Origin of the sequence: Streptomyces sp. NPDC007983 (assembly GCF_042958345.1) — a bacterium.
In the GTDB taxonomy this organism is placed as follows: Bacteria; Actinomycetota; Actinomycetes; order Streptomycetales; family Streptomycetaceae; genus Streptomyces.
Genome location: NZ_JBIBJI010000011.1, coordinates 1 through 57,671, shown reverse-complemented (window position 1 = coordinate 57,671; position 57,671 = coordinate 1). Strand labels below are relative to the sequence as shown.

Annotated in this window: 26 protein-coding genes (1 of these 26 running past the window's edge); 9 read left to right on the top strand and 17 right to left on the bottom strand. The window is 71.4% G+C overall.

All coding sequences use genetic code 11. From position 1 onward, the window contains the following. Positions 1-1,945: the 3' end of a type I polyketide synthase gene (locus tag ACFZCY_RS29565; RefSeq protein ID WP_391179834.1), read on the top strand. It extends 3,035 nt beyond the left edge of the window; the window shows 1,945 of its 4,980 coding nt (coding positions 3,036-4,980); the start codon falls outside the window, past its left edge; it ends in the stop codon at positions 1,943-1,945. 85 nt (positions 1,946-2,030) lie between these two features. Here the strand turns inward: ACFZCY_RS29565 and ACFZCY_RS29560 are convergent, their stop codons facing one another. The 10 genes from ACFZCY_RS29560 to ACFZCY_RS29515 form a co-directional block, all read right to left on the bottom strand. Then, positions 2,031-2,888, bottom strand: coding sequence for an alpha/beta fold hydrolase (locus tag ACFZCY_RS29560; protein WP_391179832.1), 858 nt, complete (start codon positions 2,886-2,888; stop codon positions 2,031-2,033). A 154-nt stretch (positions 2,889-3,042) separates the two neighbouring features. Beyond that, positions 3,043-3,381, bottom strand: coding sequence for a phosphopantetheine-binding protein (locus tag ACFZCY_RS29555; protein WP_391179829.1), 339 nt, complete (start codon positions 3,379-3,381; stop codon positions 3,043-3,045). Positions 3,382-3,449: 68 nt separating this feature from the next. Further along, on the bottom strand, positions 3,450-7,373 hold the full coding sequence (locus ACFZCY_RS29550) for a beta-ketoacyl synthase N-terminal-like domain-containing protein (protein ID WP_391179827.1): 3,924 nt from the start codon (positions 7,371-7,373) through the stop codon (positions 3,450-3,452). Continuing rightward, positions 7,370-8,800 (bottom strand): FAD-dependent monooxygenase, encoded by a 1,431-nt coding sequence (locus ACFZCY_RS29545; protein WP_391179824.1) that lies wholly within the window; start codon positions 8,798-8,800, stop codon positions 7,370-7,372. The genes ACFZCY_RS29550 and ACFZCY_RS29545 overlap by 4 nt, the downstream gene beginning before the upstream one ends. Before the next feature lie 25 nt (positions 8,801-8,825). Further along, entirely contained in the window at positions 8,826-9,293 is a 468-nt protein-coding gene (locus ACFZCY_RS29540; protein WP_391179821.1) for a nuclear transport factor 2 family protein, read from the bottom strand. Further along, positions 9,283-9,822 (bottom strand): nuclear transport factor 2 family protein, encoded by a 540-nt coding sequence (locus tag ACFZCY_RS29535; protein ID WP_391179818.1) that lies wholly within the window; start codon positions 9,820-9,822, stop codon positions 9,283-9,285. The genes ACFZCY_RS29540 and ACFZCY_RS29535 overlap by 11 nt, the downstream gene beginning before the upstream one ends. Next, positions 9,815-15,565, bottom strand: coding sequence for an SDR family NAD(P)-dependent oxidoreductase (locus ACFZCY_RS29530; RefSeq protein WP_391179815.1), 5,751 nt, complete (start codon positions 15,563-15,565; stop codon positions 9,815-9,817). The genes ACFZCY_RS29535 and ACFZCY_RS29530 overlap by 8 nt, the downstream gene beginning before the upstream one ends. Positions 15,566-15,619: 54 nt before the next feature. Then, positions 15,620-22,219, bottom strand: a complete 6,600-nt coding sequence (locus ACFZCY_RS29525; protein ID WP_391179813.1) for an SDR family NAD(P)-dependent oxidoreductase — start codon at positions 22,217-22,219, stop codon at positions 15,620-15,622. 47 nt (positions 22,220-22,266) lie between these two features. Beyond that, complete coding sequence (locus ACFZCY_RS29520) at positions 22,267-36,471, bottom strand: type I polyketide synthase (RefSeq protein WP_391179810.1); 14,205 nt, start codon at positions 36,469-36,471, stop codon at positions 22,267-22,269. A gap of 31 nt (positions 36,472-36,502) precedes the next feature. Next, positions 36,503-37,171 carry a hypothetical protein gene (locus tag ACFZCY_RS29515; protein ID WP_391179807.1) on the bottom strand — a complete coding sequence of 223 codons (669 nt, stop codon included), beginning with the start codon at positions 37,169-37,171 and terminating at the stop codon, positions 36,503-36,505. A gap of 249 nt (positions 37,172-37,420) precedes the next feature. On the opposite strand from ACFZCY_RS29515, the gene ACFZCY_RS29510 reads away from it, so the two are divergent. Then, the gene (locus ACFZCY_RS29510) at positions 37,421-38,803 is read left to right on the top strand and encodes a M28 family peptidase (RefSeq protein WP_391179805.1); all 1,383 of its coding nucleotides are present in this window, start codon (positions 37,421-37,423) and stop codon (positions 38,801-38,803) included. A gap of 66 nt (positions 38,804-38,869) precedes the next feature. On the opposite strand, the gene ACFZCY_RS29505 is transcribed toward ACFZCY_RS29510, so the two are convergent. Further along, complete coding sequence (locus ACFZCY_RS29505; protein ID WP_391179802.1) at positions 38,870-40,876, bottom strand: M6 family metalloprotease domain-containing protein; 2,007 nt, start codon at positions 40,874-40,876, stop codon at positions 38,870-38,872. 367 nt (positions 40,877-41,243) lie between these two features. Here ACFZCY_RS29505 and ACFZCY_RS29500 point away from each other — a divergent pair, with 367 nt between their 5' ends. Then, positions 41,244-42,875 (top strand): AMP-binding protein, encoded by a 1,632-nt coding sequence (locus ACFZCY_RS29500; protein ID WP_391179799.1) that lies wholly within the window; start codon positions 41,244-41,246, stop codon positions 42,873-42,875. Between the two features lie 83 nt (positions 42,876-42,958). On the opposite strand, the gene ACFZCY_RS29495 is transcribed toward ACFZCY_RS29500, so the two are convergent. Next, on the bottom strand, positions 42,959-43,327 hold the full coding sequence (locus ACFZCY_RS29495; protein WP_055553605.1) for an arsenate reductase family protein: 369 nt from the start codon (positions 43,325-43,327) through the stop codon (positions 42,959-42,961). Between the two features lie 137 nt (positions 43,328-43,464). On the opposite strand from ACFZCY_RS29495, the gene ACFZCY_RS29490 reads away from it, so the two are divergent. Then, positions 43,465-43,749 carry a hypothetical protein gene (locus tag ACFZCY_RS29490; protein ID WP_391180197.1) on the top strand — a complete coding sequence of 95 codons (285 nt, stop codon included), beginning with the start codon at positions 43,465-43,467 and terminating at the stop codon, positions 43,747-43,749. Positions 43,750-43,823: 74 nt separating this feature from the next. Here the strand turns inward: ACFZCY_RS29490 and ACFZCY_RS29485 are convergent, their stop codons facing one another. Continuing rightward, positions 43,824-45,158 carry an MFS transporter gene (locus ACFZCY_RS29485; protein ID WP_391179795.1) on the bottom strand — a complete coding sequence of 445 codons (1,335 nt, stop codon included), beginning with the start codon at positions 45,156-45,158 and terminating at the stop codon, positions 43,824-43,826. Positions 45,159-45,163: 5 nt separating this feature from the next. Continuing rightward, positions 45,164-46,156 carry an NAD(P)-dependent oxidoreductase gene (locus ACFZCY_RS29480; RefSeq protein WP_391179792.1) on the bottom strand — a complete coding sequence of 331 codons (993 nt, stop codon included), beginning with the start codon at positions 46,154-46,156 and terminating at the stop codon, positions 45,164-45,166. 126 nt (positions 46,157-46,282) lie between these two features. On the opposite strand from ACFZCY_RS29480, the gene ACFZCY_RS29475 reads away from it, so the two are divergent. Further along, complete coding sequence (locus tag ACFZCY_RS29475) at positions 46,283-47,170, top strand: dihydrodipicolinate synthase family protein (protein ID WP_391179790.1); 888 nt, start codon at positions 46,283-46,285, stop codon at positions 47,168-47,170. Positions 47,171-47,191: 21 nt separating this feature from the next. Here the strand turns inward: ACFZCY_RS29475 and ACFZCY_RS29470 are convergent, their stop codons facing one another. After that, complete coding sequence (locus tag ACFZCY_RS29470; RefSeq protein ID WP_391179787.1) at positions 47,192-50,203, bottom strand: SpoIIE family protein phosphatase; 3,012 nt, start codon at positions 50,201-50,203, stop codon at positions 47,192-47,194. A 677-nt stretch (positions 50,204-50,880) separates the two neighbouring features. On the opposite strand from ACFZCY_RS29470, the gene ACFZCY_RS29465 reads away from it, so the two are divergent. Beyond that, entirely contained in the window at positions 50,881-51,540 is a 660-nt protein-coding gene (locus ACFZCY_RS29465) for a DUF305 domain-containing protein (RefSeq protein WP_391180195.1), read from the top strand. Between the two features lie 48 nt (positions 51,541-51,588). Here ACFZCY_RS29465 and ACFZCY_RS29460 read toward each other — a convergent pair whose 3' ends face one another. Continuing rightward, positions 51,589-52,500, bottom strand: a complete 912-nt coding sequence (locus ACFZCY_RS29460) for a M48 family metalloprotease (RefSeq protein ID WP_391179785.1) — start codon at positions 52,498-52,500, stop codon at positions 51,589-51,591. Further along, the gene (locus tag ACFZCY_RS29455) at positions 52,497-52,865 is read right to left on the bottom strand and encodes a BlaI/MecI/CopY family transcriptional regulator (RefSeq protein WP_391179782.1); all 369 of its coding nucleotides are present in this window, start codon (positions 52,863-52,865) and stop codon (positions 52,497-52,499) included. The genes ACFZCY_RS29460 and ACFZCY_RS29455 overlap by 4 nt, the downstream gene beginning before the upstream one ends. 228 nt (positions 52,866-53,093) lie before the next feature. Between ACFZCY_RS29455 and ACFZCY_RS29450 the strand changes: the two genes are divergently transcribed. The 3 genes from ACFZCY_RS29450 (at position 53,094) to ACFZCY_RS29440 (ending at position 57,573) form a co-directional block, all read left to right on the top strand. After that, entirely contained in the window at positions 53,094-53,624 is a 531-nt protein-coding gene (locus tag ACFZCY_RS29450; RefSeq protein WP_391179779.1) for a TerD family protein, read from the top strand. Positions 53,625-53,887: 263 nt separating this feature from the next. Further along, on the top strand, positions 53,888-56,701 hold the full coding sequence (locus ACFZCY_RS29445) for an alpha/beta fold hydrolase (protein ID WP_391179776.1): 2,814 nt from the start codon (positions 53,888-53,890) through the stop codon (positions 56,699-56,701). After that, on the top strand, positions 56,698-57,573 hold the full coding sequence (locus ACFZCY_RS29440) for an ABC transporter permease subunit (protein WP_391179773.1): 876 nt from the start codon (positions 56,698-56,700) through the stop codon (positions 57,571-57,573). The genes ACFZCY_RS29445 and ACFZCY_RS29440 overlap by 4 nt, the downstream gene beginning before the upstream one ends. Positions 57,574-57,671 lie beyond the last annotated feature (98 nt).

Below are 57,671 nucleotides of genomic sequence, written 5' to 3'. Positions count from 1 at the left end.
CGCGCACACCTGGCTCGTCGTCCGCCCGGCCGACGGCGCGCACGGCTGGGTGGACGCCTGCGTCCAGGCGCTGAGCGTGGGCGGCGGACAGGTGGACGAGCTGACCGTAACCGAGGACACCGACCGGACACGGCTCACGAAGCTGCTGCACGACCGGTACGCCGATGCGGAGCCACCGACCGGTGTCCTGTCCCTCCTGGCACTCGACGCCTCCGCACACCCTGGGCCGCACGGCGCGGCCGCCACCGGTCTGACCGGCACGCTCACCCTGCTGCAGGCGCTGGTGGACGCGAACGTCACGGCGCCCCTGTGGTGCGTCACGCGAGGGGCGGTGTCCGTCGGAGACACCGACCCCGTGGCCGCTCCGGCACAGGCCCAGCTCTGGGGGCTCGGCCGGGTCGCCGCCCTCGAACACCCCGCACTGTGGGGCGGACTACTCGACCTTCCCGCGACCCCCGAAGCGCTGGACCCGGCCCGGCTGCGGGCACTGCTCACCGGGGCGTCCGGCGAGGACCAAGTCGCGCTACGACCCTCGGGCGCGTACGGGCGACGGCTGGCCCCCGCCCCCATCGGCGGCGGTTCGCCGCCACGGACCTGGACGCCGCGCGACGCCGTGCTCATCACCGGCGACACCACCGGCCCCGCGGCCCACATCGCCCGATGGGCTGCGGCCAATGGCGCGAAGCGCCTGATCCTGCTGGGCCATCAGGACGGAGAGGGGAGCGCCGCGCTGAAGGCCGAGCTGGACGGGCTCGGCGCCGAACTGACGGTCGCCGACCGCGCACCAGGCGACCGGGCGGGGGCCATCCGTACCATCGAACAGTTGGTTTCGGAGGGCGCCCGGATCGGGACGGTCGTGCACACCCCGACCTCCGGTGCGCTGGCACCGCTGACGGAGCTGACACCGGAGTGGCTGGCCGATGAGATCACCGCTCAACTCGCGTACGTACAAGAGGAGGTTGAGGCGGCCTGCGGTCTCGGCCCCGACGACACCGTGATCCACTGCTCCACCGTCGCGACGGCATGGGGCAGCAAGGACCACGGCTCGTACGCCGCCGCAACCGCCCACCTCGACGCGCTCGCGCAGCACCGGAGGGCCGAGGGCCGGGCCACCGTCTCGATCGCCTGGGGGCTGTGGGATCTGTCGGACGCCGCCGATACGCGGCACCCTTTGGCCCCGTACACCGAGCGTTCCCGGCGCCAGGGACTGTCGCCGCTGGATCCGCGGCGGGCGCTGAACGCCCTGCGGCACGTGCTCGACCACGACGATCCGCAGATGACGATCGCCGATGTCACCTGGGAACGCTTCGCGCCCCTGTTCACCCTCGCCCGGCCGAGCAGGCTGTTCGACACGGTGCCCGCCGCCCGCCAGGCCATCGAGGCCGCGCAGGAGCCCGCCGAGGGGGAGGCCGGCCAGGACGGCGCCGTGGCGCTGCGCGAGGAGCTGGCCGCGCTGGACGAGGACGAGCGGGCCGGGAGGCTGCTCGCCCTGGTACGCGGCCACGTGGCCGCCGTACTGCGCTACCCGGCGGCGGAGGCGGTCGACCCGGGGCGGCCGTTCAAGGAACTGGGCTTCGACTCGATCGCGGCGGTGGAGCTCAGGAACCGGCTGCGTGCCGCCACCGGGCTGAGCCTGCCGACGACGGTGGTCTTCGACTATCCGACACCGGAGACCCTGGCGGGCTCTCTGCTGGCTCAACTGGCCCCGGAAGAGCCCGCAAGCGCCCATCCGGGGCTCGGACACCTCGACGCGTTGGAGGCGGCGCTGGCCGGAATGGCGGCCGAAGACCCGCGGCGCGCCGGTCTGGTGAACCGGCTGCAGGGCCTCCTGTGGAAGTACACGGCCACCGCGGGCGAGGAAGGGGCACCGGCGGACGAGCAGGACCTGGCCGCCGCCACCGCCGACGAAGTGTTCGCCCTCATCGACCGCGAATGGGGAACCTGAGCGGCCGGGGCCCGACAGCCCTCGTCAAGGACCCCCGTACGGCTCGCCGTACGGGGGTGCTTCGCGAGGCCGGTGTCATCGGACGTCAGAGGGCCTGCCGGACGGTATGGGCCAGGCCGAGCAGGTCCTCCGCCACCCGCTGGGGATGCTGGGCGTGCAGATCGTGCTCCGAGTCCAGGTATTCGCGCATGGTCGCACCGCGCAGCGTGGCCGTGGTGGCCTCGATCCGGGACCGGATACGGTCGGCCCACTGCCGGTCCGCGCCCTTGGGGATGGCGGGCATCAGCAGGGTGGGCACCGAAATGGCCGGGTACCACGGGCTCGGTGGCTCGTCCCAGATGCTGCGCAGCATCGACGTGTGCTGTTCGAGGGTCATACGCCGGGACAGCGAACCGTCCGAGTTCTCCCGCATGGTGGCCACGGCCGCTTCGATCGCCGCCGGGGACCAGTCGGGGTGAATGTCCCGGAAGTAGTCACTCACGCTCTGCACGGTGGCGCCGTCCAGCGCGGGCGGGCGCAGCGCGCCGGCGAACGCCTCCCATGAAGGGAAGGCCTTGGCGGGTTCGAGCCAGCCGCCGTCGACCAGGGCCAGCCCCGCCACCAGCTCGGGATGCTCGGCGGTCAGCCGCACCGACACGTTGCCGCCGTAGGAGTGCCCGGCCAGTACGACCCCGGACAGCTCGAGGGCGGCGCAGGCCGCCACCAGGTCCGCGACGGCGGTCTGCGTGTCGTACCCCTTCTCCGGGGTGTCGGAATCGCCGTGGCCGCGCAGGTCGGCCGCGTACACCGGATGGCCCGCGGCGGCCAGATGATCGGCGACCTCGTCCCACATGCGGGCGTTCGAGGCCATGCCATGCACCAGGAGGAATGCGGGGGATGCGGTTCCAGGCCGGTGTCGGAAATGTAATTTCACATCGTCGGTTACGGGCACGGAAAGATCCATACAGAAATTCTAGCCGGATCACCATGGGTGATTCGAGATCCAGCGCCGGTCAACTGATAGCGCATTAGCGGCACTTAAGCGTGCAAGGGACCGGAAGACGCCGGGCGGGAGGGAATGGTCCCCCTCCCGCCCGGCGTCGGCGTATCGCGGCACGCTATGCCGTCGCGCCATCCCCGCTGTTGACCGCCGCGTACGCCTCGGCGAGATAGTGGCCGAGCCGGGCGGGGGTGGGATATTCGAGAATGGCGACCAGCGGAATTTCCACGTCGGTGAGCGTCATCAGCTTGCGGGTGAGTTCGAGCGCGGTCAGCGATGTGAGCCCGTTCTCGAGGAAATTGCTGTTGTCGTCGATCGGGGTGGGGGAGAGGATGTCGGCGAGTTGTGTCCGTACGGTCTCCCGCAGGATGTCCTCGCGCTCCTCCGCCGTGGCGATGGCCAGTGCCTGGTGCAGGGCCGCGCCGTCGAGCTGGGCCTCGCTCTGTTCCGTGTGCATATCGGATCCGTTCGGTTGGGGCTCGGAGGAATCGCCGGGGGCGCTGCCATTGACCGCCGTGAACGCGTTCATCGTTTCTCCCGCCTGGTGGGTGCTTCGTCGATGTCCGCGATGACCACGGACACCGTGTCCTCCACGACCGCCTGCCGCAGCAGGGCGGCCGCCGCTCGGGGGGACAGTGCGGACGTTCCCGTGCCCCAGCACACCGAGGTCGCCGGAACGCCCCGCGCCCGGCACTCCTGCGCGAGCGCGTGCAGATAGGCGTGGGCCGGAGCCTGGTTGCCCAGCCCCGGGCCGGGCAGCACACCCACGGCCGAGGAGCTGAGGACAAAGGCCGACAGGTCGCTCTTCAGACTCAGAGCGCACAGATTCCTGGCCGCCGCCACCGCTGTCGGCCACGTGCGCTCGATCCGCGCCGCGTCCAGCGGCCCGGTCTCATCGGGTGGCGGCACCGCGAGATGCAGCACCGCGGTCAGCGGCGCGTCGGCCGGAAGAGCGGCCATGGCGGTGGCGAGCGCGTCCGCATCGGCCGGGTCGACGGTGGCGACGGACACCTGTGCGCCCGAGGCGGACAGGTCGGCGAGCAGATCGTCGTCCGGGGCCGTGGTGTCGAGGAGGAGCAGACGGTCCGCGCCCGCTCCGGCCACCCAGCGGGCGGTGTGCGCGCCCAGGGCGCTAGCCGCCCCCGTGATCAGCACCGTGCCCTGCGCCGTCCAGCCTCGCGTCGCCGATCGGCCGTCGGTGGTGGCCCGCCCGGGCGCGTCACGCGCCAGACGTCGCGTGAAGCAGCAGTCGGCGCGCACGGCCACTTCGCCCTCGCCGTGGAGACCCGCCAGGACGCTCGCCAGTCGCCGTCCGGCCCGGGCGTCGAACCGGTCCGGCAGATCGACCAGGCCGCCCCAGCAGCGCGGACGTTCCACCGCGAGCGCGCGGCCCAGGCCCCAGAGCTGGGCCTGTTCCGGACGGCTCAGCGGATCCCCGCGACCGACGCTCACCGCGCCGCGCGTGGCCACCCACACCGGGGCCTCGATCCCGGCCCGCTCGACCGCCTCGACCAGCGAGATGGTCGGGGCGAGCGCTGGGCTTCGGCCGTCCTCGGCCGGGGGCCGCGTCTCCTCCAGGGCCGACAGCGAGAGCACACCTCCGACGAACCGCCCGGTGGCGGCGTCGGATATCCGCTCGGCGAGGGCACGGACCGACGGGCCGTCCGGCCCGAGTTCGACGATGTCGGCACCGTGCTCGCGCAGCGCGGCGACAACGGAGTCGACGGCCGGGCCGTCGGCCGACGCGACCAGCCAGGTGCCGGACAGCCGTGGTGCCACCACCTCGGTCATGGCTTGCCAGGCGATCCGGTGCCGCCACTGCCGCTGCCGCCGCCAGGTGGCCAGCGCGGGCAGGATCTCCCGTAGCAGGTCGTGCCGCTCCGCGGGCACATTCAGGGTCCGGGTGAGGGCCGCCATGTCCGCGTGCTCCACGGCGTCCCAGAACTCGGTGTCCACCCATGTCTCGGTCACCGGTGCGGGATCCGTGCGCGATGCGTTCTCCAGCCAGAACCGCTGCCGCTGGAAGGCATAGGTGGGCAACGGGACGGTACGTGGTGGTGTGGCGCCGACGAAGAGGGCGGCCCAGTCGACGGTGGCGCCCGTGGTGTGCAGCCGCGCCAGCGCGTACATCAGCTCGCGTACCTCCGATCGCTCGCCGTCGCCACCGAACGGCGACAGCACCAGTGGCGCCACCTCGTCCGGCAGACCACGCCCGGGCCCCAGCTCCCAGACCACATCGGCTTCGCCCGGGTTCGGAGCTTCGGGGCGCGGGCCGGCCGTGTCGCGGTCGCACCAGTAGCCGGGCGTGCTGATCCGCTCGTCGACGGGCAGACCGGTGAGGCTGTCGAGGACCGGGATCGCCGGGCGGCAGAGGGACACCGTGCCGATGGCCCGGGGGAGTTCGCTTGGACCGGCAGCGACTAGGCGGCAGGCGTCGGAGAGGCCGAAGACACCGGCGACATGCGCGGCGGCGATCGCACCGACGGAGTCACCCGTCACCGCATCGGGCCGTACCCCGGCGGCGTCCAGCAGCCGGACCAGCGCGATGTGCAGCGCGAACAGCCCGGCTTCCGAGCCCGGCGGCGGACGTTCCCCCGCCCTCCCCAGCAGTGCGCACACCTCGTCGAAGGCGGCGGCGAACACCGGGAAATGGTCGTACAGTTCGCGGCCCGCCCCCGTACACCGTCCGCCTCCGCCGTCGAACAGGAACTCCGTCCGGCTCGCCGTGGCAGTCGTCCCGCCGGTACCGACCACACCCGGCCCGACCACGGCCGGATGCGGCTCACCCACGGCCAGCGCCTCCAGCCCCGCCCGTAGCTCGTCGTGCCCCTCGCCGACCACCACGGCCCGGTGGTCGAACACCGAACGCGTCGTGGCCAGCGACCACCCCACATCGCGCGCTGACACGCCCGCATCCCGGGCGGTATGGGCGGCCAGAGCCCGTGCCTGGCCACGTAACGCCGCCGCACCACGCGCGGACAGCACCCAGGGCACCACTCCGCCGGGCGGAACATCACCGGCATCGAAATCAGAACAGGGGGGCGCCTGCTCCAGGATCAGATGGGCGTTGGTGCCGCTCGCGCTGAAGGAGGACACCCCGGCGCGCCGCGGGCCCTCGTCGCGTACCGGCCACGCCGTCCGCTCGGTCAGCAGCCGCACCGCGCCCCTGCGCCAGTCGGCCAGCCGGGTGGGCCGGTCGATGTGGAGGGAGCGCGGCAGCACCCCGTGCCGCATGGCCATCACCATCTTGATGACACCGGCCAGCCCGGCGGCGGCCTGGGTGTGCCCGATGTTCGACTTCACCGACCCCAGCAGCAGGGGCCGGCCGTCCGGCCGCTCCTGACCGTAGGTGGCCAGCAGCGCCTGCACCTCGATGGAATCGCCGAACGCGGTACCGGTGCCATGCGCCTCCACCGCGTCCACCTCGGCCGCCGACAGCCCGGCGTTCGCCAGCGCGTCCCGGATCAGTTCCTGCTGGGCCGGGCCGTTCGGCGCGGCCATGCCCGTACTGGCGCCGTCCTGGTTGATCGCCGAACCGCGGAGCACCGCGAGCACCTGGTGGCCGTGGCGCCGCGCGTCGGACAGCCGCTCCAGCAGCACCAGACCGGCGCCCTCCCCGTACACCATGCCGTCGGCCGCGTCCGCGAAGGACTTGCACCGCGCGTCGGGGGCGAGTTGCTGCTGGCCGGAGGCCGCCTGGAACACGCTCGGGGTGTACATGAGCGCGGCTCCGCCGGCCAGCGCCAGGGCACATTCCCCCTGACGCAGGGACCGCGCGGCCAGATGCATCGCCACCAGTGACGACGAACACGCCGTGTCCAGGGTGACGGCCGCGCCCCGCAACCCCAGGGTGAACGCGATCCGGCCCGATGCGACGCTTCCGGCGCTGCCGTTCCCCACGTGCCCCAGCAGATCGTCCGGGATCTCGCTCAGCCGTGCGGCGTAGTCGTGGTACATCACGCCCGTGTACACGGCGGTGGAGCTGCCGCGCAGCGTCAGCGGATCGATGCCCGCGCTCTCCGCGGCCTCCCAGGCCAGCTCCAGCAGCATCCGCTGCTGCGGTTCGATGGCCGCGGCCTCACGGGGGCCGATGCCGAAGAACTCCGCGTCGAACGCGCCCGCGTCATAGATGAATCCGCCCGCGCGCACGTACGAGCTGCCATGGTGGCCCGGATCTGAGTCGTGGAGCCGCTCCAGATCCCAACCGCGGTCGGTGGGAAGGCCGGAGACGGCGTCCCGTTCACCGGCCACCAGATCCCACAGCTGCTCCGGTGTGCTCACCCCGCCGGGGAAGCGGCAGGCCATGCCGACGATCGCGATCGGCTCCTCCCGTTCCGACTCGCGTTCCGACTCCCGCTCCGATCGCAGATCCCGCAGCTGCCGCCGGGCCTCGTGCAGCTCGGCCGTGGTCCACTTGAGGTAGTCGACGAGCTTTTCCTCGTTCGTCATGACGGTCGCCCGGCCACCGTGCTGCGCGGATTCAGATCCACCAGGGCGAGTTCTTCGGGGCGCAGCGGCGGCGCGGTGAGTTCCGGCAGCGGCCGGTCCTGCTGCATCAGCGACAGGAAGCGACTGGTCGCCAGCTCGGACTGCGGGGCGGCCAGGCTGATCACATCGGTCACCACGTCACACACCGCGGAGGCACGAATCGCCCGGTCGGAGATGAGGTCGGAGAAGCGCTGCCGCGCCACCGCCCCGCCGGTCAGCCGGGGATCCGTCACATTGGTACGGCAGTTGACGTATTCGACGTCCTTGGACGCGGCCATGATCCACGGGTCGTCCACCACGGCGCTGACGGCCTGCTGCACCCGCCGGGTCCGCGCCGGGTCGTATCCGGACCGTTGCAGCTCCGCGTCGAGCGCGGCGGCACCGCGTGCGGCGGCGCTCATCCCATGGCCGTAGATCGGGTTGAACGCGGCCAGCGCGTCCCCGAGGACGAGCAGCCCTTCCGGCCAGGTGTCCAGCCGTTCCGGATACAGCCGACGGTTGGCGCCGACTCGGGAGACCGCCACCGACGTCAGCGGTTCGGCCAGGGTGATGAGGTCGGCGACGAGCGGATGGCGCAGGGTCCGGGCGTACGGCAGGAAGTCGTCGTCGTGCGTGGGCAGCCCGGCGCCACGGGTGCAGGACAGCGTCACCATCCAGGTGCCGTCCTCCTGCGGGTAGACCACGCCGAAGCGGCCGGGCTCACGCACCCGGTGGTCGGCGGCCACGTTGACGGCGGGGAATCCGGTGGTGGCCCCCGGCGGCGCCCGGAACACCCGGGTGGCGTACGCGATGCCGGCGTCGACGATGTCCTCCTCGACCGGGGGCAGTTCCAGCGCCGACAGCCAGTGCCGCAGCCGGGATCCACGCCCCGAGGCGTCGACCACCAGGTCCGCTTCCAGGGTTTCCAGGGCCCCGGTGTCCATGTCCCGCACCTGCGCCCCGGCGACCCGTTTGCCGTCTCCGGCCAGGTCGAGGATCTCGGCGCGTGACCGTACGGAGATCCGCCCGGCCGCAAGGATCTGGTCGCGGACGATCCAGTCCAGGAACGGCCGGGTGCACATGATGGCGTACTGCCGCGGCGGAAAGCGGTGCTGCCAGCCGTGCGAGGTCAGCGTCACCAGGTCCTCGTGAAATCCGACCCGGCGGGCGCCCGCGCCCAGCAGCCGGTCGATCGTGCCCGGCAGCAGCGCGTCGACGATGCGGGCGCCACTCGACCACAGCACATGGACGTGGCGCGCCTGGGGCGAACCCTTGCGGTGACGGGGCCCGTCCGGCAGCACATCGCGCTCCACGACGGTGACGCTCTCCAGATGGCGGGCGAGCACATGCGCGGCCAACATCCCCGCCCAGCCGCCGCCCAGGACAATTCCGCGCTTCGGTTCGGTCATGGTTCTGCTTTCGTCCCTTCACCACTTACATCGGACTGGGGCTGCCCTTGGCCTGGACCATCCGAGCGAGGTTCTGGGTGACGGCCATGAAGTGCGCGACGCCGGTGAGTTCGGGGCCATCACCCACTTTGGTGTCCGTGATGCCCCAGAACGCCTGGGCGTGATGGACCAGACCGTCATCACCGAGCTCAATGACACCGATGATGTTGAAGGTCAGTTTCGTCGGCGCGTAGACCGTGACCGTGGTCGGCACCGCCGCCCGCCGGCCGTCCATCGAAGTGACCGGGCGGCCCGGCGTCTCGTGCACCTGGCATTCGATGGACCACGCGATGTGCTCGCGGAGCGCCTCCTTACCGATCAGCGGCGGCGCGCCGACCGGGTCCTCGAAGACGATGTCGTCCGAGAACAGTGCGAGCACGTCGTCCACATCACCGGCGTTCATGCGCCGCGCATACTCCACGGCCATCTTCTTGAGGGTCGCCTCATCGGCCATGAACGCCTCCTGTGCGATTCCGCGGCCGCGGATCGTCAGATCGCGGGGTGCCGCTCCGGGATGCCGGTGCCGGTGCCGGTGCCGGTGCCGATGCCGATGTCGTGTCGATGTCGGACCTCCCCCAGAACTTCCGCAGCTCCTGAATGAGGCCACCGGTCCCCGCGCGCACCATCAGCACGTAGTCCCAGGTGATGCGGGCCTCCTCGGGAGTGTCGGGCGCCGTCAGCCAGCCGTGGTCGGCGAATCCTGGCCCCTTCGGGAGGTAGCCCATGGTGGCGGTGACGGGCACCAGCGCATGCACACCGTCCTGCCCTGCCACCGGCTCACCGGGAACCTCGGCGATACCAGCCGCGGCCAGCTCCTCGAAGTGCGCCCGCAGTGCGTCGCGCCCGCTCCGCGCGCCCGAGCCGACCGGATCCTCGAAGGTGACCTCGTCCGCGTACAGCTCCAGCAGCCCGTCCACGTCCGCGGCGTTCAGCCGACGGCTGTGCTCGAGGATGAGCCTCTTCCGGCTTCGTTCGTCAATCAACGTGTGCTCCCATGTGCTCTCCGTCGCTGTCTCCACGGCCAAGGTCCTGGTCGATGAACTGGAAGATCTCGTCGGCGCTGGCGTCCTGGATGCGGCCGCTCACCGGGCCGCCCTCCGCCGGGCCGCCGTGCAGGGCGTCCAGCTTCGACAGCGTGCTCCGCAGGCGCTTGCGCAGCGCGTCCCACGCCGCCTCGTCCCGGGCGGCGGTGAGCAGCGTGCCCTCCATCCGCTCCAGCTCGCCCAGCACCGGGGTGAGCGGATCCACGTCCCCCGGCGCCAGCTCGGTGTGCAGATGCGCGGCGAGGGCGGCCGGGTTGGGCTGGTCGAAGATGAGCGTGGTGGCCAGCCGCAGCCCGGTGACGGCGGTCAGCCGGTTCCGCAGCTCGATCGCGGTCAGCGAGTCGAAGCCCAGGTCCAGGAAGCCGCGCTCGGCCGGAATCCGGCCGGGATCGGAGTGGCCCAGCGCGGCCGCCGCGTGCGTGAGCACCAGATGGAGCAGCACCCGGTGCTGCTCGTCCCGGGGAAGCGCGGCAAGGTGGCCGGACCAGTCGGTGTGCGCCCGGCCGGTGGCGGCGGTGCGCCGCGCCGGACCGCCACCGGTGAGCGCCCGCAGCGGGGCGGGCAGGGTGAGTGCGGGCTGCCCGGCCAGCGCTCGTACGTCCAGGTCGATGGCGACGAGATGCGGCGCGCCGTGCCGGACGGCGGCGTCCAGCAGCCCCAGCGCCCGTTCACCGGACATCGCCCCGATGCCGGAGCGGGCCATCCGGGCCCGGTCCGCCTCGCCCAGGTGTCCGGTCATGCCACTGGCGTCGGCCCACAGGCCCCAGGCCACCGACACCCCCGGCAGGCCGACGGCGCGACGGTGGGCGGCCAGGGCATCGCAGAACGCGTTCGACGCGGCGTAGTTGGACTGCCCCGACGAACCCAGAGTGGCCGCCGTCGAGGAGAACATCACGAACAGGGCCAGCGGCAGATCCGCCGTCGCCGTGTGCAGATGCGCCGCGGCCGTCGCCTTCGGATCCCACACCCGGGCCAGCCGCTCCGGAGTCTGGGAGGTGAGCACGGCGTCGTCCAGCACACCGGCGGCGTGGACGACACCGGTCAGCGGGTGCGCCGGGTCGACCCCGGCGACCAGACCCGCCACCTCCGCCCGATCGGTGACATCGACAGCGCGGATTCGTACGTGGGCACCCAACTCACCCAGTCGACCGGCCAGTTCGCCGGCGCCAGGGGCCTGCGGGCCGCTTCGGCCGACGAGCAGCAGATGCTTGACACCCCAGGTGCGCACCAGGTGTTCGGCGACCAGACCGCCCAGCGTCCCCGTCCCGCCGGTGATCAGCACGGTGCCGTCCGGATCGAGTACCCCACCGGCGCCCGGTGCTCCCTCGGCGTCAGCGGGAAGCGCGGCACTGGCACCGGCACTGGCACCGGCACTGGCACTGGCACCGGCGCGCCCCAGCCGGGGCACCAGGACACGTCCCGTACGCACCGCAACCTGCGGCTCATGCAGCTCCACCGCACGGACGACCGCCCCTGCGGCGGCGCCGCGTTCGGCGCCCGGATCGAGGTCGAGCAGAACGAACCGTTCGGGATTCTCCGACTGGGCGCTACGGATCAGCCCCCACGCCCCCGCCCCGACCGGATCCACCGCCACGTCCTCACCGGAAGCCACCGCGCCGCGCGTGACCACCACCAGCCGGGCATCGGCCAGCGCCGCCCGCCCCAGCCACCCCCGCACCAGTCCCAGCAACCCGTCCACCGCCCGCAGACCGTCCCGGGCGTCGGCCACGTCCCCGGATGCGTGGCAGGCCGTCAGGACTACCGACGGAGCGGGCACACCGGCGTCGATGTCCGCGATCAGCGCATCCAGGTCCGGATAGCGTGCAACGTCCTGGTCCGTGCCGTCCTTCTCAGCGCCCTGTGCCACCGAGACCGCCAGGCCCAGCGGATCCTCGCCCAGCACCACCCAGTCGCCGTCACCCACCACCGACCGCGCGGACGGCGCCGTGGCGGGCACCGGAAGCGGAGTCCAGCCCAGCGTGAACAGCCCGTCCACCCCGCACCCCGCCGCGGCCCCCCGCAACCCCTCGGTACCCGCCGGGCGCGTGACCAGCGAGTCCACCGTCAGAACCGGCGCACCCACCGGATCGGCCACCGTCATCCGCAGCGCCTGCCGCTCCTCGTCGCGGGACAGCCGGACTCGCACGCTGGTCGCCTCGGACGCCCACAGGGACACACCGTTCCACGCGAACGGCAGCCGTACGCGGTCGTCGTGCTCCTGCCCCTCCGGCCGGTCCATGAGCAGCGACGGATGCAGCGCCGCGTCCAGCAGCGCCGGGTGGATCGCGAAGCCACTCCGGTCACCGGCGGCATCGGGCAGGACCACCTCGGCCAGGATGTCCGCGCCGTGCCGCCAGGCGGCGGTCAGGCCCTGGAACGCCGGTCCGTACCCGTAACCGGCCGCCCGCACCTGTTCGTAGAACCCGTCGATGTCCAGCGGCTCCGCGCCCACCGGAGGCCATACGCCACCCAGCCCCTCCGCCTGCCCGGGGGCGTCGGCGGGCGGGGCCAGCACACCCGTCGCGTGACACACCCACTCCGCGGGGCCCCGTGTGTCATCCGGGCACGTGTACACGGCCACGTCCCGCCGCCCGTCCTCCGCCACGGCGCCCGCCACCACCTGCACCCGCAAACCCCCGGACGCGGGCAGCACCAGTGGCCGCTGCAGCGCCAGTTCCTCCACGCCGCCACAGCCCACCTCATCGGCCGCCCGCAGTGCCCACTCCACCAGCACCGCTCCCGGCGCCAGCACCGCCCCCGCCACCACATGCTCAGCGAGCCACGGATGGGTCCGCGGTGACACACGGCCGGTCAGCAGACGCGTGGTCCCCTCGGCCAGCTCCACCGCCGCGCCCAGCAGCGGATGGCCCGCGGACACCAGCCCGAGACTGGCCGGATCGCCACCGGGCCCGGACGCTCCGTCGAGCCAGTAGCGTGCGCGCTGGAAGGCGTACGTCGGCAGGTCGACCACGCGGGGGGCCGGGTCGGTCGGGAAGCAGCGGGACCAGTCCACCTCGACGCCTGCCGCGAAGGCCTGGGCCACCGACCGCGCCAGCTGCGCCCTCCCGCCGTGGTCGCGGCGCAGCGTGGGCACCGTGATGGCCCCGACGCCCGCTTCCTCGAAGGTTTCCTGCAGGCCGACGGTGAGTACGGGGTGGGTGCTGGCCTCGATGAACACGCGGTGGCCGTCGTCCAGCAGGGCCCGTACGGCATCGGCGAACCGCACGCGCTCGCGCAGGTTCGTCACCCAGTAGCCGGAGTCCAGACCGCTGGTGTCGATCCGGCCGCCGGTGACGGTGGAGTAGAACGCCGCTTCCGCCTGGGCCGGTTCGATACCGGCCAGGAGATCGGTGAGTTGGTCGGTGATTTCGTCGATCTGGGGGCCGTGTGAGGCGTAGTCGACGTCGATGAGGCGTGCTCGGCTACCGGCTTCTTGGCATGCTGTCACCGTGTGGGCGATGTGGTCGGGTGGGCCGGATACGACGACGGATCCGGGTCCGTTGACGGCGGCCACGCCGACGCCCTCGGCCGGCCGACCCAGGCCGGTCAGGAATTCCTCGGCGTGGTTCTGGCTCATCGCGAGGGAGGCCATGGCTCCGCCGCCTGCGAGTTTGCGTAGGGCCTGGCTGCGGAGGGCTACGATCCTGGCGCCTTCGTCCAGCGACAGGGCACCGGCCACTACGGCTGCGGCGATTTCTCCTTGGCTGTGGCCGATGACGGCTGCCGGGGTGACGCCGTAGTCGTCCCATACGGCGGCCAGCGAGACCATGACGGCCCACAACACAGGCTGTACGACGTCGACGCGGCCGAGGTCGGCGGCGCCAGGGTTGCCGCGTAGAACGTCGGTGAGGGACCAGTCCACGTGCGGGGTCAGGGCCTGTGCGCATTCGGCGACGCGGGCGGCGAACACGGGGGAGTCGTCCAGCAGTGCGGCGCCCATACCGGCCCACTGCGAGCCCTGCCCCGGAAACACCAGCACCGGACCTGTGCCGCCCATAGCCACCGCGCTGCCGAGCTCGACCACCCCGGGGTGGGTATCACCGGTGGCCAGCGCCGTCAGCCCCGCCATCAGTTCGTCGCGTTCCTCGCCCAGGACCACCGCGCGGTGGTCGAACACCGACCGGGTGCGGATCAGCGACCATCCCACCTCGGCGGGCGTTACGTCCGTGTCGGCGGCCACCCGTTCGGCCAGCGCCCGCGCCTGACCCCGTAACGCCTGAGCGCTCCGCGCCGACACCACCCACGGCACGACGCCGACGTCATCGGTGCCCGGTCGCGCGACGGCCCGTCCCGCCTCCTCCGGCGCCTCTTCCAGGATCAGATGGGCGTTGGTGCCGCTGATCCCGAAGGAGGACACGCCCGCGCGGCGTGGACGGTCGTCCGCCGCCCAGGGGACCTGTTCGGTCAGCAGCCGTACCTCACCGGCGGTCCAGTCCACATGCGGGGTCGGCTCGTCGATGTGCAGCGAGGCGGGCAGCAGCTCGTGCCGCATCGCCATCACCATCTTGATGACACTGGCCACCCCGGCCGCGGCCTGGGTGTGCCCAAGGTTGGACTTGACCGAGCCGAGCCACAACGGCCGACCGTCCGGCCGGTCCTGTCCGTACGTGGCCAGCAGCGCCTGCGCCTCGATCGGGTCGCCGAGCGTCGTACCGGTCCCATGCGCCTCCACCGCGTCCACCTCGCGGGGCGACAGCCGGGCGTTGCCGAGCGCCTGCCGGATGACCCGCTGCTGGGAGGGCCCGTTCGGCGCGGTCAGCCCATTGCTCGCCCCGTCCTGGTTGACCGCCGAACCACGGATCACCGCCAGCACCCGGTGGCCGTTGCGCCGCGCGTCCGACAGGCGCTCCAGCAGCACCAAACCGACACCCTCCGAGAAGCCGGTGCCGTCCGCGGCCGCCGCGAACGCCTTGCACCGCCCATCCGGCGACAGCGCGCGCTGACGGGAGAACTCGGTGAAGCCGCCCGGCGTCGCCATCACCGTCACCCCGCCGGCCAGGGCCAGGGTGCATTCGCCCTGCCGCAGCGCCTGAGCCGCCATATGCGTCGCCACCAGCGACGACGAACACGCGGTGTCCACCGTCACCGCCGGGCCCTCCAGACCGAAGGAGTACGACACCCGCCCCGACACCACACTGCCGAGGTTTCCGGTGGCGACATAGCCCGCCGCGTCACCGGTCGTCTGCCCGATGAGCGAGAGATAGTGGTACGAGTCCACCCCCGCGAACACCCCGGTGTCGCTCCCGCTCAGCGCGTCGCGGTCGAGACCGGCGCGCTCGAACGCCTCCCACGCCGTCTCCAGCAGCAGCCGCTGTTGCGGGTCCATCGCCGCGGCCTCGCGCGGACTGATCCCGAAGAAGTCGGCGTCGAAGTCGGCCACATCGCGGAGGAAGCCGCCCTCGCGGGCGCTGCTCGTCCCGGCACGCTCGGGATCGGGGTCGTAGAGGCCGTCCAGATCCCAGCCGCGGTCCTCGGGAAAGGACGAGATGACGTCCGCCCCCTCGCTCACCACCCGCCACAGGTCCTCCGGAGAGGCCACGTCACCGGGGAAGTGGCAGGCCATCCCGATGATGGCGATGGGCTCCCGGGCCCGCTCATCGACCTCGCGCAACTGCCGTTTGGCCAGGCGCAGATCGGCCGTCGCCCGCTTCAGATAGCTGCGGAGCTTCTCGTCGTCCGTCATATCACATCAACCCGATCGTCACGGCCGTCTGGATTCATCGGAGGGCGGGGAAGGTCAGCGGAGACTGTCGTCGAAGGGGGCGTTCAGCTCGCCGTCGAGCACCTGGAACAGCTCCTCGTCGGTGGCCGATTCCAGATCGTCCCCGGGCGCATCCGCGGCCTCCCCGGTGCCCTCGTCCACCCTGCGCAGCAACTCCCGCAGCCGCCCCGCGATCCGCGTCCGCTGCTCCCGGTCGTCGGCCACCGCGCCCAGGGCCGCGCCGATGGCGTCCAGATCGGCGAGGATGGAGCCGGACCGGGCCGCCCCGGCCGGGGCCAGCAGCTCGTCCAGGAGCCGGACGACCGCGGTGGGTGTGGGGTGGTCGAAGACCAAAGTGGCGGGCAGCCGCAGCCCGGTGGCGGCGCTCAGCCGGTTCCGCAGCTCGACGGCGGTCAGGGAGTCGAAGCCGAGTTCCCGGAAGTTCTGCGCGGGGTGGATGGAGTCCGCCGCGTCATGTCCCAGCACGGTCGCGGTATGGCCGCGTACCAGTTTGAGGAGCGCCTGCTGCCGGTCCTCCTCGGGGAGCGCCGCGAGCGACCGCGCCGGATCCGTGGCGGACACCCCGTCGGCACCGGCGGCTTTGGCGGCCGCCTGGGGCGCGCCGCCGCGCACGAGGGTGCGGAAGAGGGCCGGTGGTTCGGCGTCCCGGGCCTGACGGCGCAGGGTGGCCAGGTCCAGGCGGATGGGTGCCAGCATGGGCAGACCACTGGTGAGGGCGATGTCGAGCAGGGCGAGTCCCTGCTCGGTCTCCAGCCCCAGGATGCCCGCCCGCGCCAGTCGGGCCCGGTCGGCGTCGGTCATGTCCCCGGTCATCCCGGTCGCCTGCTCCCAGTAGCCCCAGCCCAGGGAGATCGCGGGCAGCCCCTGGGCGTGGCGGTGCTGGGCCAGGGCGTCCAGGAAGGCGTTGGCGGCCGCGTAGTTGCCCTGGCCCGCGGCGCCGAGCAGCCCCGCGGCGGCGGAGAACAGCACGAACGCTGAAAGCCCCAGGTCCCGGGTCAGCGCATGCAGATTCCAGGCCGCGTCCGCCTTCGCCCGCAGGACGTCGTCGACCTGGGCGGGCGTCAGCGCCTCAACCGTGGCATCGCGCAGCAACCCGGCGGCATGGACCACCGCGGTGAGCCGATGGCGCTCGGGAAGGGACTCCAGCAGCTTGGCGAGGGCCGCTCGGTCCGCGGCGTCACACCTGGCGACGGTGACGTGCGCGCCTTGTTCGCTCAGCTCCGCCGCCAGCTCGGCGGCGCCCGGCGCGTCCAGCCCCCGGCGGCTGACCAGCAGCAGCCTCCGTACGCCATGGCGGGCCACCAGATGGCGGGCGGTGGCGGCGCCCAGGGTGCCGGTGCCACCAGTGATCAGGACGGTGCCCTCCGGATCGAAGGCCTGGGGAATCGCCAAGACGATCTTGCCGATGTGGCGTGCCTGGCTGAAGTGGCGGAACGCCTCGAGAGCCCGGCGGATGTCCCACACCGTGGTGGGCAGCGGCCGCAGCGTTCCGTCCTCGAACAGCACCGACAGCTCCGCCAGCATCTGCTGGATACGGTCCGGACCGGCACCGCTGACGAGGTCGAACCCACGGTAGACCACCCCGGTGTGCTCGGCGCCGACCCGGGCGGGGTCACGGATGTCCGTCCTGCCCATGTCGATGAACCGACCACCGGGTGCCAGCAGCCGCAGCGACGCGTCCACGAAGTCACCCGCCAGCGAATTGAGCACCACATCGACGGACCCGGCGGCCTCACGGACACGATCCTCGAAGTCCAGCGCGCGGGAGGAGGCGATGTGGCGGTCGTCGAAGCCACGGGCCCGCAGCGCATGCCACTTGCCGGGGCTCGCCGTGGCGTAGACCTCGGCCCCCCAGTGCCGGGCCAGCTGCACGGCCGCCAGACCGACTCCACCCGTGGCCGCGTGCAGCAGCAGCTTCTCTCCGGAGCGCAGCCCCGCGAGATCGGCCAGCCCGTAGTACGCGGTGAGAAAGGCCGACGGGATGGTCGCTGCCTGCGCGTACGACCAGCCGTCCGGCATCCGCGTGATGAGCCGACTGTCGGTGACGACCAGCGGCCCGGTGCCGTTGAACAGGCCCATCACCCGGTCACCCACGGCGAACCGTCCGGTGCCCGGGCCCACTTCGACCACCACGCCCGCGCCGTCGCCACCGAGCGGCCGCGGGTCCTCCACCATGCCCAGCGCCACGACGACGTCATGGAAGTTCACCCCGCCCGCGTGCAGCGCCACCCGCACCTCGCCGGGGCCCAGCGGGCGCGTGTTGTCGGGGCAGTCGACGAGGGCGAGATGATCCAGGCTGCCGTGTCCGGTGAGCCCCAGCCGCCACACCGCCGGGCCATCGGGCGGGGTGAGCCGCCTGGCCGCGTCGTCATGGGCGAGCCGGGCCACATACGCCTCGTCGGCCCGCAGCGCGATCTGCGGCTCGCCCGACGCGACCGCTCCGGCCACCGCCCGCGGCGAAGGGTCTGGCTCATCCAAATCGAGCAGCAGCAGACGGCCGGGATTCTCCGACTGCGCGCTGCGGACCAGACCCCAGGCGGCGGAAGCGGGCAGGTCATGGATGTCGTGATGGCCGTGGGTGGCGACCGCGCGCCGGGTGACGACGGCCAGCCGGGAGCCGGTGAACTCGGGAGCGGCGAGGAAGTCCTGCAGCAGGGCGAGCACTTCGGTGCCGATGCGATGTGTGTGCTCGACCGGGTCGGCGCCCGGGGGAGTGGTGACGGTGGCGAACACGACGTCGGGCGCCGGTGCGCCATCCGCCGTGGCCGCCCGGACGGCGCCGAGTCCGGGATGACGAACGGCGTCGGGCAGGGCGACGGCCGGCGTTTCCGCGCCGGACTCGAGGACGGCCGTACGGAGCGCCGGGCCACCCTCGGGATCCCCCTCGGGCAGGGGCATCGGCACCCAGCTGAGCTGGAAGAGCGCGTTGCGGCCGACGGAACGGCCCCGGCTCAGCCGTCCGTCCTCCGGTACGGGCCGCAGAATCAGATCGTCCACGGTCACGACCGGTGTGCCGACCGGATCGCAGACCAGCAACGTGAGCCGGTCCGGCGCGGTGGGGGTGATGCGCACCCGCAGGGCGTCGGCGCCGGTGGCGCACAGCCGCAGACCGCTCCAGGCGAAGGGCAGGAGAACCCGCTGCGCCTCCTCGGAATCGGGGGCGACGTTCAGGGCGCGGGCGTGCAGGGCGGCGTCGAGCAGGGCCGGGTGGACGCCGTAGCCGCCGGCGGAGGCGCGTTCGCCCTCGGGCAGCGCCACCTCGGCGTACAGGTGGTCGTCCAACCGCCATGCGGCGGTGAGCCCCTGGAAGGACGGGCCGTAGGCATAACCGTGGTCGGCGAGCCGGTCGTAGAAGTCCTGCACGGGCAGCGGGGTGGCTCCCGGCGGCGGCCACACACCGTCTAGCGCTAGCGGGGCGGTGGCGGGCGAGGGGGCGAGCCCACCGGTGGCGTGCCGCGTCCACGCCGCGTCACCGCTCTCGGCGGCGGGACGGGAATGGATGGTGACGGAGCGCTCACCGTCGTGGCCGGGGGCACCGACGACGACCTGGACATCAACCGCCTCGCCGTCCGGTACGACCAGGGGCGCGGCCAACGTCAGCTCGGACACCTGGTCACAGCCGGTCCGGGCGGCGGCATGCAGGGCGAGTTCGGCGAAGGCGGTCCCGGGCAGCAGCACGGTGTCCAGCACCCGGTGGTCGTTCAGCCAGGGGTGGGTCTGCGGCGACAGCCGCCCGGTCAGCAGGTGGGTGCCGCCCTCGGCCACTTCCACGGCGGCACCGAGCAGCGGATGCCCGGCGGACACCAGACCCAGCTCCGCCGGATCGCCACTGGGCCCGCCCCGGCGGTCGAGCCAGTAGCGTGCGCGCTGGAAGGCGTACGTCGGCAGGTCGATCACGTGGGGGCCCGGGTCGGTCGGGAAGCAGCGGGACCAGTCCACCTCGACGCCTGCCGCGAAGGCCTGGGCCACCGATCGCGCCAGCTGCGCCCTCCCGCCGTGGTCGCGGCGCAGCGTGGGCACCGTGATGGCCCCGACGCCCGCTTCCTCGAAGGTTTCCTGCAGGCCGACGGTGAGTACGGGGTGGGTGCTGGCCTCGATGAACACGCGGTGGCCGTCGTCCAGCAGGGCCCGTACGGCATCGGCGAACCGCACGCGCTCGCGCAGGTTCGTCACCCAGTAGCCGGAGTCCAGACCGCTGGTGTCGATCCGGCCGCCGGTGACGGTGGAGTAGAACGCCGCTTCCGCCTGGGCCGGTTCGATACCGGCCAGGAGATCGGTGAGTTGGTCGGTGATTTCGTCGATCTGGGGGCCGTGTGAGGCGTAGTCGACGTCGATGAGGCGTGCTCGGCTACCGGCTTCTTGGCATGCTGTCACCGTGTGGGCGATGTGGTCGGGTGGGCCGGATACGACGACGGATCCGGGTCCGTTGACGGCGGCCACGCCGACGCCCTCGGCCGGCCGACCCAGGCCGGTCAGGAATTCCTCGGCGTGGTTCTGGCTCATCGCGAGGGAGGCCATGGCTCCGCCGCCTGCGAGTTTGCGTAGGGCCTGGCTGCGGAGGGCTACGATCCTGGCGCCTTCGTCCAGCGACAGGGCACCGGCCACTACGGCTGCGGCGATTTCTCCTTGGCTGTGGCCGATGACGGCTGCCGGGGTGACGCCGTAGTCGTCCCATACGGCGGCCAGCGAGACCATGACGGCCCACAACACAGGCTGTACGACGTCGACGCGGCCGAGGTCGGCGGCGCCAGGGTTGCCGCGTAGAACGTCGGTGAGGGACCAGTCCACGTGCGGGGTCAGGGCCTGTGCGCATTCGGCGACGCGGGCGGCGAACACGGGGGAGTCGTCCAGCAGTGCGGCGCCCATACCGGCCCACTGCGAGCCCTGCCCCGGAAACACCAGCACCGGACCCATCCCTGAGTCGGCCGTGGCCATCGCACCGGCCGGTTCCACCACGGCCGGGTGTGACTCGCCGGCGGCCAGCGCTGCGAGCCCCGCCATCAGTTCGTCGCGTTCCTCGCCCAGGACCACCGCGCGGTGGTCGAACACCGACCGCGTGCGGATCAGCGACCATCCCACCTCGGCGGGCGTTACGTCCGTGTCGGCGGTCACCCGTTCGGCCAGCGCCCGCGCCTGACCCCGTAACGCCTGAGCGCTCCGCGCCGACACCACCCAGGGCACCACACCGATGCCGCCCGGGTCCGGTTGTGCCGCGGTGTGTTCCATCTCCTCGGGGGCTTGCTCCAGGATCAGATGGGCGTTCGTGCCCGAGATCCCGAAGGCGGACACCCCGGCCCTGCGAGGTCGTTCTCCCCGAGGCCACCGGACCGGCTCCGTCAGCAGCCGTACGCCCCCCGAGGTCCAGTCCGCGTGGGGGGTCGGTTCGTCGATATGCAGGGAGGCGGGCAGCAGCTCGTGCCGCATCGCCATCACCATCTTGATGACACTGGCCGCACCCGCGGCGGCCTGGGTGTGGCCCAGGTTCGACTTGACGGAGCCCAGCCACAACGGCCGGTCCTCCGCCCTTCCCTGTCCGTACGTGGCCAGCAGCGCCTGCGCCTCGATCGGGTCGCCGAGCGTCGTACCGGTGCCATGACCCTCCACCGCGTCCACCTCGGCGGTGGACAGGTGGGCGTTGGCGAGCGCCTGCCTGATGACCCGCTGCTGGGAGGGTCCGTTCGGCGCGGTCAGCCCGTTGCTCGCCCCGTCCTGGTTGACCGCCGAACCACGGATCACCGCCAGCACCCGGTGGTTACGGCGCCGCGCCTCACTCAGGCGCTCCAGTACGACGAGCCCGGCGCCTTCGCCCCAGCCGGTACCGTCGGCCGCGGCCGCGAAGGGCTTGCACCGGCCGTCGGGGGCCATACCGCGCTGCCGGGAGAACTCGATGAACGCCCCGGGAGTGGCCATCACCGCCACGCCACCGGCCAGCGCCAGGTCGCATTCGCCGTGGCGCAGCGCCTGACAGGCCAGATGGATGGCCACCAGCGACGACGAGCACGCCGTGTCCACCGTGACCGCGGGCCCTTCCAGACCCAGTGAGTACGCCACCCGGCCCGACACCACGCTGCCGAGGTTTCCGGCCCCGACGTAGCCCTCCACCTCGCTGGTGATGTTCCCGATGACCGACAGATAGTCGTGGGAACCGATCCCGGCGAACACACCGGTGTTGCTGCCGTTCAAGGTGTCGCGACGGAACCCCGCCCGCTCGAACGCCTCCCACGCCGTTTCGAGGAGCAACCGCTGCTGGGGGTCCATGGCCAGCGCCTCACGCGGGCTGATGTCGAAGAAAGCGGCGTCGAATTCGGTCGCGTCGTAACAGAATCCGCCCTGGTCCACATAGGACGTGCCGTACTGCTCGGGATCCGGATCGAAGAGTTCGCCGAGCGCCCAGCCCCGGTCCGTCGGAAAGGCGGAGATGGCGTCATCACCCCGCGCCACCAGCTGCCAAAGATCCTCGGGTGATCGCACCCCGCCCGGATAGCGGCACGCCATTCCCACGATCGCGACCGGCTCCGGCTCGGCGGAATCGATCTCGCGCAGACGCTGGCGGGTCTGGCGCAATTCGGCCGTGACCCACTTGAGGTGATCGAGAAGCTTCTCTTCGTTGGACATCTGACGCAAGCTCCTTGGCGCGGCGCGGAGGGTGGAGGTCTTCGGGCTCACGACTTTCCGAACTCATCGGAGATGAGATCGAAAATGTCTTCCGCCGTTGCTGTCTCAAGCTCGCCATGAGCCGTGGAACGGTCCGTTTCATGTTCCGTACCGCTCCACTTGGCCAGCAGCAGCCGCAGTCGGCCGGTGATCCGGCGACGCGCCGCCTCGTCCACCGCGGACGGCTCCGACACCGAATCCCACGTGTCGAGGTCCGACAGCAGCCGCCCTTCGGAGGCCACCTCCGCGTCGACGAGGTGCTCGCGGAGGAATTCCGCGAGCTGGTTGGGCGTGGGGTGATCGAAGATGAGAGTGGGTGGCAGATCGATACCGGTGATGGCGGTGAGCCGGTTTCCGAATTCGACGGCGGTGAGGGAGTCGAACCCCAGCTCCTGAAATGGCTGGGCGGGGGGAATGGCGTCCGTGCTGGGATGGCCGAGGATGGCGGCCGCGTGCGTCCGCAGGTGGTGGAGGAGGAGCTGATGCTGCTGGGCGGGCGTGCTGTCGGCCAGTTGGTGCTGGAGCGAGCTGACAGCCGACGTCGAATCCGGGGCGTCGGCGTCGGGCGCCGGGGCGGGCATGAGGCGGGTGAGGAGGGGGCTCGGCCGTTGCGCCGTAAAACTGGTCGGGAACTTCTGCCAGTCGATGTCCGCGACGGTGACGGTGATGTCGTCGTGGTCGAGGGCGTGCTGAAGCGAGGCGACGGCGAGATCCGGGGCGAGTGGAGTCATCCCGCGCCGGTTGTAGTAGTCGACGACGGTCATGTCGGCGGCCATGCCCGCTTCGCTCCAGGGCGCCCAGGCGATGCTGGTGGCGGGGAGTCCTTGGGCGCGGCGGTGTTCGGCGAGGGCGTCGAGGTAGGTGTTGGCGGCGGCGTAGGCGGCCTGACGGCTGCCGCCCCAGCAGGCCGCGCCGGAGGAGAAGAGGACGAACGCGCTGAGGTCGTGGCCCTTGGTCAGCTCATGGAGATGAGCGGCGGCGAGCGCCTTGGGCTGAAGGACCTCGTTGATGTGCGGGAGATCGATCCCCGAGAGTGCCGTGTTCTCCGAGATACCGGCGGCGTGGATGACGGTGGTGAGGGGGTGCTCGGTGGCGACGGCGTCGATGAGGTACTGGAGGGCGGTGCGGTCGGAGACATCGCAGGCGGTGATGGTGACGGTGGTGCCGAGGTCGGTCAGTTCCTGAGTCAGCTCGTCGGCCCCAGGCGCGTCCGGGCCGGTGCGGCTGGTGAGGTGGAGGTGTGGTGCGCCGTTGCGGGCGAGCCAGCGTGCGATGTGGGCGCCGAGCCCGCCGGTGCCGCCGGTGATCAGCGTGGTGCCGGTCGGCTGCCAGGGCACCGCCAGGGCGTCGGTGGCGGGCGCATGCTCGAGACGGCGCCCGAGGACGGCGGCCGAACGGATCGCCACCTGGTCCTCGGGCTGCCCGGGGACGAACAGCCCCGCGATGCGGCCGGGAGTGCGGGCGTCGATCGTGTCGGGAAGATCGATCAAACCACCCCAGAGCTGGGGGTATTCCAGCGCGGCGACCCGGCCGAATCCCCAGATCTGTGCCTGGAGCGGATGAGGGAGCACATCAGTGGAGGTGGCCGCCACGGCGCCCTGGGTGAGGCACCACAGGGCCGTGGGCCACCCGAGTTCGTCGAGGGCCTGGACGAGGGCCGTGGCGGCGGCCAGCCCGGTGGGAACGGCCGGATGATCCGGGTGGTGGCCCTCATCGAGGGCGAGAAGGCTCAGCACACCGGCGGGTGCGGTATGTACGCCGACGAGACCGGCGAGCTGCTGGGCAAGGGCCTCGCGATGGGCGCCGGCGGTGTCGATGGTGAGCGTCTCCCGCCCAGCACCGTGGGCATCGAGCGCTTGGGCGGCGGCTTGGACGACCGGATGCCCGGCCAGGCCGGATGGCACGAGCAGCAGCCAAGTCCCGGTCAGGGCAGGAGTCGCCACCGCGTCGGGCAGTGGCTCCCAGGCGACCCGGTAGCGCCACGAGTCGATGGTGGCGTGCTCCCGGTGCCGTCGCCGCCAGGCCGAGAGGAGGGGGAGGGCAGGCAGGAGCGCGTCGATGCCGGGGCTGTTCTTCTCCAGCTGGAGCGTGCTGGAAAGGGCGTCCACATCCTGCGCCTCGATAGCGCCCCAGAGCTGTACCTCGGCCGGGTCGTGATGCTCGCCGCGGCCGTTGGGACGGGTGGGTGGGGCGAGCCAGAAGCGCTCGTGCTGGAAGGCGTAGGTGGGTAGTTCGATGGTGCGGGGGGCTGGGCTGGCGGGGTACCAGGGTGTCCAGTCGATGTCGGCCCCAGTGGTGTGGAGTCGTGCGAGGGCGCTGGCGAAGGCTTGGGTTTCGGGTTGTTTGTGGGTGAGGGTGGCGGTGAGGTGGGGTGTGGGGTGGTTGTGGTGGTGGAGGGTGTGTTGGGTGGCGGTGGTGAGGGTGGGGTCGGGGCCGAGTTCGAGGTAGGTGTGGGTGTGGGGTGCGGTGTGGGTGATGGCGGGGTGGAAGTGGACGGGTTGGCGGATGTGCTGGGCCCAGTAGTCGGGTGTGGTGATGTGGTCGTTGGCGGGTTGTCCGGTGAGGTTGCTGATGAGGGGGATGGTGGGTGAGTGGTAGGTGAGGTGGCTGATGGCCTGGGTGAAGGGTTCGAGGATGGGGTCCATCAGCGGTGAGTGGAAGGCGTGGCTGACGGAGAGCATCCGCGTCTTGCGGCCGCGTTCGGCCCAGGTGGCGCTGATCTGTTGGACGAGCGCGGTGGGGCCTGAGATGACGGTGTTGGTGGGGGTGTTGAGCGCGGCGATGCTGACTTGGCCATTGCTCGCCGCGAGGTCGTGGTGGAGTTCGTCGGGGGTGGCGGCGATGGTGGCCATGGTGCCGCCGGTGGGGAGTTGGCCCATGAGCGTGGCGCGAGCGGCCACGAGCCGGCAGGCATCGGGGAGGTCGAAGACGCCGGCGATGTGGGCGGCGGCGATTTCGCCGATGGAGTGGCCGATGACGGCATCCGGATAGACGCTCATGGAGGCTAGGAGCCGGGCCAGGGCGATGTGGAGTGCGAAGAGCCCGGCTTGGGCGTAGGTGGTGTGGTCCAGCAGCTGTGCCTGTTCGGGGTCCTGGCTGAAGACGACCTGGCGTAGCGGCTGCTCCAGGTGGGGATCCAGGAGCGTGCAGACCTCGTCGAAGGCTTCGGCGAAGACGGGGAATCGGTCATACAGCGCCGCGCCCATGCCGGGACGCTGGCTGCCCTGACCGCTGAACAAGAACACCGTTTGACCCGAAGCACTCGCCGGCCCTCCGGGATGTACGACGGCTGGGTGCGCCGCACCGGTCGCCAGGGCCTGCAAGCCCGCCGTCAGCTCTTCGTGGCTTTCGCCCACGATGACGGCTCGGTGGTCGAAGAGTGAGCGGGTCTTCAGCAGTGACCAGCCCACCTCCACCGGCGATACGTCGTCCGCAGCGCAGACGTGCTCGGCCAGAGCCGCCGCCTGCCCGCGAAGCGCCTCTGCGCTGTGCGCGGACACCAGCCACGGCACGGCACCTCCGGCGGTGGGAACCGGCGCTACCGTATGGGGGGCTTGCTCCAGGATCAGGTGCGCGTTCGTACCCGAGATGCCGAACGACGACACGCCCGCCCGGCGTGGCTGTTCTCCCTCCGGCCACGGGACCGGCTCGGTGAGCAGCCGTACGTCACCCTCGGACCAGTTCACGTTGGGCGTTGGCTCGTCGATGTGCAGTGAGGCGGGCAGGAGCCCGTGCCGCATCGCCATCACCATCTTGATCACACCGGCCACGCCCGCGGCAGCCTGGGTGTGGCCGATGTTGGACTTGATGGAGCCGAGCCACAGGGGCCGATCGTCCGACCGCTCCTGTCCGTACGTGGCCAGCAATGCCTGGGCCTCGATCGGGTCGCCGAGGGTGGTCCCGGTGCCGTGCGCCTCGACCGCGTCCACCTCGGAGGGGGCCAGACGGGCGTTGGCGAGCGCCTGCCGGATCACCCGCTGCTGGGAGGGCCCGTTCGGCGCCGTCAGACCGTTGCTCGTGCCGTCCTGATTGACCGCCGAGCCCCGTACGAGCGCCAGTACGCGGTGGCCGTTGCGCCGGGCGTCCGACAGCCGCTCCAAGAGGACGAGGCCAACGCCCTCGCCCCACACCATGCCGTCGGCGGCCGCGGCGAACGGCTTGCACCGGGCATCGGGCGCCAGGCCGCGCTGGCGGGAGAACTCGATGAACGCGCCCGGGGTGGCCATCACCGTCACCCCACCCGCCAGGGCGAGGGTGCATTCGCCCTGCCGTAGCGCCTGAGCCGCCAGATGCATGGCTACGAGCGACGACGAACAGGCCGTGTCGACCGTGACCGCGGGCCCTTCCAAGCCGAACGAATACGCCACCCGGCCTGACACGACGCTGCCGATGTTTCCCGTGGCGACGTAGCCCTCGACATCGCTTGCCGTATCGCCGGTGAGCGACAGATAGTCCTGAGAGGTGACTCCGGCGAAGACGCCGGTGTCGCTGCCGCTGAGTGCGTCGCGGTCGAGTCCCGCGTTTTCGAAGGTCTCCCATGCGGTTTCGAGGAGCAGTCGCTGCTGGGGGTCCATGGCGAGCGCTTCGCGTGGGCTGATGCCGAAGAACGCCGCGTCGAACGCGGGTGCGTCGTGAAGAAAGCCGCCCTCGCGGACGTAACTCGTACCCGTGTGGTCAGGGTCGGGGTGGAAGAGCGTGTTCAGTTCCCAGTGCCGGTCGGTGGGCATTTCGGTGATGGCGTCGTGACGTGCGACGACCAGCTCCCACAGATCCTTCGGGTTGCGTGCTCCACCGGGATAGCGACAGGCCATTCCGACGATCGCGATGGGTTCGTCGAGGGCGGCCGCGGTGGGAGCGTGGGCGGCGACCGCCGTCTGCTGCCCGGCGATATCGGCACAGAGATGGGTCGCCAGGGTGTGCGGTGTGGGGTGGTCGAAGATGAGGGAGGGCGGAAGGTCGATGCCGGTGAGGGCGGCGAGCTGGTTACGGAGTTCGACGGCGGTGAGGGAGTCGAACCCCAGCTCCTGGAACGGCTGGGTGGGTGGAATGGCATCGGGTCCGGCGTGGCCCAGGATCGCGGCCGCCAGGGACTGGATGTGGTGCAGGAGAAGCTGACGCTGCTGGTCGGGGGCGCTCGTATCGAGCTGCTGGCGCAGCGGTGTGACAGCGGACGGGGCACGGCGATGGTCCGCAGGGTGTACGGCGGGCTCGATCAGGTCGGAGAGCAGCGGACTGGGCCGTTGCGCCGTGAAAGTGGCGGGGAACTTCTCCCAGTCGATGTCCGCGATGGTGACGGTGGTGTCGCGGTGGTTCAGCGCGTGGTGGAGCGCCGCGACCGCGAGATCGGGGCTGAGCGGAGCCAGTCCGCGCCGGCCGTAGAAGGAGAGCGCCGTTTCGTCGGCGGCCATGCCCGCGTCGCTCCAGGGTCCCCAGGCGATGCTGGTGGCGGGGAGTCCTTGGGCGCGGCGGTGTTCGGCGAGGGCGTCGAGGTAGGTGTTGGCGGCGGCGTAGGCGGCCTGCCGGCTGCCGCCCCAGGAGGCCGCGCCGGAGGAGAAGAGGACGAACGCGCTGAGGTCGAGTCCCCTCGTGAGCTCATGCAGATGCTCGGCGGCCAGGGCCTTGGGCTCCAGCACATGCTGGAGGCGTTCCGGCTGGAGATCGGCGATCAGCTCGGTGTCGGAGGCACCGGCGGCGTGGATGACGGCGGTGAGGGGGTGTTCGGCGGGAATGGCTTCGATGAGGTGGTGCAATGCGTCCCGGTTCGAGACGTCGCACGCGGTGATGGTGACCGAGGCGCCCAGGGACTTGAGTTCTTCGCTGAGCTGGTCGGCCCCGGGCGCGTCGGGGCCGGTGCGGCTGGTGAGGTGGAGGTGTGGTGCGCCGTTGCGGGCGAGCCAGCGTGCGATGTGGGCGCCGAGCCCGCCGGTGCCGCCGGTGATCAGCGTCGTCCCGGTCGGCTGCCACGGAACACGGTTCGCGGACGGCAGAGGAGCGCGACTGAGGCGGCGGGCATACGTGCCGGTGGTGCGGATCGCGGCCTGGTCCTCGGGCTGCCCGGGTGCGAGCAGCGCAGCGAGACGGTTGGAGGTGTGGTGATCGATGACGGTCGGGAGATCGATCAGGCCGCCCCAGCGGCGGGCGTGTTCCAGCGCGGCCGCACGGCCTAACCCCCAGGTCTGCGCCTGGCGCGGGCTGGGGAGCGGATCGGCGGGATGGATGGCGACGGCACCCTGGGTGAGACACCACAGGGGCGCGGCGACCTCGGCGTCACCGAGCGCCCGGACGAGGGCGATGGTGGCGACGAGCCCGGAGGGAACCGCGGTGTAGGCGGGATGCGGATCCTGGGCGAGCGCGAGCAGGCTCACGACCCCTGACGGCTCGCTGCCGGCGGTGAGCCGGGTGAGTTCTTCCACCAGACTATCGCGATGGGCCTGATGGGGGTCGAGCGTGTGGGCGAGGGGAGTGGCGCCGTGCGTGGTGAGGGCCTGTACGACGGTCGCCACGGCCGGGTGGTCGGTGTGGTCGGACGGGATGAGCAACAGCCAGGTGCCGGCGGGCGCGGTGGACGTGGCGGGCGCGGAAAGTTGCTTCCAGGTGGTTCGGTACCGCCAGGAGTCGATGACCGCCTGCTCGCGATGCTGACGCCGCCAGGCGGACAGAGTCGGCAGCACGGCGCCCAACATGGGTTGCTGATCGGCGGGGGAGTCGAGGGTCGCGGCGAGAGATTCCAGGTCCTCACGCTCCACGGCTTCCCAGAACGCCCGGTCCGCTTGCGCGTTCTCGGTGACATCCGTGGCCGTCTTGGCGGAGGCCAGCCAGAAGCGCTCGCGTTGGAAGGCGTAGGTGGGTAGTTCGATGGTGCGTGGGGTCGGGACGGCTGGGAACCAGGGTGTCCAGTCGATGTCGGCCCCAGTGGTGTGGAGTCGTGCGAGGGCGTTGGTGAATGCCTGGACTTCGGGTTGTTTGCGGGTGAGGGTGGCGGTGAGGAGTGGGGTTGGGTGGTTGTGGTGGTGGAGGGTGTGTTGGGTGGCGGTGGTGAGGGTGGGGTCGGGGCCGAGTTCGAGGTAGGTGTGGGTGTGGGGTGCGGTGTGGGTGATGGCGGGGTGGAAGTGGACGGGGTGACGGATGTGCTGGGCCCAGTAGTCGGGTGTGGCGATGTCCTCTTCGGCGGGTTGTCCGGTGAGGTTGCTGATGAGGGGGATGGTGGGTGGGTGGTAGGTGAGGTGGCTGATGGCTTGGGTGAAGGGTTTGAGGATGGGGTCCATCAGGGGTGAGTGGAAGGCGTGGCTGACGTGCAGCATGCGGGTTTTGCGGCCGCGTTCGGCCCAGGTGGCGCTGATCTGTTGGACGAGTGGGGTGGGGCCTGAGATGACGGTGTTGGTGGGGGTGTTGAGGGCGGCGATGGTGACTTGGCCGTCGCTCGCCGCGAGGTCGTGGTGGAGTTCGTCGGGGGTGGCGGCGATGGTGGCCATGGTGCCGCCGGTGGGGAGTTGGCCCATGAGGGTGGCGCGAGCGGCCACGAGTCGGCAGGCATCGGGAAGGTCGAAGACCCCTGCGATGTGGGCGGCGGCGATTTCGCCGATGGAGTGGCCGATGACGGTGTCCGGATAGACGCTCATGGAGGCTAGGAGCCGGGCCAGGGCGATGTGGATGGCGAAGAGTCCGGCTTGGGCGTAGGTGGTGTGGTCCAGCAGTTCTGTCTGTTCGGGGGCCTGGCTGAAGACGACTTGGCGTAGCGGCTGCTCCAGGTGGGGATCCAGGAGCGTGCAGACCTCGTCGAAGGCTTCGGCGAAGACCGGGAATCGGTCATACAGCGCCGCGCCCATGCCGGGACGCTGGCTGCCCTGACCGCTGAACAAGAACACCGTCTGACCTGACGCGGTCGGGGTGTCCTCGGAGCGCATCACCCCGGCGTGCGGTGCACCGGTCGCCAGGGCCTGCAAGCCCGCCGCCAGCTCTTCGTGGTTTTCGCCGACGATGACGGCTCGGTGGTCGAAGAGCGAGCGGGTCTTGAGCAGTGACCAGCTCACCTCGACCGGCGATACGTCGTCGTGCGCCGTCACCCGGTCGAGCAGGGCCGCCGCCTGGCCGCGCAGCGCCTCCGTACTTCTCGCCGACACCACCCACGGCACGACCCCGCCGGCCTCCGCGCCCTGTGGTGTGGCCCGCGACGCGTCCGGGGCCTGCTCCACGATCACGTGAGCGTTGGTGCCGCTGATGCCGAAGGAGGACACACCCGCGCGGCGTGGCCGTTCGGCCTGCGGCCATGGGACGGGCTCCGTCAGCAGCCGTACGTCACCAGCTGTCCAGTCCACGTTCGGACTCGGCTCGTCGATGTGCAGCGAGGCGGGCAGCAGCTCGTGCCGCATCGCCATCACCATCTTGATCACACCGGCCACACCGGCAGCGGCTTGAGTGTGGCCGATGTTGGACTTGATGGAGCCGAGCCACAGTGGCTGCCCGTCCGGCCGGTCCTGTCCGTACGTGGCCAACAGTGCCTGGGCCTCGATCGGGTCGCCGAGCGTGGTTCCGGTGCCATGCCCCTCCACCACGTCCACCTCGGCGGGCGAAAGACGGGCGTTGGCGAGCGCCTGGCCGATGACTCGCTGCTGAGAGGGTCCGTTCGGTGCCGTCAGACCGTTGCTCGTGCCGTCCTGGTTGACCGCTGAGCCTCGTACGACCGCCAGTACGCGGTGGCCGTTGCGCCGGGCGTCCGACAGCCGTTCCAGCAGCAGAAGACCGGCTCCTTCACCCCAGCCCGTGCCGTCGGCCGCAGAGGCGAAGGGCTTGCAGCGCCCGTCGGCCGCCAGTCCGCGCTGGCGGGAGAACTCGATGAAGGTGGTCGGGGTGGCCATCACGGTGACCCCTCCCGCCAGGGCGAGGGTGCATTCGCCCTGCCGTAGCGCCTGAGTCGCCAGATGCATCGCGACCAGCGACGACGAGCACGCCGTGTCCACCGTCACCGCCGGTCCCTCCAGACCGAAGGTGTACGCCACCCGCCCGGACATCACGCTCGGGGTGCCGCCCGCGAGGAGATAGCCCTCGACCTCCTGGGCCGACGAACTTCCGACCGCGCCATAGCCCTGGTAGGTGCCCCCCGCGAAGACGCCGGTGTTGCTGCCGCTGAGCGTGTCACGGTCGAGTCCGGCGCTTTCGAACGTCTCCCATGCGGTTTCGAGGAGAAGCCGCTGCTGGGGGTCCATGGCGAGCGCTTCACGCGGGCTGATGCCGAAGAATGCCGCGTCGAACGAGGCCGCGTCGTACAGGAAACCGCCCTCCCGCGCGTAGCTGGTGCCCAGACGCTCCGGATCGGGATCGAAGAGCGTGTCCAGGTCCCAGTGCCGGTCGGTGGGCATCGCCGCGACGGCGTCCCGGCCCTCGGCGACCAACTTCCACAGCTCCTCCGGGGAGCGCACTCCGCCGGGGTAGCGGCAGGCCATGCCGATGATCGCGATGGGTTCGTCATCAGCGGCCACGGAGGGCGTACGGGTGCCGACAGCGGGCGTCTGCCCGGTGAGTTCAGCGCGCAGGTACGTGGCGAGCGCACTCGGTGTGGGGTGGTCGAAGACGAGGGCGGGGGCGAGTTCCAGACCGGTGGTGGCGACGAGCTGATTGCGCAGTTCGACGGCGGTGAGCGAGTCGAATCCGAGTTCCTGGAAGGGCTGTGTGGGCGTAACCGCGTCGAGGCCGGGATGGCCGAGGATGGTGGCGGCGAGGGTCTGGATATGGCGCACCAGGAGCTGCTGCTGTTGGTCCGCCGTGGCGGCGGTGAGCTGCTGCCGCAGCGTTGTGGCCGCGGCGGCGGATGCGGTGGGGGTGGTGTCCTCCACGGCGGGCGCCATCACGGGGGTGAGGAACGGGCTCGGGCGCTGCGCCGTGAAGGTGCTGCAGAACCTCTCCCAATCCACATCGGCCACCGTGACGGTGGTGTCGTCGTGCGTCAGGGCGTGATGCAGGGATTTGATGGCGAGATCGATGGTCAGCGGAGCGAGGCCGCGCCGCCTGAGGTGAGAGAGCGTGTTCTCGTCGGCGGCCATGCCCGCCTCGCTCCAGGGTCCCCAGGCGATGCTGGTGGCGGGGAGTCCCTGGGCGCGCCGGTGTTCGGCGAGGGCGTCGAGGTACGCGTTCGCCGCGGCGTAGGCGGCCTGCTGCCCGCTGCCCCAGGTGGCGGCGTTCGACGAGAAGAGTACGAAGGCGTCGAGACCGAGGCCTTGGGTGATCTCATGCAGATGAGTGGCGGCCAGGGCCTTGGAGTGCAGCACGTGCTGCAGCCGCTCGGGGTCCAGCTCGGCGATCGGGCCGAGATCCATGGTTCCGGCGGTGTGGATGACGGTGGTCAGAGGGTGTTCGGCGGGGATGTAGTCGATGAGGTGGTGCAACGCCTCCCGGTTGGAGACGTCGCACGCGGTGATGGTGACCGAGGCGCCCAGGGACTTGAGTTCTTCGCTGAGCTGGTCGGCCCCGGGCGCGTCGGGGCCGGTGCGGCTGGTGAGGTGGAGGTGTGGTGCGCCGTTGCGGGCGAGCCAGCGTGCGATGTGGGCGCCGAGCCCGCCGGTGCCGCCGGTGATCAGCGTCGTACCGTTCGGCTGCCAGGGCGCCGGATTCGCGGACGGTCCGGGAGCGGCGTGGCCGAGGCGGCGGGCGTAGGTGCCGGTGGTGCGGATCGCGGCTTGGTCCTCGGGCTGTCCCGAGACCAGCAGGGCGGCCAGCTGGTCGGCGGTGTGGTGGGTCACGGTGGTGGGCAAATCGATGAGCCCACCCCATCGTTGCGGGTGTTCGAGGGCGGCGACCCGGCCGAGCCCCCAGACCTGGGCCTGGGCCGGGTGGGGGAGTAGATCCGTACGGCTGGCGGCGACCGCGCCCTGCGTGAGACACCACAGGGGAGCGGTGATGCCGGTGTCGCCGAGCGCCTGGAGCAGTGTGACCGTACCGATGAGCCCGGTAGGGACGGCGGAGTGTTCGGTGTGCGCCGCCGTGTCCAGGGCGAGCAGGCTCAGCACACCCGAGATCGGGGCGTCTTCGGCGAGTTGCGTCAGCCGCTCGGTGAGGACATCGCGACGTGAGTCCTCCGTAGGGAGCGCATGGATGGACGCGGTGGCTCCATGGGACTGAAGCGCTTGGACGACGGTCTGGACCGCGGCGTGGTCTTCCTGACCGACGGGGACAACCACCAGCCAGGAACCGCTCAGGGCCGCCGTGGTGGAGTCGGGCAGCTGCTGCCAGGTGGTCCGGTAGCGCCATGAGTGGATGACCGCCTGCTCGCGATGCTGACGCCGCCAGGCCGACAGGACCGGGAGGGCGGGCAGGAGCGCGTCGATGCCGGGACTGTTCTTCTCCAACTGGAGCGTGCTGGTGAGGGCGTCGACGTCCAGCTCTTCGATGGCGTGCCACAGCTGTGCCTCGGCCGGGTCGGTCCCCACACCGGCGCCGCTGTTACGGGCATCGGGCGGAGCGAGCCAGAATCGCTGGTGCTGGAAGGCGTACGTCGGCAACGCGACGAGCCGCGGAGCCGGGCTGGCTGGGAACCAGGGTGTCCAGTCGATGTCGGCCCCAGTGGTGTGGAGTCGTGCCAGGGCGTTGGTGAACGCCTGGACTTCGGGTTGTTTGTGGGTGAGGGTGGCGGTGAGGTGGGGTGTGGGGTGGTTGTGGTGGTGGAGGGTGTGTTGGGTGGCGGTGGTGAGGGTGGGGTCGGGGCCGAGTTCGAGGTAGGTGTGGGTGTGGGGTGCGGTGTGGGTGATGGCGGGGTGGAAGTGGACGGGTTGGCGGATGTGCTGGGCCCAGTAGTCGGGTGTGGTGATGTGGTCGTTGGCGGGTTGTCCGGTGAGGTTGCTGATGAGGGGGATGGTGGGTGGGTGGTAGGTGAGGTGGCTGATGGCCTGGGCGAAGGGTTCGAGGATGGGGTCCATCAGCGGTGAGTGGAAGGCGTGGCTGACGGAGAGCATCCGCGTCTTGCGGCCGCGTTCGGCCCAGGTAGCACTGATCTGTTGGACGAGCGCGGTGGGGCCTGAGATGACGGTGTTGGTGGGGGTGTTGAGCGCGGCGATGCTGACTTGGCCATTGCTCGCCGCGAGGTCGTGGTGGAGTTCGTGGGGGGTGGCGGCGATGGTGGCCATGGTGCCGCCGGTGGGGAGTTGGCCCATGAGCGTGGCCCTAGCAGCCACGAGCCGGCAGGCATCGGGAAGGTCGAAGACCCCTGCGATGTGGGCGGCGGCGATTTCGCCGATGGAGTGGCCGATGACGGTGTCCGGGTGAATGCCGACTGATGCCAAAAGCCGGGCCAGGGCGATGTGGAGTGCGAAGAGCCCGGCTTGGGCGTAGGTGGTGTGGTCCAGCAGCTGTGCCTGTTCGGGGTCCTGGCTGAAGACGACCTGGCGTAGCGGCTGCTCCAGGTGGGGGTCGAGAAGGGTGCAGACCTCGTCGAAGGCTTCGGCGAAGACGGGGAATCGGTCATAGAGGGCTGCGCCCATGCCGGGACGCTGGCTGCCCTGACCGCTGAACAAGAACACCGTCTGACCCGAAGCACTCGCCGGCCCTCCGGGATGTACCACCCCGGGATGCGGCGCCCCGGTCGCGAGCGCCTGCAAGCCCGCCGTCAGTTCCTCGCGGCTTTCCCCGATCACGACGGCTCGGTTGTCGAAGAGCGAACGGGTCTTGAGCAGTGACCAGCCCACCTCGACCGGCGATACGTCGTCGTGCGCCGTCACCCGGTCAAGCAGGGCCGCCGCTTGGCCGCGCAGCGCCTCCGTACTCCTCGCCGACACCACCCACGGTACGATCCCGCAGGCCCCGGCCGCCTCTGCTACCGGTGGCGTAACCTCCGCCGCGTCCGGGGCCTGCTCCAGGATCAGGTGCGCGTTCGTACCCGAGATGCCGAACGACGACACGCCCGCCCGGCGCGGATGCTCACCCCGAGGCCACTCCGCCGCCTCGGTCAGCAGCCGCACCCCGCCCGCGCTCCAGTCCACGTGCGGGGTCGGCTCGTCGATGTGCAGCGAGGCGGGCAGGAGCCCGTGCCGCATCGCCATCACCATCTTGATGACGCCCGCGGCACCCGCTGCCATCTGGGAGTGGCCGATGTTGGACTTGATGGAACCGAGCCACAGAGGCCGGTCCTCCGACCGCTCCTGTCCGTACGTGGCCAGCAGCGCCTGGGCCTCGATCGGGTCGCCGAGGGTGGTCCCGGTGCCGTGCGCCTCGACCGCGTCCACCTCGGACGGGGCCAGACGGGCGTTGGTGAGCGCCTGCCGGATCACCCGCTGCTGGGAGGGCCCGTTCGGTGCCGTCAGACCGTTGCTGGCGCCGTCCTGGTTGACCGCCGTACCCCGGATGACCGCCAGCACCTGGTGGCCGTTGCGCCGGGCGTCCGACAGCCGCTCCAGCAGCAGGACACCGACGCCCTCGGACAGGGTCATGCCGTCGCTGTTCGCCGAGAACGCCTTGGACCTGCCGTCCGGGGCGAGCCCGCGCAGCTCGCTGAAGCCGATGAAGGGAGCCGTCGAGGACATCACGGCGACCCCACCGGCCAGCGCCAGCTCGCATTCGCCCTGCCGGATCGCCTGGCAGGCGAGGTGCATGGCGACCAGCGAGGAGGAGCACGCGGTGTCCACCGTCACCGCGGCGCCCTCCAGGCCCAGGGTGTACGCGACCCGGCCGGACACCACGCTCGCGGAGCTGCCGATGGTGAAGTACCCGGCCGAGCCCTCGGGCACCTGGGAGGCGTCCGTGCAGTAGTCGAGGTGGTCGCAGCCGATGAAGGTGCCGGTGAGGCTGCCCCGCAGCGATTCCGGATCGATGCCCGCGTACTCGATGGCCTCCCACGACGCCTCCAGGGCGAGCCGCTGCTGCGGCGCCATGCCCAGGGCCTCGCGTGGGCTGATGCCGAAGAACGCGGCGTCGAATCCCGCGGGGTCGTCGAGGAAGCCGCCCTCGCGGCAGTAGCTGGTGCCGGGGTGCTCCGGGTCGGGGTGGAAGAGGGCGTCCAGGTCCCAGTTGCGGTCCGTGGGCAGCTCCGTGATGGCGTCCCGCTCGGTGGCGACCAGCTCCCACAGCTCTTCCGGGGAGCGCACCCCGCCAGGGAATCGGCACGACATCCCCACGATGGCGACCGGCTCGTGTCCGGCCGACTCGACATCCTTGAGGCGGCGCTGTGTCTGGCGCAGATCCGCCGTCACACGCTTCAGATAGTCGAGAAGCTTCTCTTCATTGTTCGCCATGGCAGGCGCACCTACTTCCCTCGGCAAACCGCTATTGGCGACGGCAGTCGTAGCTGCCGCGCAAGGTAGTTCCGTCGGGGAAGGTGAAACTCGTGGCGTCCTTGAAATGTCCTGGACCGAGCATGTGGTAATCGTCCACCACGTCCATGTTCACGCCGTCGGTCTTTCCGGCGGCGCTGGGCGTGACCACCTGGCTGAGTGGCCCCTTGAACACCAGGTGGCCGTTCCTCCAGCCGGGCGAGGAGTAGTTCGCGGACGAGCCCCAGTTGTCGTGGTACTGGACGATGAACTTTCCGTCCACGGGATCCCATCCGAACGACGACCGGCCGACCACATGGCCCGGTTCCAGGGTCGCGTCGGTGTAGAAGTAATGCCCGCCCATGGCCCGCTTCGTGGTCAGGTGCATCACCGCCGCCCTACTGCCCGGCGGGGGTGTGTACGCGCACGTGTAGGACCCGAGGAGGAAATCCAGTGCGCGCATCTGCGGCGGCGCGGGCAGCGGGTTCGTGGAAGTGGCGCGCGACGGTTTCTCCGCGGCGTCGGGTTCGGCGTTCACCGGAGTGACGGCGAACGCCACCAGCCCCATGGTGGCCGCGCCCACGGCGGCCACCCCGACGACGCCGACCGGGGCACGGCGCAACCATCGCGTCAGGCGCGCAGGGCGCTGCGAGCCCTGTCCTGCTGCCTTCTCGGTACGCATACACGACTCACGCACACGCGACTCCCATCAGTCATCGGGCCGGTAATCGGGATGATCGGGCGCTGACCTGCGGCTGAGCCGCGTGGCGAGCCCTGGAGTGGATACGGCGACCATCATTTGTGCCGTCCCTAAAGGTGCGCTAACGCGTGGCTTGCCCTCCTCGCCCGGGCTTCGTACCCGCGCCTCATTAGCCCAGCTTTAGACCGCCCGCCGAGCATGAACCGGACGTCGGGATGAAGGAGGATGGCGATGAACGGCTGGCCGGCGCTGGAGAAGTACGTCGATCGGGCACCCACCTCGAAGGAGATGATGGGATGGATCGAACTGATCGTCAGCCAAGGGATTCGCCGGGCGGGCTATTCCGCCGACAGCTGGACCGAGGAGTGGGCCGCCGAACAGTTCCGGGAAACGGGGTTGGAGGACGTTCGGCTGGAGCCGCTGGCCACACCGGTCTGGCGGCCGCGCTCCGCCGCCTTCGAGATCTGGCCCGTCGGCCGCCCCGGCGACGTGACCCGCTTCACCGGCCTCGCCCTGCCGTACACCACCCCCACCGAGGGCACCGAGGGGCGGCTGGTGCGGATGGAGGACGGCGGCGTGGGCGGTGGCATCGCCGTCCAGGAGATCGGCTTCACCCAGCTGCCGCAGACGGAGGTGCAGGCCCGGGCCACCGACGCCTATGACCCCGAGGGCGTCTTCCCCGATCTGGTCCAGACCGTGCCGTTCGACCTTCCGCATGTGCTGGACTTCGACGTCGCCATCAAGGACGGGGCGACGGCGTACGTCGGGCTGCTCACCGGTGTGCCCTGGGAGACGAGCGACTTCTACTGGCCCTATGACGCCGAGCTGCGCTCGATCCCCGGTATCTGGCTGAGCGGCAGCGACGGCGAGCGGGTCCGTGAGCTGATGGCTTCCGGCGCGTGCGAGGGCCGGATCATCTCCGATGCCACCATCACCGAGGAGACCACCCACAACGTGGTGGGCACCCTGCCCGGCGCCTCGGACCACTGGGTGATCATCGGGTCACACCATGACGGACCGTGGGCCTCGGCGGTGGAGGACGCGTCGGGGGTGGCGCTCGTCCTGGCGCAGGCCAGGTTCTGGGCGTCGGTGCCCCAGGAGCTGCGCCCGCACAACATGCTGTTCCTGCTGACGTCGGGCCATATGGCCGGGGCAGCGGGCACCCAGGCGTTCATCGCGGCGCATCCGGAGCTGTTTCCGCAGGTCGTCCTCGAAATGCATCTGGAACACGCCGCCCGCCAGGCCGTCGTGGTCGACGGCGAGGTCGTGCCCACCGACGACCCGGAGGTGCGCTGGTGGTTCACCACCCAGGCGCCCGCGCTGGAGCGGCTGGTGGCCGATTCGATCGCGGCGGAGGATCTGCGCCGCTCGTGGATCCTGTCGCCGACCGCGTTCGCACCGAACCCGGCCACCGACGGCGCGTACTTCTACTACACGGGTGTGCCACTCGTGCAGCTGATCACCACGCCGATGTACATCTTCGACCCGAGGGACACCCCTGACAAGGTGGACCAGCAGAGCCTGGTGCCGCTCACCATGGGCGCGGCGCGGATCATCGCGGGGACGCACGGCTGTGAGCCGGACACCCTCCGGGTGCCCCTGCACTCCGACTGACGTACGTACGGGAGCGGCCCGCCGGTGTCCCGGCGGGCCGTCCTCAGATCCCGGTACGTACAGCGCCTACCGTGTGCGCACCGCGCACGAGGCCCTGGCCGTCTTGTGCGGGTCGCTCTCGGAGCGGGCGGTGAGGACGACCTTGCCGTGCCGGTCGGCCCCCTTCTTCGCGGTCACGGCCACGCCCACATCCACCGAGGACCCGGCCCTGGCGGTGGCGAGCTGGTTGGGCAGCCACGTGGACCAGCCCCGGCCGGTGGCCGTGGCCGACAGCCGGTAGACATCCGAGTCCAGATGGGCGCCCGCGTTTCCGGCGCGGCCGGTGTTGGCGAGGTCGAAGGTGCACATGGCGCGGCCCTTCGAGGGGTGGCCCTTCGCCACGCCACGGTCCAGATCGACGCCACGCCGCTGCGGCCCGGAGCCGTCCAGGGATTTGACGGCGATGGTGTACGAGAGCACCCCGGACCGGTCGCGCTTGAGGTCGAGGACGTAGAAGTGCAGCCGGTTGGCCTGGTCGATGTACTCGTACTGGCTGCCGGAGTCGGTCCCGGCGTGGAAGAGCGCGTCGCTGAGCTGCCGGTAGTCGCCCATGGTGATCTTCTGCGTGGTGCCGTCGGGGCGCTGGAAGTCCACCATGTCGATGTCCTCGGGGTGGGCGTCGATCACCCAGGCGAACGGGGCCTGGTCCTTGTTCTTCGTCTTGCTGATCAGCACGCCGTTGTCCGGGGTGAACGAGTCCATGCCCATGCGGTCCACGACCTCGACGGTGTAGTTGTCGTAGCCGCCGCCGTCGCACAGAGGGTCGGTCTTCCGGTCGCAGGACGGTGACAGATCGCTGCCCATGGTGATGTTGACGCCCGCGAGCCCCTTGCCGCCCGGGGGCGCGGAACGCGCCGTGACCCGGGCGACGGCGAGACCGGAGCCCGCCAGCGCGTCCCGGTCCAGGCGCAGCACGTTCTTCTCGTCCACGATGCCCAGCTTCAGCTTGTCGCGCAGCACATGCTGGGCGCCCATCGAACCGCCGGCGGTGGAGGGTATCCGCCACCGGGTGTGCGGGCCGCCGGGGCCGTTGAACGAGCCGCGGGAGAGCATGCCCCAGATGCCGGTGTAGGAGCGGCTGAGGGGAGTGCCGTAGGGGTTGTTGTAGTTGTCGCCTATGCCCAGGATGTGGCTGAGTTCATGGGCGTACACGGCCATGCCGGAGCTTTCGGTCTGGAGGGACGAGCCGTCCTCCGCGTTGGGCCAGATACGGGCCGCGGCCTGCCACGACGTCCACGGTACGTAGCGCGTCGCCGCCGCGTTGCTCCCGGTGGCGACCGGCGGACCCCACACGGCCGGTACGTCCTGCCGGTCGGCGAACTTCATCTGGCCGAACTCCTGCCAGGTGGAGGACTCGTCCTGCCCGGCGGTGAGATAGAAGACGAAGTCGAACTTCTTGGTCTCCTCACCGCCCACGTCGGCGGTCCAGGCCGCCTTCCCGTCGGCCCGGATGTCCATGTCGCAGGTGTCCCCGGCCGGGCAGGCGCCCGGGTTCATCGAGTCCTCCACCCCGTACTGGTAGGACTTCGCGGGCATGCGGTACACCCCGAAGGCCGTCAGGTCGACGCCGATGCGGCCACCGGAGTCCTCCATCCAGTACTCGTTGATGGTGTGACCGTTGTTGAGCGCGCCGGGCTTGTTGAGGAAGTCCTCGTAGAACTGGGGCAGGCGGTCACGCGGTATGCCGGAGGCGGACGGCTGCGGGTTGCCGAACAGGGTCGAGCCCGCCGGTTGGCTGACCGTGAACTCCTCGTCCGGGTAGTCCAGGAGCACCAGCGCGCCCCTGAAGGTGCGCCGGGTGGGCTTGACGTCCGGGTCGGCCCAGCGGGTGCCGGGGACCGCGCGGTAGTCGGCCCATGTCATGTCGTCGGGGTTGCGCCAGCGCTGGGGGTCGATCGGGTCGACGAGGGGCGGCCGGGCGCTCGGCGTACGGTCGGGTGCGGCCCCCGCGGGCCCCGCCGCGATGGCGGCCAGGGCGGCGAGGAGCGTGGCGACGACCGTTAATCGGCGGACTCGTCTTCGGCGGAGGAACAAGGCTCACCTCTTGTCCGGAAGGTGTACTCAGACATGACCAGCCGTACGAGCGGTATCACTACCGCTGCAACGGTAGGCCGGGGGCCGGGGTGACGCCAGAGTGCCGCTGTGGCTTCCGCCGCCGAGCCGCGACCGAGCCGCGACCGAGCCGCGACCGAGCCGCGACCGAGCCGCGACCGAGCCGCGACGAAGCCGCCACCGAGCCGCGGCGGAAACCCGGTGGGTGAAACCGCGCTGACGAGCCGGAATCCCACCGCACACGGCTGCGGAGCACATCGAAAAGCGCGATAGCGTGTACAGGCCAACGGGAAGGTGCCGCCGACCTCCTGTATGGCGCGACGTGTGGAAACCAGTCCAAGGAGCCCTCTTGACCAGCCCAGAACAGCGCATGGCTGACCTGCTCAAGACCTTCGGTGAGCCAGCGGCGTGCACCGCGTACCTGCTGTGCGACCGGCATCCGTCCGACGCCGTGGCGTTCACCGTGGTGAGCAAGGACCTGACCGGCCATGACATGACGTTCGGTGAGCTCCGCGACCGCTCGTCGCGCATGGCAAGCGCCCTGGCCGCCCTGGGCGTCGGAGCGGGCGACCGGGTCGCCACCCTGATGAGCAAGTCCGCCGAACTGCTCATCGCGTCCCTCGCCATCTGGCGGCTCGGGGCCGTCCAGGTGCCGCTGTTCACCGCGTTCGCCCCGCCGGCCATCGCGCTGCGCACCATCGGCAACGGCACCAAGGCCGTGATCACCGACGCCGATCAGCGCCCGAAGCTGGACCCGGAGGCCGGCTTCCCCGGTGAGCGGCCCTGGCAGATCATCACGACCGGCCCGGTCACCGGCACCGACCTCGCCTTCTCGGAGCTGCTGGAGTCGCACACCGCGCAGCCCGAGCCGGTGGCGGTGGGCGGCGACGCCACCATCGTGGAGCTGTTCACCTCCGGCACCGCGGGCTCCCCGAAGGCCGTCCCGATCCCGCTGAACGCCGTCGCGGGCTTCGCGATGTACCAGGAGTTCGGCCTGGACCACCAGACCACCGATGTGTTCTGGAACGCCGCCGACCCGGGGTGGGCGTACGGCCTGTACTACGCCATCATCGCTCCGCTCGCCCTCGGCCGCCGCAGCCTGCTGTTCAACAGCCTGTTCTCAGCCGAGGACACCTGGAACGTGCTGTCCCGCTACGGCGTCACCAACTTCACCGCCGGGCCCACCGTCTACCGCAAGCTGCGGGCATCGGGCGCCGCCCCCGGTGACCTGCGGCTGCGCTGCTGCTCCGCGGCCGGTGAACCGCTGCCCCCGGACGTCGTCGACTGGGCGCGCGAGGCGCTCGGTGTCCCCGTACGCGACCACTACGGCCTGACCGAGACCGGCATGGTCATCGCCCACGCCTGGAACGCGGCGCTGCGCACCGACCTCAAGTCCCGTTCCATGGGCCGCCCGCTGCCCGGCTGGTCGGTGAAGATCCTGCGCGAGGACACCAACTCCGCCGAGGCGGCGACGGGCGTCCCCGGCCGGGTGGCGATCGACATCGCGGACAGCCCGCTGATGTGGTTCAGGGGCTACCTGGGCGCCCCCGAGCGTACGGCCGAGAAGTTCAGCCCCGACGGGCGGTGGTTCTACACCGGCGACACCGCGGCGCAGGACGAGGAGGGCGATCTGTTCTTCTCCGGGCGCGGCGACGACGTCATCTTGATGGCGGGCTACCGCATCGGCCCCTTCGAGGTGGAGAGCGTGCTGCAGGAGCACGACGCCGTGACGGAGGCCGCCGCGGTGGGCATCCCCGACGACGAGTACGGCGAGGTCATCGAGGCCTTCGTCGTCCTGCGCCCCGGTGCCCGGCCGGGGGAGGCGCTCGCCACCGAGCTGCAGCAGCTCGTCCGGGACCGGTTCGCCAAGCACGCGTACCCGCGCCGGATCCACTTCGTGGACGAGCTGCCCAAGACCTCCAGCGGCAAGACACAGCGCTTCCTGCTGCGTCCGCAGCCGACCACCGGCCGGGGCCGCTGAGGCGGCGCACACCCCCTACGGCCGTGGGCCCTGGTCCCCGTGTGCTCCACGGGGACCAGGGCCGATCTCGTGGCGCGCCCCGGTCACTCCGTGGAGCGCGACAGTGCCTCCCGTACCGCCTCCTCCGTCCGTCCCACCACCGCGGAACCGTCGTCGGCGGTGATGATCGGCCGCTGGATCAGCTTGGGGTGTTCGGCGAGCGCCGTGATCCAGCGGTCGCGCGCGCTCTCGTCGCGCGGCCAGTCCTTCAGCCCCAGCTCCTTCGCCGCGGCCTCCTGCGTCCGGGTGATGTCCCACGGTTCGAGTCCGAGCCGGGCCAGTACGCCGCGGATCTCGTCCGGGCTGGGTACGTCCTCCAGGTAGCGGCGGACGGTGTACCCGGCGCCTTCCGCGTCGAGCAGACTGAGCGCGCTGCGGCACTTCGAGCACGCCGGATTGATCCAGATCTCCATGGCGCAACCGTACCGCGAGACGCCTCCCGCCACGCCCGTTCAATCCCGGTCATCTGGCGTCTGACCAGGAGGCTTTGTCAGTGCCCCGCCGTAGAATGGAGGCAGTGAAAGAGAGCGAGACCGACTGTCCCAGGAGGATGCCGATGGCCGCTGCCGCAACCCCTCTTCCGGACCTGCCGAGCTTTACGACCCTGCCCAAGAAGCGCATGCCCGCCGGGCGTCCGCGTGAGTGGTACGAGACCCACAACCGCCGGCTGAAGGCCATGCGCCTGGCCATCGCCCTGCTCAACTCCGGTGTGTACCGCCCCGAGCAGGCGCGCAACCGCAAGATACGTGCCACCGCGGTCCGGATCGGGGTGCACCCGCCGTCCAACACCACGTGCCGCATGGTGCGCTCGCTCCTCCAGGAAAGCGACCGCTGACCCACCCGGGCCCCCGCCGCGCCCTCTTCACCAGGGCGCGGCGGGGGCCCTCCCCCATCATTCCGATTCCCTTCTCACCCCGCCATCTTCAGGCGCTCGACCTTCGGCAGCAGGAAGGCATAGGTGGCGGCGCCGAGCAGGGCCACACACCCCGCCAGGGTCAGGGGCAGCACGAACGAGTGGGTGATGCCCTTGAGTACGCCGAGCAGCAGCGGGGAGAGGATGCCCGCGATGTTGGCCGCCGTGTTCTGGATTCCGGCGATCGAGCCGACGTGCGCGGCCGTCGGGGCCACATCGGCGGGCAGCGCCCAGACGCTGGCCGCCGCGAAGGTGGAGCAGAAGTACGAGACCGACAGCGCGGTCAGCGCCGTGCCGACGCCCGGTGAGACGACCGCGAGCGCGATCACCGAGGTGCCCAGCAAGCCGCCGACCAGCGGGATCTTCCGCGCCTTCGTACGCTCGGTGCCGCGCCGCACCAGCCAGTCGGAGAACAGGCCGCCGCTCCAGCCGCCCAGCATGGAGGCGATGCCCGGAATCATGCCGAGGAAGCCGAAGTGCAGCGCGTCCAGGTGGTAGTTGTCCACCAGATAGGTCGGGAACCAGGTGATGAAGAAGTAGGCCACGAAGTTGACGCAGAAGAAGCCGAGCATCATCGCCCAGATCATCCGGAAGCGGAACAGGTCCCGCCAGCCGATGCGGGCACTGGCCGCGCTCTCCTCCGCCGTGGTCTGCTCCTGCCCGGACTCGATGTACTCCAGCTCCGCGGCGCCCAGCTTCGGGTGGTCCTTCGGGTCGCGGTAGTAGAGCCACCAGCCGATGGCCCACAGCGCGCCGAGGCCGCCCGCGATGGCGAACGCCCAGCGCCAGCCGAGGCCGGTGACCACCAGGGTGACCAGCGGGATGGACAGGGCGCCGCCGACCGCGTTGCCGTTGTTGAAGGTCGCCGAGGCGAAGCTGCGCTCGGAGGCCGGGAACCAGCGGGAGACCACCTTGGCGCTGGCGGGGAAGCTGGGGGCTTCGCCGATGCCGAGCAGGGCGCGCAGGCCCACCAGCGACGTCACGCCGCGGGCCAGACCCATCGCCGCGGTGGCCAGTCCCCACCACAGGCTCGCGATGGCCAGCATGATGCGCGGGCCGACCTTGTCGGCGAGCCAGCCGCCGGGCATCTGGCCGAAGGCGTAGGTCCAGAAGAACGCCGACAGCAGCAGTCCGCCGACCCCGTCGGACAGGCCGAGGTCATCGGTGATGTGCGGCAGCGCGACGCTGAGCGTGGCGCGGTCGATGTAGTTGATGGTGATGCCCGCGAACAGCAGCCCGAGGACGACGAAGCGGACCTTGCCGACGCGTCCCCCCGGTCTTTTCGGAGCGGCGGCGACGGGCGCCCGCACGGAGGTCTTGCCGAGAGCCACGTCGCTCACACCCCCGCCGACGGCCGGACGCCGCCGCTGATGACGCCGTTGACCACGTTGCGGGGGGCCTCGCCCGACAGCACCCGGTCCACGCTCTCGACGAGCCGCGCCCGGATGGCGTGGTACGCCTCGACCGTCACCCCGGCCGTGTGCGGGGTGAGCAGCACGTCGGACCGGCCGCGCAGCGGGGAGCCGGCGGGCAGCGGCTCCTCGGCGAACACATCGAGCGCGGCGCCCGCCAGCTGCCCCGAGTCCAGTGCCCCGACCAGCGCGTCCTCGTCCAGCACACCGCCACGTCCGGCGTTGAGGACATACGAGCCCCGGGGCATCCGGGAGAGCAGGGCCTCCCCGACGACACCACGGGTGGCCTCGTTCAGCGGCATGTGCAGCGTCAGCACATTCGAGCGCGAGGCCAGATCGTCCAGGCTGACATACGTACGGTCCGGCTCGGAGGGCACCGGGTCGTGCACCAGGACGTCGCTGCCGAACCCGTCGAGGCGGCGCGCGACGGCGCGGCCGATACTGCCGAACCCGGCGATACCCACCGTGAGCGCGGACAGATCGCGCCCCCGCAGCCCCTCGGGCCCCCAGCCACTGTTTTCGATCTTCGCGTGACCCGCCGCGTAGCGGCGCAGGAGGGAGAGCAGGGCGCCCACGGTCCAGTCGGCCACGGCGTCGGTGTTGAAGCCGGGGAGGTTCGCGACCGGGATCGAGCGCTCGGCGGCGGCGAGGTGGTCGACGCCGTCGAAGCCGACGGCCACCGACTGCACGAGACGGCAGCGCTCCATCCCGTCGAGCAGCTCCGCGGAGATCCTGCGCTCCTTCTCCAGCGGGGCGAGCACGATGGTGGCATCGGCGAGCGCGTCCCGGTGGTCGTGCGGGTCCTCGTCCGGCCCGATCTCGGTGATGCGCAGATCGGGGTGGCCGGGCAGCAGCCGGCGCAGCTCATCGGCGCCGAGATCGTTCAGGTGGTACAGGGTCACGAGATGTTCGGACATCACATGCGGCTCCTGGAGTGATGTGGTGGGGCCCTGGGGGGTGGCATGAGTTTTCGCCACGGTTACGATCTCTGTCAACGGTTAACCGAAAACGGATAACGGTTTTCCGAGTGAGGAGTCAGGCCCATGGACCGTCAGCGCACCGTCGTCACCGCGCTCACCACGCCGTTCACCCCCAGTGGCGATCTCGACCTGGACGCGGCACGCGCCCAGTACGGCTTCGCCGCCCGCACCACCGGACAGCTGCTCGTGGCCGGAACCACCGGAGAGTTCCCCGCGCTGAGCGAGGGCGAACGGCTGCTGCTGGTCGAGACCGCGCTGCAGGAGGCGGGTGCCGACGGCGTGATCGCGCACATCGGCGCCGCCGACGCGCACACCGCCGTCCGGCTCACCCGGGCCGCAGTGGCGGCCGGTGTCCGCCGCGTCGCCGCGCTCACCCCGTACTACCTGCCCGCGAGCGCGGACGAACTGGAGACGTACTTCAGCCGGATCCGGCTCGCCGCCCCCGATGTCCAGCTGTACGCGTACCTCTTCCCCGAGCGCAGCGGTCTGACGGTCGGGCCCGTGGAATTCGGCAAGCTGGCCGCCTCCTGCGGGCTGGCCGGCGTCAAGCTGAGCGGTACCCCTTCGACCGAAGTTGCCGCCTACCGCGCCGAACTCCCGGAGGAGTTCGAGGTCTACTCCGGCAACGACCAGCGGCTCGCCGACGTCCTGGCTGCCGGTGGCGCCGGGGTGGTCTCCGGCTGCTCGGCCGCCTTCCCCGAACCCTTCCTCGACCTGGCCGCGGCGCTGCGCGACGACACCACCGACCCGGCCCGGCTCGCCGCCCTCCAGGACCGGGTGGACCGTACCGTCGGTCTCCTCGGCCCCAGCATCGGCCGGATCAAGCACGCACAAGGGGCCCGGGGACTGCCCGCCGGAGCCTCCCGGATGACCGTGGGCGATCCGGACCTGGCGACCGCCGCCGACATCGAGGCGCTGGCGAGCGAGGTGTCCGGCCGCCCGGCCGCCTGACCCGACCGGTCCCTCGAGCGATCAGCCCGCGGGCAGCGACTGCTCCGCCCAGATGCACTTGCCCGTCGGGGTGAAGCGGGTGCCCCAGCGGTGGGAGAGCGCGGACACCAGCTGAAGGCCCCGCCCGCCCTCGTCGGTGTCGGACGCCCGGCGGATCCGCGGCGTGGTGGGGCTGCCGTCCGACACCTCGCAGATCAGGCTGCGGCTGCGCAGCAGGCGCAGCCTGATCGGGCCCTTGGCATGCCGGACCACATTGCCGACCAGCTCGCTGACCAGCAGCTCGGTGGTCATGGCCAGCTCGTCCAGCTGCCAGGCGCCGAGCTGGTCCCGGACATGATGGCGGGCCTCCCCGGCGGCGATCGGCGCATCGGGCAGCCGCCAGGACGCGATGCTGTCCGCGGTCATCGAATGCGTACGGGCCACCAGCAGCGCCGCATCGTCCTGGGTGCGCGACTGCTCGGGCAGCAGGGCGGCGACGAGGGTGTCGCACAGCCGGTCGAGATGGCCGAGGACACGGTCCCCGCCCCCGTCCACCACCGAACCGCCACCGGTGGCGCTCGGCCGCGGAAGCAGGTCCGGTGTCGTGGCCAGCGCGCCTGCCAGGGTGCGGGAGAGATACGCCATGCCGTGATCGATGTCCCGGGTCGCGGACTCGATCAGCCCGTCCGTGCACAGCACCAGGATGCTGTCCTCCGGCAGCTGCACCTCGATGGTCTCGAACGGCGGGGTCGCGGCGCCGAGCGGCGGGTCGGGGGAGAAACCGGGGGAGTGCACCGTGCCATCGGGGTGGATGATGGCGGGCGGCGGATGACCCGCGCACGCGAAGGCACACACGCTGGTGGTCGGATCGTAGATGGCGTACAGACACGTGGCGTAGAAGTCGTCGCCGAGCGCGCCCACGAGATCGTTGAGATGCGTCAGCAGCTCATCGGGCGGCAGCTCCAGATCGGCGAGTGTGTGCACGGCGGTGCGCAGCCGCCCCATGGTGGCCGCCTCCGACAGCCCGTGGCCCATGACGTCGCCGATGACCAGCGCGACCCGCTCCCCGGACAGCGGGATCAGGTCGTACCAGTCGCCGCCCACCTCCATGCCCTCCCCGGCCGGCAGATAGCGCGCGGCGGCCGTGACGGCGGGCAGCGCGGGCAGGGTACGGGGAAGCAGCCCGCGCTGCAGCTCCTGGGCACGGGTGTGCTCGGCGTCGTACAGCCGGGCCCGCTCCAGCGCCTGGGCGACCAGCCCGCTGATCGCGGTCAGCAGGGTGCGCTCCTCCTCGCTGAAGTGGCGCGGCCGGTCGAAGGAGACGACGCAGTAACCGGCCCGGTGGTCCGAGGCCACCAGGGGCAGGAACACCCAGGCCTTCTTCTCGCTCAGCGGCAGATAGCCGACCGTCTCCGGGTAGCGCTTGGCGTAGTCCTCGGGCGAGGAGATGAACAGCGGGCTGCGGGAGCCGAGGACCTCGGTGACGGGCGAGTGGAGCGGGGCTTCCGGCGGCACCGGAACGTTGTCGAGGAAGCCGAGGAACGTGTCCGAGTAGCCGGTGGACCCCACCACCCGCAGCCGCTTGTCCTCGATGAGCTGGCAGATCAGCCCGGTCGCCCCGAACGGCGGCAGCACTCGGTCGGCCACCGCCTTCACCACGTCCCGCGTGGTCAGCGCCTCGGCGAAGGCACTGGTCAGCTCCGCGATCCGGGTGGCGCGCTCGGTGGCGGCTTGTGCGGCGGCCGAGCGCTCGGCGTCCAGTGCCCGGCGGTCGGTGACATCCGTGATGTGCACGGTCATCCCGTCGGGCACCGGGACCAGCCGGATGTGGTACCAGCGGTTGCTGTTCGGCCAGCGGGCGTGGAAGTTGATGGGAGCCCGCGCTGCCGCCGCCCGCCGGAACCGCGGCTCCACTCCGATCGCCCGCGCCCGCGGAAGCTCCCACAGCACCTGGCCCCGCAGTTCCCCGGACGCCCCGAGGAAACGCTCGGCCTCGACATTGCCGAACGTGATCCGCCCGTCCTCGTCGACCACCAGGAACCCGTCGCCCATGTACCGCAGGGCACGGCTGAAGGCGTCCCGGGAGCGGCGGGTCTCGGTGATGTCCCACAGCGTGCCGACCACCCGGGCCGGAACACCGTCCGTCAGCGCGGCCACGGTCCCGCGCGCCTGCACCCACCGGTACGTCCCGTCGGGCTGCCGCACCCGGTATTCGACGCTGTACTCGCTGCGGCCGCGCAGCGACTCGGCGCTGGAGACCGCCTGCACCCAGGGCATGTCCTCGGGGTGGATGGCGCTCAGCCACGTGTTGACCTGGCCGTCGAAGGCGCCGGGCTCGAACCCCAGCAGCGTCTGCGCCTGATCGTCGCAGGTCAGGGTGGCGCCACGGAGATCCCACTCCCAGGCGCCGATCCGGGCCGTACGCAGCGCCCCCTGCAGCCAGGGGCCGGACCGCTGCTCCTGCGCCCGGCGTTCCTCCTGCCGCCGGGCCCGGTCTGCGTCTCCGGCCCCCTCCGCCAGCAGCCGCAGCCGCTGGGCCAGCCAGCCGGTGACCGTCCGGGCCAGAGCGCGCTGGGCCGCGTCACCCGCCCGCGGCGTGGACGTCAGCACCGACAGCACCGCGAGCGGCGCGCCCGCGGTCATCGGCACCGGGACGGCCGCCATGCAGATACCCGGCGGGATGCTCCGGGCGAGGGAATCGCGGCTTGCCGGGTCGGCGGCCCAGACGGCGGCGCCACCGTGGAAGGCGGCCATCGGAGCGGCCGTTTCGCCCCACTCGATGGTCTGCCACGGTCCGAGCAGCGAACCGCTGAGACCACAGGTCGCCACCAGCCGCAGCCCCAGACCGTCCGGCCTGCGCAGATGCGCCATGCCGCCCAGGCCCTGAAGCCCGGCCACCAGATGGTCGAGTGCCAGCCGCAGCAACTCGGCGTCCCCCAGCCCCTCACTCGCGGTTTCGAGCAGACTCAGCCGTGCCCGCTCCGCCTCCCAGGCGGGGGCATGCTCCTGCGCCGGGGCGTGGTCCTGTGCCGGGTGCCGATCGTTTACACCCACGCGATCACCTGCGCTCTGCGAGGCCCGGACGGACTGGCCGGGCCCTCGAGGCCAGTCTCTCTATAAGACTATGTCCGTATTTTCAGGTGTTTTACCCTCCATGGTGGCATCCCCTCGCCCGGCCCCCGCCCCGGCGGTCGGCGGAACCCTGTCATGCTACTAATTGCCTTAGCAGTAAGGTGGTCGCGACGGGCCACCCGTCCTTGTCGTCGTCGGAGGAGCGGTGTGAACGCGAGCGGACGTGTGCGAGCGGGCGGTGTCCTGCGACGCCTCCTGTTCGTCGTCGTGCTCGCGCTCGGTGTGCTGTTGATGCACTCCATGGGGCACCCCGATGGCGGCACGGGCGCGGGCATGGGCGCCTCGGCACACGCCACCGGCGGGACGCACGGGGCGATGGGGGACGGGGCGATGGGGTGGGCGCGAGCGGACAAGCCCGCCATGCCCTCTCACGACGACTTCGGGACTCACGGCCGTACCGCACGCCGCTCTCGTACGGCGCCGTGGCCCGCCCCCGCCCCGGTCCGCCCCGGTGGCCGCCGTACCGCGGCCCGCCCCTCCCTCGCCGAGTCCCGGCCTCGCCACCTTGTCGGTCCTGCGGATATAGGCCGTACCCCCGCCACCCAGCAGAACGCAGACATTGGAACACCGACATCACACACGGCATGAAGTACATCGGCATGACCAACTTCCAGCACGCACCCCGCCGTCCCCGAGGCCGCCGCCTGGCGGTGGTGGGCATCGTCGCCACGGGCGGGCTGCTGCTCGCCGCCTGCGGCGGGAACGACGACATGAAGGGCATGGATCACGGGAGCAAGGACTCCTCCGCCTCCGCGAAGGCCACCGCTACCCCGGCGCGGGGTGACTTCAACGACGCGGACGTCTCGTTCGCGCAGATGATGATCCCGCACCACCAGCAGGCGCTGGAGATGGCGAAGCTGGCGGACGGCCGCGCCGGGGACGGGCAGATCACCTCCCTGGCCGGGAAGATCGAGAAGGCCCAGGACCCCGAGATCACGACCATGAAGTCCTGGCTGAACGCCTGGGGCAAGCCGGTTTCGCCGTCCTCGGACTCCATGCCCGGCATGGATCACGGATCGGACGGCATGGCCGGGATGATGTCCCAGAAGGACATGGACCGGCTGAAGGCCGCCAAGGGCGCCGACTTCGACCGCGCCTTCGCGCAGATGATGATCCACCACCACAAGGGCGCGATCACCATGGCCGAGGACGAGCAGAAGAGCGGCCGTACCGCCGCGGCCAAGAAGCTCGCCGGGGACGTCATCAAGAACCAGTCCGCCGAGGTGACCACCCTGCGGAAGATCCTCGACCGGCTCTGATCGACTCGACCGGCTCTGAATCCGGGCGGTCGCGGTGCCCCAGGGTGGCTACATCATCCCCGGGGCGCAGCCGATCACCACCGGCAGCAGCGGGAGGGGCGCGGCGGCCGTGGCCACCGCGAGCCGGAGGGCGGGGTTCGGGCGGCGGTACGGGCCCAGCATGCGGCGCAGCCGTACCAGGGCGCCGGGGCCACCGGCCGCGAACGCCCCGCGAGGGGTGCGGCCCGCCGCCATCTCGTACAGCGCCGTGGCGAGTGTCTCGCGCGAGTGGCGGCGCAGCGCGCGGTCGTCCGCCGCCATCTCCAGCAGCATCGCCGTCTGCTCCCGGGCGGCCCGCGCCAGCGGCAGCCACCGGAAGGCCCTGGCGAACGCCTCGGCGGCGGCCAGCGCCAGATGGTGGCGGCCCGCGATGTGGGCGCGCTCGTGGTCCAGTACGGCGTCGAGCTGGGCGCCGGACAGCGCGCGCAGCGCGCCCGTGCTGACGACCACGCGCGGGCAGCGGCCCGGCAAGCAGTACACGGCGGGCACCTCATGGTCGAGGACGGTGGCGCGCAGCCGCGCCGAGCGCCGCCCGACCACGTCCAGCACGCCCATGTGGCGGGAGCGGGCCCGCCGCGCCCGCAGCACCTCGTGGCCGAAGCGGACGAGCGTGAGCAGCGCCACGAGGAGCGGAAGCACGGCGGCCGGGACGTCGAAGGGGGCGGGCAGCGGGACGCGGGCGTGCCAGGTCACCCCGCAGAAGTGGAGGAAGCCGGACATCCCCGCGCCAAGGTGTCCGGTCGGGACGGCCAAGTGGTACGCGGCCAGCGCCAGCGCGACCGTGAACGACGCGCTCAGTCCCTGCCAGGCGGCCACGGCGAGTGCGGGGGAGCGGTGCGGCCAGGCGCTGCGCAGCAGGGCCCGCGGGGCCAGGGTGCCGACCGCGGCCGCATAGCAGGCCAGGGCGAGCGCCGGAATCACTCCTGGTTCCGCCGCCCGGCCGCCCGCAGCGCCTTGCGCAGGGCGCTGACCTCCTCGGGGCCCATCTGCTCGACGAAATGAGCGAGGGCCGCGGGGCGGTCCTGGCTGGTGCCCAGCGCGTCCTCCATCAGCGCGGCGGAGTACTCCTCACGGCTGCGCACCGGCGAGTACAGCCAGGCCCGGCCCTCTTTGCCGCGCTGCAGCAAGCCCTTGTTGTAGAGGATGGTGGCCACGGTCATCACCGTGGTGTAGGCGACCGGCCGCTGTGTGTTGATGTCGTCGACGATCTCCCGCACCGTCGCCGGGCGCCGCCACGTCCACAGGCGATCCATGATCTCCGCCTCGAGATCCCCCAGCCGCCGCATGGACGCTTCCTTCCGCCGTCAGACGCTTACCTCCGTTAGTACGGAGGCCCATAGTAGAGAGCCGCCCTCGCGGGAGGGACACCGGGGGAATGCCGGGCGGCCCGGGAAGATCGCCGATCACCCGGAGCGCCGGGCGCTCCGTCCCTGGCCAAAGCCTCAACTGGCCTTGCGCACGATAGGATTGACCGGACGCGTATTCAACACCGGTAAGGCGAAAGGGAAGTCTGGATGAGTGGTCTGAACAAGGGGCTCGGGAAAATCGAGGTGGCGCTCAAGTGGGACCCCAGCGCCAGTGGTGAACCGGCCAATGATCTCGACATCGTCGCCGGCACCTACCGTGCGTCCGATCCGTACGGTGAACCCGCGTACCTGGTGCATTTCGACAGCCGGTCGCCCGACGGCACGATCTACCTCAACCGGGACAGCCGCACGGGCCAGGGACTGGGCACCGACGAGGCGATGACGCTGGAGTTCGAGCGGCTGTCGGAGGAGTACTCCCGCGTCGTGGTGGGTGTGGCCATCCAGCAGAGCGCCGGGCGGAAGACCTTCGGCGATGTCCGGAACGCCAGCGTCCGGATTGTCGAGGGATATACCGAGCTGCTGGAAGGTGATTTCACCGGCGTCTCCGGAGCCACAGCGGCCACGGTCGCGGAGTTCACCCGGGACGAATCGGGGGAATGGGGAATCCACGGCGTCATCCGCGGATTCACCGTCGACCCGGAAACCTTTACGAGTGTGATGGGCAAGGATTATTCCTGACCGCGCTTGTGCGCTTTCTTCGTCGCCCGCGCGCACCCCGCTACGGGCCGATGTGAATCATTGACGCCCGGAACAGCGGTCCCGCGACAGCGCCGTTGAGCACGCGGCCGCTGGACCGCCCCGCAGCAGCAGCCCGTCGGCCGGCGGGCTCCGCGGCGTACCGCACTCGGTGTACGGCGCGTGGCCGGATACTCCTTGAGAAGCAGGACGGAATCCGTCTGATGTCAGCTCCGACGTCGGCATCTCATGCCTAGGGTTCTGTCATGGATCTCCGAAAGACCCTGCGCGGTCGGCGGCTGCTCGCGACGGTGGCCGCCGTCGCCGTCCTCGCGGGCACGGGCACCTGGGCCGCCGTAGCCGCCGACGACCGGCCCGCCGTGCACCGTGAGGACCGGGTGCTGGACATGCCGGGGACGCGCCTCGACACTTCGTACTTCACTGCGGGCCAGGGCCGCCGCCCCGCGGTGCTGCTCGCCCATGGCTTCGGGGGCAGCAAGGAGGACGTCCGGCAGCAGGCCGAGGGCCTGGCCCGGGACGGTTACGCCGTGCTGACCTGGTCGGCGCGTGGCTTCGGCAGATCGACCGGCAAGATCGGGATCAATGACCCGGACCACGAGGTGGCCGACGCCCGGCGGCTGATCGACTGGCTGGCGAAGCGGCCCGAGGTGCGGCTCGACGCCCGGGGCGATCCGCGCGTGGGCGTCGCCGGTGCCTCGTACGGCGGCGCGCTGTCGCTGCTCGCCGCGGGGTACGACCGGCGGGTCGACGCCATCGCGCCCGAGATCACCTACTGGAACCTGGCCGACGCGCTCTTCCCGAACGGCGTCTTCAAGAAGCTGTGGGCCGGGCTCTTCTTCACCACCGGCTCGGCCGGTCTCTCCGGCGGCGGACAGGAAGGCCAGGGCTCCCAGGACTCCGAAAACGCGCCCGGAGGCGGTCAGGGCGGCGGAGGCGGTCAGGGCAGTCAGGGCGGTCAGGGCAGTCAGGGCGGTCAGGGAAGTCAGGGCGGTCAGGCCGCCCCGAGCGGCCCGAGCGCCCCGCCCACCGCGGACGGGCGGAATCAGGGCTGCGGACGGTTCGAGAAGCAACTGTGCGCGATGTACGAGCGCGTCGCGGTCGCCGGGAAGCCGGACGAGGCGGCCCGGCGCATGCTGGAGGCCCGCAGCCCGTCCGCCGTGGCCGACCGGATCAAGACCCCGACGCTGATCTTCCAGGGCCAGTCCGACTCCCTCTTCCCGCTCGGCCAGGCCGATGCGATGGCCAAGGCGATCAAGGCCAACGGCGCCCCGGTCGACGTGGACTGGACCGACGGGGGACACGACGGCGGCGACCGCGAGACCGGGCGCGTCCAGGCACGCACCCGGGACTGGTTCGACCGCTACCTCAAGGGCGACCGGGGCACCGACACCGGGCCCGCCTTCCGGGTCACCCGCGCCGGCGGCGTCGACTCCACCAACGGCGCCCTCCAGATGCGCGGCGCCACCGGCGACCGCTACCCCGGACTGGAGGACGGCCGGCGAACCGTGGCGCTGCGCGGCCGCGAGCAGTCGTTCGCGAACCCGCCCGGCGGCGGACCGCCGTCGGTCTCCGCGGTGCCGGGCATCGCCGCGCTGTCCCAGGCGTCCTCGCTCGGGATCGGCCTCTCCCTCGACATCCCCGGCCAGTTCGCCCGCTTCGACTCCGCACCGCTCGGGAAACCCCTGCGCATCACCGGGACGCCCGAGGTGAAGGTCCGCGTCCGGGCGGACACCGACGACGCCGTGCTCTTCGCCAAGGTGTACGACGTCGGGCCGGACGGACAGCAGGTGCTGCCCTCCCAGCTCGTCGCCCCCGTACGCGTCACCGACGCGAAGAAGGGGAAGACCGCCACGCTCCGGCTGCCCGCCGTCGACCACGAGATCATCGCGGGCCACTCCCTGCGGCTCGTGCTCGCCTCCACCGACCTCGGCTACGCGTCCCCGGCGCAGCCCGCCACGTACCGCGTCGCACTCGCGGGCGACGGCCTCACCGTGCCCACCGCGCCCGGGGTGCACACCCAGCCCGCCTCCCTGCCGTGGTGGGTGTGGGGGCTGCCCCTGGGCGGCGCCGTGGTGGCGCTCGCCCTGCTGCTGACCGGCCGTCGGCCGACGGCCGCGCCACCGCACGACCCGGCGCTGGCCGACGTACCGCTGCAGATCACCGACCTCAGCAAGCGCTACGCCAAGTCCGCCGACCGGTACGCCGTACGCGACCTCTCCTTCCGCGTCGAGAAGGGACAGGTGCTCGGGCTGCTCGGCCCGAACGGCGCCGGAAAGACCACCACGCTGCGCATGCTGATGGGGCTCATCAGCCCGGACGGCGGGGAGATCCGCGTCTTCGGACAGGCCATCAGGCCCGGCGCACCCGTCCTGTCCCGGGTGGGTGCCTTCGTCGAGGGCGCGGGTTTCCTGCCGCATCTGACCGGACGCGCCAACCTGGAGCTGTACTGGCGCGCCACCGGACGGCCCGCCGAGGACGCGCACCTCGACGAGGCGCTGGAGATCGCCGGGCTCGGCGACGCGCTGGAGCGCGCGGTGCGCACGTACTCCCAGGGCATGCGGCAGCGGCTCGCCATCGCCCAGGCCATGCTGGGCCTGCCGGATCTGCTCATCCTGGACGAGCCGACCAACGGGCTCGACCCGCCCCAGATCCGCGAGATGCGCGAGGTGATGATCCGGTACGCGGCCGACGGCCGCACGGTGATCGTCTCCAGCCATCTCCTGGCCGAGGTCGAACAGTCCTGCACCCATCTGGTCGTCATGGACCGTGGCCGACTGGTGCAGGCGGGCCCGGTCGGGGAGATCACCGGCACCGGGGAGAGTCTGCTGGTCGGCCACGAGGGCGAACTGAGCGACGCCCTGGTCGACAAGGTGAGCGCCCTGCCCGGCATCACCTCCGCGGCGCGCACCGACACCGGACTGCTCGTCCTGATCGACGGCGCCACCCCGGCGCGGCTGCTCGCCGAACTGGTGCGGCTGGAGATCCCGGTGACCAGCTTCGGGCCCAACCGGCGCCTGGAGGACGCGTTCCTGACGCTGATCGAAGGAAGGTCCGCATGAGCGGCTCCGTGAGCTCCGTGAGCTCCGCGACGGAGGCGGCGCCCGGCTACCGGGCGCGCCACACCCTGCCCCTGCGGGTCGAGGCGGTACGGCAGCTGCGCCGCCGCCGCACCCTGGTGATGGGCGTGGTGCTGGCCGCGCTGCCGTTCGTCCTCGTCGCCGCGTTCGCGATCGGCGGCACCCCCGACGGGCGGGACGACCGGGTCACCCTGATGGAAACCGCCACCTCCTCGGGCGCCAACCTCGCGGCCACCGCGCTCTTCGTCTCGGCGGCCTTCCTGCTGGTCGTGCCCGTGGCGCTGTTCTGCGGTGACACCGTCGCCTCGGAGGCCAACTGGTCCTCGCTGCGCTATCTGCTCGCCGCGCCCGTGCCCCGGGCCCGGCTGCTGGCCGGAAAGCTGGCCGTGGCGCTGGCGTTCAGCGCGGCGGCGATGGTGCTGCTGCCGCTCGTCGCGCTGCTGGTGGGCACGGTGGCGTACGGCTGGGGGCCGCTGCGCCTGCCCACCGGTGGCGAGCTGGGCACGGGCGACGCCCTCGCCCGGCTCGCCCTGGTGGTCGCGTACATCTTCCTGTCCCAACTGGTCACCGCCGCCCTCGCGTTCTGGCTCTCGACCGTGACGGACGCACCGCTGGGCGCGGTGGGCGGCGCGGTCGGGCTGACCATCGTGGGCAATGTGCTGGACGCCGTCACGGCGCTGGGCTCCTGGCGCGAGTTCCTGCCCGCGCACTGGCAGTTCGCCTGGGCCGACGCGCTCCAGCCCCACCTGGAGTGGGGTGGAATGCTGAAGGGGACGGCGGTGTCGGTGACGTACGCGCTGGTGCTCGTCGCCCTCGCCTTCCGCGGCTTCGGCCGCAAGGACGTGGTGTCCTAGGGTCTGTGTGAGGTCGTGATCAATCTCGGGTTTTGGTCCCTTGCGGGGGCAGGACCTGGTAGGACGCTGGGTGTGACACGTAGGCAACTCAGCGACGA

Excerpts from the sequence above, each read along its gene's own strand:
- ACFZCY_RS29560 (WP_391179832.1), bottom strand. The coding sequence starts at position 2,888 with ATGGATCTTTCCGTGCCCGTAACCGACGATGTGAAATTACATTTCCGA.
- ACFZCY_RS29555 (WP_391179829.1), bottom strand. The coding sequence starts at position 3,381 with ATGCACACGGAACAGAGCGAGGCCCAGCTCGACGGCGCGGCCCTGCAC.
- ACFZCY_RS29550 (WP_391179827.1), bottom strand. The coding sequence starts at position 7,373 with ATGACGAACGAGGAAAAGCTCGTCGACTACCTCAAGTGGACCACGGCC.
- ACFZCY_RS29545 (WP_391179824.1), bottom strand. The coding sequence starts at position 8,800 with ATGACCGAACCGAAGCGCGGAATTGTCCTGGGCGGCGGCTGGGCGGGG.
- ACFZCY_RS29540 (WP_391179821.1), bottom strand. The coding sequence starts at position 9,293 with ATGGCCGATGAGGCGACCCTCAAGAAGATGGCCGTGGAGTATGCGCGG.
- ACFZCY_RS29530 (WP_391179815.1), bottom strand. The coding sequence starts at position 15,565 with ATGACGGACGACGAGAAGCTCCGCAGCTATCTGAAGCGGGCGACGGCC.
- ACFZCY_RS29525 (WP_391179813.1), bottom strand. The coding sequence starts at position 22,219 with ATGTCCAACGAAGAGAAGCTTCTCGATCACCTCAAGTGGGTCACGGCC.
- ACFZCY_RS29520 (WP_391179810.1), bottom strand. The coding sequence starts at position 36,471 with ATGGCGAACAATGAAGAGAAGCTTCTCGACTATCTGAAGCGTGTGACG.
- ACFZCY_RS29515 (WP_391179807.1), bottom strand. The coding sequence starts at position 37,171 with ATGCGTACCGAGAAGGCAGCAGGACAGGGCTCGCAGCGCCCTGCGCGC.
- ACFZCY_RS29510 (WP_391179805.1), top strand. The coding sequence starts at position 37,421 with ATGAACGGCTGGCCGGCGCTGGAGAAGTACGTCGATCGGGCACCCACC.
- ACFZCY_RS29495 (WP_055553605.1), bottom strand. The coding sequence starts at position 43,327 with ATGGAGATCTGGATCAATCCGGCGTGCTCGAAGTGCCGCAGCGCGCTC.
- ACFZCY_RS29490 (WP_391180197.1), top strand. The coding sequence starts at position 43,465 with ATGCCGATGGCCGCTGCCGCAACCCCTCTTCCGGACCTGCCGAGCTTT.
- ACFZCY_RS29480 (WP_391179792.1), bottom strand. The coding sequence starts at position 46,156 with ATGTCCGAACATCTCGTGACCCTGTACCACCTGAACGATCTCGGCGCC.
- ACFZCY_RS29475 (WP_391179790.1), top strand. The coding sequence starts at position 46,283 with ATGGACCGTCAGCGCACCGTCGTCACCGCGCTCACCACGCCGTTCACC.
- ACFZCY_RS29465 (WP_391180195.1), top strand. The coding sequence starts at position 50,881 with ATGACCAACTTCCAGCACGCACCCCGCCGTCCCCGAGGCCGCCGCCTG.
- ACFZCY_RS29455 (WP_391179782.1), bottom strand. The coding sequence starts at position 52,865 with ATGCGGCGGCTGGGGGATCTCGAGGCGGAGATCATGGATCGCCTGTGG.
- ACFZCY_RS29450 (WP_391179779.1), top strand. The coding sequence starts at position 53,094 with ATGAGTGGTCTGAACAAGGGGCTCGGGAAAATCGAGGTGGCGCTCAAG.
- ACFZCY_RS29445 (WP_391179776.1), top strand. The coding sequence starts at position 53,888 with ATGGATCTCCGAAAGACCCTGCGCGGTCGGCGGCTGCTCGCGACGGTG.
- ACFZCY_RS29440 (WP_391179773.1), top strand. The coding sequence starts at position 56,698 with ATGAGCGGCTCCGTGAGCTCCGTGAGCTCCGCGACGGAGGCGGCGCCC.